This window comes from Corallococcus sp. CA049B, from assembly GCF_003611685.1.
In the GTDB taxonomy this organism is placed as follows: domain Bacteria; phylum Myxococcota; class Myxococcia; order Myxococcales; family Myxococcaceae; genus Corallococcus; species Corallococcus coralloides.
This window is the reverse complement of sequence record NZ_RAWC01000029.1, coordinates 1-57,671: the sequence shown is the minus strand read 5'-3', so window position 1 is coordinate 57,671 and position 57,671 is coordinate 1. Positions and strand designations below refer to the sequence as shown.

Annotated in this window: 47 protein-coding genes (1 of these 47 running past the window's edge); 33 read left to right on the top strand and 14 right to left on the bottom strand. The window is 70.6% G+C overall.

From position 1 onward, the window contains the following. The 8 genes from ureA to D7W82_RS09700 all read left to right on the top strand — a co-directional run. On the top strand, positions 1–207 hold the 3' portion of the coding sequence (gene ureA / locus D7W82_RS09735; RefSeq protein ID WP_120618072.1) for an urease subunit gamma. 579 nt of this gene lie to the left of the window's left edge; only the last 207 of its 786 coding nucleotides appear in the window; the start codon falls outside the window, past its left edge; its stop codon occupies positions 205–207. Continuing rightward, entirely contained in the window at positions 204–1,919 is a 1,716-nt protein-coding gene (gene ureC, locus D7W82_RS09730) for an urease subunit alpha (protein WP_120618071.1), read from the top strand. The genes ureA and ureC overlap by 4 nt, the downstream gene beginning before the upstream one ends. 12 nt (positions 1,920–1,931) lie before the next feature. After that, positions 1,932–2,594, top strand: coding sequence for an urease accessory protein UreF (locus D7W82_RS09725; RefSeq protein WP_120618070.1), 663 nt, complete (start codon positions 1,932–1,934; stop codon positions 2,592–2,594). Positions 2,595–2,620: 26 nt separating this feature from the next. Then, positions 2,621–3,340: an urease accessory protein UreG gene (gene ureG / locus D7W82_RS09720; protein ID WP_120618069.1), complete on the top strand. Its 720-nt coding sequence runs from the start codon at positions 2,621–2,623 to the stop codon at positions 3,338–3,340. A 74-nt stretch (positions 3,341–3,414) separates the two neighbouring features. Next, the gene (locus tag D7W82_RS09715) at positions 3,415–5,892 is read left to right on the top strand and encodes an ATP-binding protein (protein WP_370450968.1); all 2,478 of its coding nucleotides are present in this window, start codon (positions 3,415–3,417) and stop codon (positions 5,890–5,892) included. Further along, complete coding sequence (locus tag D7W82_RS42165) at positions 5,892–6,665, top strand: helix-turn-helix domain-containing protein (RefSeq protein ID WP_120618078.1); 774 nt, start codon at positions 5,892–5,894, stop codon at positions 6,663–6,665. Before D7W82_RS09715 ends, D7W82_RS42165 begins: the two co-directional genes overlap by 1 nt. A 33-nt stretch (positions 6,666–6,698) precedes the next feature. Continuing rightward, a complete protein-coding gene (locus D7W82_RS09705; protein WP_120618067.1) occupies positions 6,699–7,064 on the top strand; it encodes a VOC family protein in 366 nt (121 codons plus the stop codon). A gap of 182 nt (positions 7,065–7,246) precedes the next feature. After that, positions 7,247–8,824: a response regulator gene (locus D7W82_RS09700; protein ID WP_120618077.1), complete on the top strand. Its 1,578-nt coding sequence runs from the start codon at positions 7,247–7,249 to the stop codon at positions 8,822–8,824. Between the two features lie 4 nt (positions 8,825–8,828). Here D7W82_RS09700 and D7W82_RS09695 read toward each other — a convergent pair whose 3' ends face one another. Beyond that, the gene (locus D7W82_RS09695) at positions 8,829–9,041 is read right to left on the bottom strand and encodes a hypothetical protein (RefSeq protein ID WP_120618066.1); all 213 of its coding nucleotides are present in this window, start codon (positions 9,039–9,041) and stop codon (positions 8,829–8,831) included. Positions 9,042–10,116: 1,075 nt separating this feature from the next. Between D7W82_RS09695 and D7W82_RS09690 the strand changes: the two genes are divergently transcribed. Continuing rightward, positions 10,117–11,433, top strand: coding sequence for a FadR/GntR family transcriptional regulator (locus tag D7W82_RS09690; protein WP_370450966.1), 1,317 nt, complete (start codon positions 10,117–10,119; stop codon positions 11,431–11,433). Here D7W82_RS09690 and D7W82_RS09685 read toward each other — a convergent pair. Next, entirely contained in the window at positions 11,342–11,872 is a 531-nt protein-coding gene (locus D7W82_RS09685; RefSeq protein ID WP_147439277.1) for a hypothetical protein, read from the bottom strand. The two genes, D7W82_RS09690 and D7W82_RS09685, sit on opposite strands and share 92 nt — an antisense overlap. Positions 11,873–11,978: 106 nt before the next feature. Here D7W82_RS09685 and D7W82_RS09680 point away from each other — a divergent pair, with 106 nt between their 5' ends. The 3 genes from D7W82_RS09680 (at position 11,979) to D7W82_RS09670 (ending at position 17,305) form a co-directional block, all read left to right on the top strand. Next, positions 11,979–12,902, top strand: coding sequence for an ABC transporter ATP-binding protein (locus D7W82_RS09680; protein WP_120618064.1), 924 nt, complete (start codon positions 11,979–11,981; stop codon positions 12,900–12,902). Next, a complete protein-coding gene (locus D7W82_RS09675; protein ID WP_120618063.1) occupies positions 12,899–16,480 on the top strand; it encodes a M1 family aminopeptidase in 3,582 nt (1,193 codons plus the stop codon). The genes D7W82_RS09680 and D7W82_RS09675 overlap by 4 nt, the downstream gene beginning before the upstream one ends. A 159-nt stretch (positions 16,481–16,639) precedes the next feature. Continuing rightward, a complete protein-coding gene (locus tag D7W82_RS09670; protein ID WP_120618062.1) occupies positions 16,640–17,305 on the top strand; it encodes a hypothetical protein in 666 nt (221 codons plus the stop codon). Between the two features lie 3 nt (positions 17,306–17,308). On the opposite strand, the gene D7W82_RS09665 is transcribed toward D7W82_RS09670, so the two are convergent. After that, complete coding sequence (locus D7W82_RS09665; protein WP_120618061.1) at positions 17,309–18,868, bottom strand: DUF4397 domain-containing protein; 1,560 nt, start codon at positions 18,866–18,868, stop codon at positions 17,309–17,311. Positions 18,869–19,143: 275 nt separating this feature from the next. On the opposite strand from D7W82_RS09665, the gene D7W82_RS09660 reads away from it, so the two are divergent. The 5 genes from D7W82_RS09660 to D7W82_RS09640 all read left to right on the top strand — a co-directional run bounded on the left by D7W82_RS09660 (position 19,144) and on the right by D7W82_RS09640 (position 25,224). After that, a complete protein-coding gene (locus D7W82_RS09660) occupies positions 19,144–21,180 on the top strand; it encodes an alpha/beta fold hydrolase (protein WP_120618060.1) in 2,037 nt (678 codons plus the stop codon). A 90-nt stretch (positions 21,181–21,270) separates the two neighbouring features. After that, the gene (locus tag D7W82_RS09655; protein ID WP_120618059.1) at positions 21,271–21,816 is read left to right on the top strand and encodes a hypothetical protein; all 546 of its coding nucleotides are present in this window, start codon (positions 21,271–21,273) and stop codon (positions 21,814–21,816) included. Between the two features lie 23 nt (positions 21,817–21,839). Continuing rightward, on the top strand, positions 21,840–23,567 hold the full coding sequence (locus D7W82_RS09650; protein WP_147439276.1) for a hypothetical protein: 1,728 nt from the start codon (positions 21,840–21,842) through the stop codon (positions 23,565–23,567). Positions 23,568–23,578: 11 nt separating this feature from the next. After that, positions 23,579–24,211 carry a hypothetical protein gene (locus D7W82_RS09645; protein ID WP_120618057.1) on the top strand — a complete coding sequence of 211 codons (633 nt, stop codon included), beginning with the start codon at positions 23,579–23,581 and terminating at the stop codon, positions 24,209–24,211. Continuing rightward, complete coding sequence (locus D7W82_RS09640; RefSeq protein WP_120618056.1) at positions 24,208–25,224, top strand: hypothetical protein; 1,017 nt, start codon at positions 24,208–24,210, stop codon at positions 25,222–25,224. Before D7W82_RS09645 ends, D7W82_RS09640 begins: the two co-directional genes overlap by 4 nt. Here D7W82_RS09640 and D7W82_RS09635 read toward each other — a convergent pair. Beyond that, positions 25,221–27,791, bottom strand: coding sequence for a GAF domain-containing protein (locus tag D7W82_RS09635; RefSeq protein ID WP_120618055.1), 2,571 nt, complete (start codon positions 27,789–27,791; stop codon positions 25,221–25,223). The genes D7W82_RS09640 and D7W82_RS09635 overlap by 4 nt on opposite strands. 332 nt (positions 27,792–28,123) lie before the next feature. Here D7W82_RS09635 and D7W82_RS09630 point away from each other — a divergent pair, with 332 nt between their 5' ends. Both D7W82_RS09630 and D7W82_RS09625 read left to right on the top strand, forming a co-directional pair. Beyond that, positions 28,124–29,971: a potassium transporter Kup gene (locus tag D7W82_RS09630; protein ID WP_120618054.1), complete on the top strand. Its 1,848-nt coding sequence runs from the start codon at positions 28,124–28,126 to the stop codon at positions 29,969–29,971. Between the two features lie 399 nt (positions 29,972–30,370). Beyond that, positions 30,371–31,387: a hypothetical protein gene (locus D7W82_RS09625; RefSeq protein ID WP_120618053.1), complete on the top strand. Its 1,017-nt coding sequence runs from the start codon at positions 30,371–30,373 to the stop codon at positions 31,385–31,387. A 4-nt stretch (positions 31,388–31,391) separates the two neighbouring features. Here the strand turns inward: D7W82_RS09625 and D7W82_RS09620 are convergent, their stop codons facing one another. Together D7W82_RS09620 and D7W82_RS09615 are read right to left on the bottom strand one after the other, a co-directional pair. After that, positions 31,392–31,973 carry a DUF2378 family protein gene (locus tag D7W82_RS09620; protein ID WP_120618052.1) on the bottom strand — a complete coding sequence of 194 codons (582 nt, stop codon included), beginning with the start codon at positions 31,971–31,973 and terminating at the stop codon, positions 31,392–31,394. A gap of 170 nt (positions 31,974–32,143) precedes the next feature. After that, entirely contained in the window at positions 32,144–32,881 is a 738-nt protein-coding gene (locus D7W82_RS09615) for a metallophosphoesterase (protein WP_120618051.1), read from the bottom strand. Between the two features lie 395 nt (positions 32,882–33,276). Between D7W82_RS09615 and D7W82_RS09610 the strand changes: the two genes are divergently transcribed. Beyond that, complete coding sequence (locus D7W82_RS09610; protein WP_120618050.1) at positions 33,277–34,884, top strand: N-acetylmuramoyl-L-alanine amidase; 1,608 nt, start codon at positions 33,277–33,279, stop codon at positions 34,882–34,884. Between the two features lie 76 nt (positions 34,885–34,960). After that, positions 34,961–36,007, top strand: a complete 1,047-nt coding sequence (locus tag D7W82_RS09605; protein WP_171423105.1) for a PD40 domain-containing protein — start codon at positions 34,961–34,963, stop codon at positions 36,005–36,007. Here the strand turns inward: D7W82_RS09605 and D7W82_RS09600 are convergent. The 3 genes from D7W82_RS09600 to D7W82_RS09590 all read right to left on the bottom strand — a co-directional run bounded on the left by D7W82_RS09600 (position 36,004) and on the right by D7W82_RS09590 (position 40,098). Continuing rightward, positions 36,004–37,977, bottom strand: coding sequence for a cell wall metabolism sensor histidine kinase WalK (locus tag D7W82_RS09600; RefSeq protein ID WP_147439275.1), 1,974 nt, complete (start codon positions 37,975–37,977; stop codon positions 36,004–36,006). The genes D7W82_RS09605 and D7W82_RS09600 overlap by 4 nt on opposite strands. A gap of 150 nt (positions 37,978–38,127) precedes the next feature. Further along, complete coding sequence (locus D7W82_RS09595; protein WP_120618047.1) at positions 38,128–38,976, bottom strand: carboxypeptidase-like regulatory domain-containing protein; 849 nt, start codon at positions 38,974–38,976, stop codon at positions 38,128–38,130. 219 nt (positions 38,977–39,195) lie between these two features. Beyond that, positions 39,196–40,098, bottom strand: a complete 903-nt coding sequence (locus D7W82_RS09590) for a hypothetical protein (protein WP_120618046.1) — start codon at positions 40,096–40,098, stop codon at positions 39,196–39,198. A gap of 183 nt (positions 40,099–40,281) precedes the next feature. On the opposite strand from D7W82_RS09590, the gene D7W82_RS09585 reads away from it, so the two are divergent. Next, on the top strand, positions 40,282–41,268 hold the full coding sequence (locus D7W82_RS09585) for a hypothetical protein (protein WP_120618045.1): 987 nt from the start codon (positions 40,282–40,284) through the stop codon (positions 41,266–41,268). A 61-nt stretch (positions 41,269–41,329) separates the two neighbouring features. On the opposite strand, the gene D7W82_RS09580 is transcribed toward D7W82_RS09585, so the two are convergent. Continuing rightward, a complete protein-coding gene (locus tag D7W82_RS09580) occupies positions 41,330–42,001 on the bottom strand; it encodes a DsbA family protein (protein WP_120618044.1) in 672 nt (223 codons plus the stop codon). Positions 42,002–42,196: 195 nt separating this feature from the next. Further along, positions 42,197–43,216 (bottom strand): RimK family alpha-L-glutamate ligase, encoded by a 1,020-nt coding sequence (locus D7W82_RS09575; RefSeq protein WP_120618043.1) that lies wholly within the window; start codon positions 43,214–43,216, stop codon positions 42,197–42,199. A 77-nt stretch (positions 43,217–43,293) separates the two neighbouring features. Here D7W82_RS09575 and D7W82_RS09570 point away from each other — a divergent pair, with 77 nt between their 5' ends. The 8 genes from D7W82_RS09570 (at position 43,294) to ileS (ending at position 52,684) form a co-directional block, all read left to right on the top strand. Continuing rightward, on the top strand, positions 43,294–44,730 hold the full coding sequence (locus D7W82_RS09570; RefSeq protein ID WP_171423086.1) for a sigma 54-interacting transcriptional regulator: 1,437 nt from the start codon (positions 43,294–43,296) through the stop codon (positions 44,728–44,730). 167 nt (positions 44,731–44,897) lie between these two features. Further along, positions 44,898–45,689 carry a TadE/TadG family type IV pilus assembly protein gene (locus D7W82_RS09565; RefSeq protein ID WP_120618042.1) on the top strand — a complete coding sequence of 264 codons (792 nt, stop codon included), beginning with the start codon at positions 44,898–44,900 and terminating at the stop codon, positions 45,687–45,689. Between the two features lie 5 nt (positions 45,690–45,694). Then, entirely contained in the window at positions 45,695–47,371 is a 1,677-nt protein-coding gene (locus D7W82_RS09560) for a pilus assembly protein TadG-related protein (RefSeq protein ID WP_120618041.1), read from the top strand. After that, entirely contained in the window at positions 47,371–48,375 is a 1,005-nt protein-coding gene (locus D7W82_RS09555) for a pilus assembly protein (protein WP_120618040.1), read from the top strand. Before D7W82_RS09560 ends, D7W82_RS09555 begins: the two co-directional genes overlap by 1 nt. Before the next feature lies 1 nt (position 48,376). Next, positions 48,377–48,706, top strand: coding sequence for a hypothetical protein (locus D7W82_RS09550; RefSeq protein ID WP_120618039.1), 330 nt, complete (start codon positions 48,377–48,379; stop codon positions 48,704–48,706). Positions 48,707–48,719: 13 nt separating this feature from the next. Then, entirely contained in the window at positions 48,720–49,409 is a 690-nt protein-coding gene (locus D7W82_RS09545) for a hypothetical protein (protein WP_120618038.1), read from the top strand. A gap of 30 nt (positions 49,410–49,439) precedes the next feature. Beyond that, entirely contained in the window at positions 49,440–49,736 is a 297-nt protein-coding gene (locus tag D7W82_RS09540) for a hypothetical protein (RefSeq protein WP_147439274.1), read from the top strand. A gap of 53 nt (positions 49,737–49,789) precedes the next feature. Beyond that, the gene (ileS, locus tag D7W82_RS09535; protein ID WP_120618036.1) at positions 49,790–52,684 is read left to right on the top strand and encodes an isoleucine--tRNA ligase; all 2,895 of its coding nucleotides are present in this window, start codon (positions 49,790–49,792) and stop codon (positions 52,682–52,684) included. A gap of 9 nt (positions 52,685–52,693) precedes the next feature. Here the strand turns inward: ileS and D7W82_RS09530 are convergent, their stop codons facing one another. Continuing rightward, complete coding sequence (locus D7W82_RS09530) at positions 52,694–53,470, bottom strand: hypothetical protein (protein ID WP_158617624.1); 777 nt, start codon at positions 53,468–53,470, stop codon at positions 52,694–52,696. A 123-nt stretch (positions 53,471–53,593) separates the two neighbouring features. Continuing rightward, a complete protein-coding gene (locus D7W82_RS09525; protein ID WP_120618034.1) occupies positions 53,594–54,352 on the bottom strand; it encodes a Mut7-C RNAse domain-containing protein in 759 nt (252 codons plus the stop codon). 240 nt (positions 54,353–54,592) lie between these two features. Between D7W82_RS09525 and D7W82_RS09520 the strand changes: the two genes are divergently transcribed. Continuing rightward, positions 54,593–55,777: an endonuclease/exonuclease/phosphatase family protein gene (locus tag D7W82_RS09520; RefSeq protein ID WP_120618033.1), complete on the top strand. Its 1,185-nt coding sequence runs from the start codon at positions 54,593–54,595 to the stop codon at positions 55,775–55,777. 64 nt (positions 55,778–55,841) lie between these two features. Here D7W82_RS09520 and D7W82_RS09515 read toward each other — a convergent pair whose 3' ends face one another. Next, the gene (locus D7W82_RS09515) at positions 55,842–56,195 is read right to left on the bottom strand and encodes a hypothetical protein (RefSeq protein ID WP_120618032.1); all 354 of its coding nucleotides are present in this window, start codon (positions 56,193–56,195) and stop codon (positions 55,842–55,844) included. A 141-nt stretch (positions 56,196–56,336) separates the two neighbouring features. Between D7W82_RS09515 and lspA (D7W82_RS09510) the strand changes: the two genes are divergently transcribed. Then, positions 56,337–56,963 carry a signal peptidase II gene (gene lspA, locus D7W82_RS09510; RefSeq protein WP_120618031.1) on the top strand — a complete coding sequence of 209 codons (627 nt, stop codon included), beginning with the start codon at positions 56,337–56,339 and terminating at the stop codon, positions 56,961–56,963. A 32-nt stretch (positions 56,964–56,995) separates the two neighbouring features. Then, positions 56,996–57,610: a signal peptidase II gene (lspA, locus tag D7W82_RS09505; RefSeq protein WP_120618030.1), complete on the top strand. Its 615-nt coding sequence runs from the start codon at positions 56,996–56,998 to the stop codon at positions 57,608–57,610. The last annotated feature ends 61 nt before the right edge of the window (positions 57,611–57,671 follow it).

The following is a 57,671-nucleotide window of genomic DNA, read 5'->3' as shown; positions in this document are numbered from 1 at the left end:
ATCCCCGCGGGTACGGCGGTGCGCTTCGAGCCCGGCGAGGTGAAGACGGTGCCGCTGGTCCCCATCGCGGGCGAGCAGGTGGTGCGCGGCGGCAACGCGCTGGGCAGCGGCAAGGTGTCCGACGAAGGCCGTGAGCGCCTGCTGGAGGCCGTGCGCGCCCGGGGCTTCGGTCACGAGGAAGAACGCGAAGAGGAGGGCCGCTCATGAGCCGCAAGCTGGACAGGCGTCACTACGCGGACATGTTCGGTCCCACCACGGGGGACCGGGTGCGGCTGGGGGACACCGGCCTGTGGCTCCAGGTGGAGCGCGACGCCACCGTCTACGGCGACGAGTGCAAGTTCGGCGGCGGCAAGGTGCTGCGCGAAGGCATGGGCCAGCGCGCGGGCACGGGCGACGCGGACGCGCTCGACTGCGTCATCACCAACGCGCTCGTGGTGGACTGGACGGGCATCTTCAAGGCGGACGTGGGCATCAAGGCGGGGCGCATCTTCGCCATCGGCAAGGCGGGCAACCCGGACGTCATGGCGGGCGTCACGCCGGGCATGGTGGTGGGCGTCACCACGGAGGTCATCGCGGGCGAAGGGCTCATCCTCACCGCGGGCGGCCTGGACACGCACATCCACTTCATCAGCCCGCAGCAGGCGGACGAAGCCATCGCCAGCGGCATCACCACCTGGGTGGGCGGCGGCACCGGCCCGGCCACCGGCACCAACGCCACCACCTGCACGCCGGGCGCGTGGAACCTGGCGCGCATGCTGGAGGCCACGGATACGCTTCCCCTGAACATCGGCCTCACCGGCAAGGGCAACACGTCCCTGCCGGAGGGCTTGCTGGACCAGGTGCGCGCGGGCGCCATTGGACTCAAGCTGCACGAGGACTGGGGCACCACGCCCGCGGCCATCGACACGTGCCTCACGCTGGCGGACGCGGAGGACGTGCAGGTCACCATCCACACGGACACGCTGAACGAGTCCGGCTACGTGGATGACTCGCTGGCGGCGTTCAAGGGGCGCACCATCCACACGTACCACTCGGAGGGCGCGGGCGGCGGCCACGCGCCGGACATCATCCGCGTGTGCGGCGCGCCCAACGTGCTGCCCAGCTCCACCAACCCCACGCGGCCGTACACGGTGAACACGCTGGATGAGCACCTGGACATGCTCATGGTGTGTCACCACCTGGACCGCGAGATTCCGGAGGACGTGGCCTTCGCGGAGAGCCGCATCCGCGGAGAGACGATCGCCGCGGAGGACATCCTCCACGACCTGGGCGCCATCAGCATGATGGCCTCCGACAGCCAGGCCATGGGCCGCGTGGGCGAGGTCATCACCCGCACGTGGCAGACGGCGCACAAGATGCGCGAGCAGCGCGGGCGGCTCCCCGGCGAGCAGGGCGACAACGACAACCTGCGCATCCGCCGCTACGTGGCGAAGTACACCATCAACCCGGCCATCGCCCACGGGCTGTCCCATGAAGTCGGCTCCGTGGAGCCGGGCAAGCTCGCGGACCTGGTGCTGTGGCGGCCCGCCTTCTTCGGCGCGAAGCCGGAGCTGGTGCTCAAGGGCGGCTTCATCGCGTGGGGGCAGATGGGGGACGCGAACGCGTCCATCCCCACGCCGCAGCCGTACCTCATGCGCCCCATGTTCGGCGCGCGAGGCAGGGCGCGAGGCTCCACCAGCATCGCCTTCGTGTCCGGGCGCGCGCTGCGCGAGGGCACCGTGCAGGGGCTGGGGCTCACCAAGCGGCTGTCCGCGGTGGTGGGCTGCCGCGCGCTGGGCAAGAAGGACATGCGCCTCAACGACGCGCTGCCGGTCATCACGGTGGACCCTGAGACGTACGAGGTCCGCGCGGACGGGGAGCTCTTGCGCTGCGACCCCGCCACCTGGCTGCCCCTGGCGCAGCGCTACTCGCTGTTCTGAAGGAGGCGCGCCATGGCAACCGGCTGGAGGGTGTTGCAGCTGGCGGACTCGGGGTTTCCCACGGGGGGCTTCGCGCACTCGGGGGGCCTGGAGGCCGCGGTGCAGGCGGGCGAGGTGCGAGGCCCGGGGGACGTGCGGCGCTTCGTGGAGGCGCTGGTGTGGCAGGCGGGACTGGGCGGCCTGCCGCTGGTGGGCGCGGCGTGGCGCGAGCCCGCTTCACTGCCGGCGCTGGACGCGAGAGCGGACGCGTTCCTCACCAACCACGTCGCGAACCGGGCCAGCCGCACGCAGGGCAGGGCCTTCCTGGACACCTGCGCGCGCATCTTCCCGGAGGCCGTGGGGCCCGTGCGCGAGGCGGCCCGCGCGGCCCGGGTGAAGTTCCACCACGCGCCCGCGTTCGGCGCGGTGCTGCGCGCGCTGGACGTGGAGCAGGAGGACGCGCCGCGCCTCTTCCTGTCGCTCACGCTGCGGGGCGCGCTGTCCGCGGGCGTGCGCATGGGCGTCATCGGCACGCATGAGTCCCACCAGGTGCAGCACGCGGCCACGCCGCTGCTGGAGGCCGTCCTGGCGCAATGCAAGGCCTTGGGCGTGGAGGACCTGGCCCAGCCCGCGCCGCTGTGGGACCTGGTGGGCGCCACGCACGACCGGCTGTACTCCCGGCTGTTCCTGTCCTGAAACAAGAGACGAAGGGGAAGCGCGACATGCACGACGACGACGACCACCGCGGCCATGGGCAGGACGGGCACGAGCACACGCACGAGGACTGGGAGCACCCGGGCCACTTCGACGCGCGCGACAAGCCGCACCGGCGTGACTACTCGCAGCGGGCCTTCACGATTGGGATTGGCGGCCCGGTGGGCAGCGGCAAGACGGCGCTGGTGCTGGCCCTGTGCAAGAAGCTGCGCGACGAATACCGCCTGGGCGTGGTGACCAACGACATCTTCACCAAGGAGGACGCGGAGTTCCTGGTGCGCAACCAGGCCCTGTCCCCGGAGCGCATCAAGGCGGTGGAGACCGGCGGCTGCCCCCACGCCGCCATCCGCGAGGACATCAGCCACAACCTGCTCGCGCTGGAGCAGCTGATGGAGGAGCTGCACCCGGAGCTGCTCATCGTGGAGAGCGGCGGTGACAACCTGGCCGCGCAGTACAGCCGCGAGCTGGCGGACTACACCGTGTACGTCATCGACGTGGCGGGCGGGGACAAGGTGCCTCGCAAGGGCGGGCCCGGCATTACGCAGTCGGACCTGCTGGTCATCAACAAGACGGACCTGGCGCCGCACGTGGGCGCGGACCTGGGCGTGATGGACCGCGACGCCCGGAAGATGCGCGGCGAGGGCCCCTTCGTCTTCACCCAGGTCACGCACGACGTGGGAGTGGACGCGGTGGTGGGGCATCTGCTCGACGCCTGGCGGCGGAGATAGGGACTGGACGAACGGTCCGTCCCGGGCCGCACTCCGCCACTGACAGCCGGAGCGGGACGTGTAGTGTGCCGCCCGTGGGCATCCTTGAGCGGGCACGGGTGGAGTGGTTCGCGGCGGCCTTCGGACTCGTCGTGGGCATCACGATGGTCTTCGTGCCCTACGAGTTCGGGGCCGCCATCTTCCAGCTCATCTACCCGTACGTCCGCCCGCTCGGCAGCCTGTTCCTGGTGGGCTCGGCGACGATGCTCGCCGCGATGCTGTACCCCACCTGGCCTCCGTTCGTGGGGTGGCTGGGCCGGGCGCTCTTCCTGGCGGCGGTGGCGTTCTACTGGTGGGCCGCCACCGTGCTGCCCCGGGGCCTCACGGGCTTCATCCTGTACCCGCTGATCGCGGGACTGCTGCTGCTGGAGCGGACCCGCCGCTTCCAGGGGCGGGGCCTGCTGCCGGTGTTCATCGCCTGCGTGGCGCTGAGCTTCGGCGGGTTGATGGTCCTGGTCCCCAGCAGCTTCGTCCGCATGTCGCTGCTGGCGTTCGGTCCGTTCATCCGGCTGATGGGCGGCGCCTTCCTGGCGACGGGAGGGCTGCTGGCGGTGGGGCTGTGGCGCGGCCATGAAAAGGCCTGCCGCATCGCCGCGGGCAGCTTGAGTGTCCTGTTCCTGAGCATGACGCTCGCGCTGGGGTCTCGGCGCTCCTGGGCCGGGATGGGCGTGTACGCGGTGCTGTCCCTGGCCTGTCTGTTGTTGTGGCGGATGCGCCAGCTCCCGGCCCTGTCCGGAGTGCGCTGGCGGCTGTTCCGCGGCATGGCCCTGGCGTCGGTGCTGCCCATCCTGTGCGTGGGGGCGGTGACGTCGTACGTAGCCCAGCGGGCCATCTCGGCGGAGCTGCGCGACAAGGCGCGGCAGGCGGTGCTGGCGGAGACCGCGTGGCTGGAGCAGTCGGCGGCCATGGCGCGCGCTCTCTTGCGCTCGCAGAGCCGGGACCCGGGCTTCATCGAGGCGGTGCGCACCGGGGACCACAAGGAGATGTCCGAGCGGGTGGAGCTGCTGACCGGCACCGGCCTGTTCGACGCGACGTGGCTGCTGGACGCCAGCGGGGAGACCCTGGTGCCCTCCGACCGGCTGAATCGCTTCGCCGGCAACTACGCGAACCGCGAGTACTTCCAGCAGGCGGTGAGCGGCGGCGACGAGGTGTGGGTGTCGCGGCCCTTCCTCACCCGCGCGGGGCTGCCCTTCATCGTCCTCTCCACGCGGGTGGACCTGGGCGACGGCCAGCGCGCGGTGCTGGTGGGCGGGCTGTCCCTGCAGCGCCTGGGCCTCCAGTCGACGCTGGCCTCGCGCAGCTACCACGTGGAGCTGTTCGACCGGCGCGACGGCATCCTGCTGCGCGATACGGACCTCGGCGGCGTGCTCACCCGGGCGCCCGTGCTGGGACTGCTGCCCCCGGACGCGCTGGCGGCGCCGGAGGGCGTGCGGGAGGCGTTCGATGAGTCCGGGAGCCGCCTGCTGGTGGCGCACGCGCAGGTGCCGGACACGGAGTGGACGGTGGTGGTGACGGCGCGGCTGCGGGAGGCCTTCGCGCCGGTGACGCGCATGGGGGGCTGGGTGGTGGCCATCGCGGCGCTGGCGGGGGCCATCTCGCTGCTCCTGTCGCAGTGGGTGGGGCGGGACGTGGCGGTGCGGCTGGAGACGCTGCGGGACGGCTTCGCCGCGCTGGGCACGCCCGCTGGGGAGCAGCGGGTGCAGGCCCGGGGCGACGACGAGGTCGCGCAGCTGACGGACGGCTTCAACGACATGGCGGCGCGCATCGACCGGACCCAGCAGGAGTTGCGTGAGGCCATCGCCATCCGGGACCAGTTCCTGTCCATGGCGAGCCACGAATTGCGCACGCCGCTGACGCCGCTGAAGGCCACGCTGGAGCTGCTCATCCGCCAGTCGGAGTCCGGCGTGGGGCTGACGCCGGAGCGGCAGCGCGCCTCCTTCCAGCGGCTGACGCGGCAGGTGGACCGGCTGACCCGGCTGATTGGAGACATGCTGGACGTGTCGCGGTTGCAGTCCGGGAGATTCGCGCTGGCGGTGGCGCCCATGGACCTGACCGCGCTGGCTCGCGAGGTGCTGGAGCGCATCCAGTCCACGCGGCCGGAGCGCCAGGGATGGGTGTCCCTGGACGTCCCGGACGGGCCGCTGGTGGGCCGGTGGGACGAGCAACGGTTGGATCAACTGCTGACGAACCTGGTGGAGAACGCCCTGCGCTATTCGCCGCCGGGGACGCCGGTGTGCATGCGGGTGCGCGAGGAGGACGGGCGGGTGCGGGTGGACGTGGAGGACCGGGGCATCGGCATTCCGCGGGAGAGCCTGCCGCAGCTCTTCACGCCCTTCTTCCGCGCGCGCAACGCGACCGAGCACTACGCCGGAGGGCTGGGATTGGGGCTGGCCATCTGCCGCGAAATCGTGGAGCGCCACGGGGGCCGCATCCAGGCGAGCAGCGAGGGGTCGGGGAAGGGCACGTGCTTCACGGTGTGGCTGCCCCGCGCGGCCATCGCGGACGCGGCCTGATGCGCTACGTGGAGGCGAGCCCCTGCGCGGCGCTGGCGCCGTACGTCCAGTGCTACTGGGCGCTGGAGCTGTCGGGAGCGGCGCCGGTGGGGGTGCACCGGGTGCTGCCGGACGGGTGCCTGGACATCCTGGTGGACCTGACGGACGGGGTGAGGCTGCGCGTGGTGGGGGCGATGCGGGCGGCCGAGGTGGTGCCGTTGTCCACGCATGCATCCTTCGTCGCGGTGCGCTTCCGGCCCGGGGGCGCGCGGCCGTTCCTGCGGCTGCCCTTGCTGGAGCTGACGGACGCGAAGGTGGCGCTGGGGGACCTCTGGCCGCGCGAGGCGCGCGAGTGGCGGGAGCGGCTGGGCGCGGTGGAGGGGATGGCGGCGCGCTTCGCCCTGCTGGAGCGGCTGCTGCTGGGCCGGCTGCCCGGGCAGGAGACGGACGTAGGGGTGCGGCACGCGGTGGACCTCATCCTGGGGGCGAAGGGGCAGGTGCCGGTGCGTTCGCTGGAGGGCGTGATGGGGGTGGGGGCGCGGCAGGTGGAGCGGCGGTTCCATGCGGCGGTGGGACTGTCGCCGAAGGTGCTGTGCCGCATCGCGAGGTTGCGGCACGCGGTGGAGCTGTCGCGGGAGCTGGAGGGCGCGGAGTGGGCGCTGGCGGCGGGGTACTACGACCAGGCGCACCAGGTGCGGGAATTCCGGGCGCTGACGGGGCTGACGCCGGGGGCGTACGTGCGCGAGCAGGCGGAGGTCGGATTCGTCCAATCGCCGGAGGCGGCGGGTGCCTAAGGTGGGGGTGTTCCCACTTCGAGGAGGCACACCCTGTCCACCGCACCGCAGCAGGCAGAGCAGCACCACCGCATCGACTACATCGAGCTTCCCGCGAAGGACATCGCGGAGGCGAAGCGCTTCTACGGCGCCGTGTTCGGCTGGAGGTTCGAGGACTACGGCCCGGACTACACGAGCTTCATGGACGGGCGGCTGAACGGAGGCTTCGACAAGGAGCGGGAGCCGTCGAAGGGCGGCGCGTTGTTGGTGTTGTATTCGAAGGACCTGGACGCGACGCTGGCGAAGGTGCGCGAGGCCGGAGGGCGCATCGTGATGGACACGTTCTCCTTCCCCGGCGGCAAGCGCTTCCACTTCACCGACCCCACGGGCAACGAGCTGGCGGTGTGGACGGAGCCTTGAGGCGCTGAAGCGACGGGAGGGCGGGGAGTGTCGTGGTTCACGCGAGCTGTCGCGGCCCCAACACTCCCGGTCCTGCCAGGACGCCGGGTGCACGCGCGAGCGGGTCGCGGAGTGCTCCTGGATCGCTTGCCGTCCTGGCGCGCGGTAGAAACCGGATCGGCTCCTCCCTGGGAATGTCGCCCGTGCTCGCTACCGCCACCGCCACCGTCCTCCACGTCAACGACACGCCCGCGAGCCTCTATCTGGGGACCTTCTCGCTGCGCCAGGCGGGCTATCGCATGCTGGAGGCGGTCACCGGAGGGGAAGCACTGCGGGTCGCCTTCGATGCGCGCCCCGACGTCATCGTGCTCGACGTGAAGCTTCCCGACATGAGCGGCTACGACGTGTGCCGGCGCCTGAAGGAGGACCCCCGCACCCGCGAGATCGCCATCATCCACACCTCCGCCACCTTCATCACCGCGGAGAAGAAGGTCGCGGGCCTGCGCGCTGGCGCGGATGTCTACCTCACCCAGCCGTTCGACCCCGAAGAGCTCATCGCCACCGTCAACAGCGTCCTGCGCCTGCGGCGCGTGGAGCGCGAGGCCCTGGCGAACGCCGCCCGCCTGGAGGAGGCCGACCGCAAGAAGGACGAATTCCTCGCCATGCTCGCCCACGAGCTGCGCAACCCGCTGGCCGCCATCTCCGTCGCGGTGCAGATGCTCGGACAGAAGGACTCGAACGGCCTGTCCGAGGCCGACGCGCGCCGCCGAGACATCATCGAGCGGCAGGTGCGCCACCTGCGTCACCTGGTGGACGACCTGCTCGACGTCAGCCGCATCACGCGCGGCAAGTACGCCCTGCGCCGCGGCCAGCTGGACCTCAACACCGTGTTGCAGCACTCGCTCGCCGCCGCGCGGCCCGTGATGGAGGAGCGCGGGCTCATCCTGCGGGAAGCCTTCCCCACCGGGCCCTGCTGGGTGGACGGTGACCGGACGCGGCTGGAGCAGGTCTTCACCAACCTGCTCGACAACGCCGCCAAGTACTCACCCGAGGGCGGCATCGTCACCGTGGGCGCCCACGTGGCCGAGGACTCCCGCGTGCGCGTCTCCGTGCAGGACACCGGCATCGGCCTGCGGCCGGAGGACCAGGAGCACATCTTCGAGCTCTTCGCGCAGCTGGACGCGGGCCTCGCGCGCAGCCGGGGCGGACTGGGCATTGGCCTGACGCTGGTGCGCCACCTCGTGACCGAACACGGTGGTCAGGTGGACGTCTTCAGCGAGGGGCCGGGCCAGGGCAGCACCTTCACCATCACGCTGCCGCTGCTCACGGACGACGCGAGGTCCGAGGCCTCCGTGGAGCGCATCGAGTCCCGCCGGGGCGAGTGGCGCATCCTCCTGGTCGACGACAACCCCGACGCGCGCGAGGGCCTGCGCGAGATGCTCCAGCTGTGGGGCCACACCGTCGCGGTCGCCGAGGATGGCCCGGAGGCGCTCGCGATGGCGGCCCCTGGCACCTACGACGTCATCATCCTGGACATCGGCCTGCCGGGCCTGGACGGCTATCAGGTGGCGCAGGAGCTGCGCGGGCGCGTGGCGTCGGACGCGCACCTCATCGCGCTCACGGGCTATGGGACGCCGGAGGACCGGGCCCGCAGTGAGGAGGCGGGCTTCGACCTGCACCTGGTCAAGCCGGTGGAGTTGGTGGAGATCGGCCGGGTGCTCGCGCAGCTGGGGCCCGTGAAGCGTGGCACGCATCGCCGGGCCCAGGCGAAGAGCGCATAGGACTTCACGCCCGGGGCTGGAGGCCCGCCACGGGCTGCTCCGTGCCTCGCCGCGTCCACCGGTCGCGGATCCATGCCCGGGCCGGCTTCTCCACGCGCTCATGCGTGAGCACGCTCAATCCCACCGAGCCCACGACGAACGCCGCCACCGCCCAGGCGGACGTGGGCGGCTCACCCAGCCGCTTGAGCGCGGCCTTCCAGGCGAACAGCACCGGCATGTGCAGGAGGAAGAGCGCATGGCTCGCCTCACCCGGCAGCCGCGGCTCACGTATCCACTGTCGAGCAGCCCATGCAGTCCCGGCGGCGCCTCCGTGCCGGTGAAGACCAGGTGATACACGTGGTACGCGACGACGTGCGCGGTCGCGAGGAACCGCAGTCCGTGAGTGCATGCAGTTGCTGCAAGGAAGAAACCATGAGGGCCGTGAGTCTCGCAGCCCCGAGCGCGCTCCTCAAACGGGCCCGGTGCCATGGACCTGCCCGGCGGCCGCGGAGACCCGCGGCACGAGTCAGGTCACCCGAAGTGTTTCAACTCCACCGACAGGCGGAAGTCCTTCGCGAGGACGCGCGGCGTACGAGATCCGCGAAGGGCCGCGACGGCAGGCTTTGAGCCGCCGAAAAGCGGAGCCACCAAGCAGGGCCGCCCGCCGGGCTCAGTCCAGAAACCTGTCCGACAGTCGGACCGGCTCAAGCCAAACGAATCCGAACTCGCGCGCCCGGTGGAGCTCAGCAGCAGCCCGCGACGTTATGCGTGCGCGGACGAAGAAGTCGGTGTCACGGACAGGGCCCCCGCCGGGCACGCATGTTCAAAACCTGTCCGACAGTCGGACAAGTTCGAGCCACATGAAGCCGAGGTTGCTTCCTGGCGGAGTTCGCGGTGGGGCGAGACAGCGTGTACGCGCGGACGACAAGGTGGGGCCACGGAGCGGACCCCCGCCGAGCGCGCAGCTCAGAAACCTGTCCGACAGTCGGACAAGTTCGAGCCACATGAAGCCGAGGTTTCGCCCTGGCGGAGTTCGCGGTGGACCGCGACGTTGTGCGTGCGCGGCCAGAAAGGCGGGTCCGCGGGCGGAGCCCCCCCGCCGGGCGCACAGGCCAGAAACCTGTCCGACAGTCGGACAGGTTTTCGACGCATGGGGCCCGCGAACTTGTCCGACAGTCGGACAGGTTTTTCGCCGCCCGGGCCCAGAGGGAGCCCCCTCTGGTTGGCAATGAGAACGAGGTACGCGCACGTCCATGTCAGACCCCTGTGGTTGGATGGCGATGCTGGAACGAGGAATGGGGATGGGGATGGGGATGGAACGGCGAGGACTCGTGGCCTATGTGGAGGCGCAAATCGAGCGCGATATCGCGCTGGGGCGGCTGCACCCGAGCGGGCAGTTTGGTTCGGAAGCGAAGCTGGCGCGCCGCTATGAGGTGTGCCGGGGCACCATCCGCGAGGCGCTGCGACGGCTGGCGGCGAGGGGCCTGGTGGTGCAGCGCTCCGGACGCAAGACGCGCGCGGTGGCGCTGGATGAGTCGCTGACGCTGGAGAACCTGGGCCTGGCGCTTCATGACGCCCGCAACCCGAAGGCCCGGTGGCTCCTGGAGGGCTATTTCAGCCTCAAGCGGCAGGTGCTGGTGGAGCTTCTGGCTGATTGCTGCGCGAGGGCCTCGGACCTCGACCTGGACCGGCTGGGGAGCACGTGCTTCCAGCTCCAGGACGCGGCGCGCTGGGAGTCAGGGGCAACCTGCGCGCAGGTGGAGTTCGAGCTGCTGCGGCAGGCGGCGCGGGTGGCGGCGCGTCCCGGCCACGTGCTCCTCGTTCAGTCCCTGCAGCGGGCATTCATGGGAGGCGCAGCCCAACTGCTGCCGCACATGGGCGGAGAGGCGCTGCGCGAGTGGGCATTCCGCGTGACGGCGATCCTGCACGAGCGCGACGTGCAGGCACTTCAGCAAGAGCTGCCGGCACTGCTGAGGGCTCGCGATGAGCTCGTGCTGAATGCCTTCGCTCCCGTCCCCATGAGGCCTGTGTCTCCAGAGGCCCCATGCTCCCAGGAGGACCTTCTCCGCGCCCCCAAGTCAGCCACCGCGCGGGACGGTGCGCCGGAGGCACGGCCTTGCGCCCAGGAGTGCCGTCTCGGCGATCCCACGCAAGTCATCGGGCAGGAGGAGGCGCTGGAGGCACAGCCCCTGGGCGAGGAGCGCGAACTCGGCGGTGGGGATATCCAGGTGCTCGGGATTGCTCCGTGCTTTCCTGTGGAGGCCCCTCCCGCGGAACCCGACATCGGGACTGACTTGCTGGGAGTTGCTTTGGGCAACCTGTCCGACTGTCGGACAAGTTGGGATGCTTCGCTTCCGGATGGCGGCCTTCAATCCGAACCATCACCCACTCGCGCCCATGGACAAACGGGTGTGCCGGAGCTCGAGGAGGGTGGAGCGACTCACGGCCGCATGAGGCGGTGGGTGGCTTGTCTCTGGCGGTCCGTGACGCATTTCCTGGGACAGCCCGCATCGGGTTCCCTCGCTCCAGGCGACCTGCTCAGAGCTGTTCAATGCCAGGGGCGGCCGACGAGCCTTTCACCGTCGCCTCGTCAGGACGCAGCTTCGCGCGCACGCGCGGGTCCAGCTTGAGGATGACCGCCTCCACCGCCTGCGCCTGGGAGTAGTCGTGGGCCGGCGTGAGCAGGAAGAGGCCGACGGCAGCATCGCCCCCCGCCGCCAGCGCCACCTTCCTCACGTGCTCGATGAGGTCCTGCTTGGAGTCCACCCGCCCCCGGCTGAAGGCCAGCTTGCCCAACAACTGGTGCGAATAGCCGTCCTTCACCTGGAGCATGTGGGAGGTCATCTCGATGCCCTCCGGCAACGTCTCCTGCAGGAAGATGACCGACGCCGCGTCCTTCACCGCCGCCGCATGGGTGAGCACCGCGCTGTCTCGCTCGGGCTGGTACTCGCCGTAGCCCCGGTACTGGTTCTGCTCCAGGGCCTTGCCGTGGAGGTAGGTCGAACCCGAGCAGCCCAGGAGGGCGAAGGTGCTCACCACGAGGGAAAGACAGACAGGTCGAAGGTTCATGCCCTGGCTGTCTAACACAGCGCGAGTGCGCTCGTGGACGCGGGGTGTGCCCTTTCGTGCATGAAGCTGGAAATGGAGACCCCGGCTTCGGCGTAGAACGGGCCACATGCTCAGCCTGCGCAACCTGGTGAAGGTGTATCCGGGCCCGGTGACGGCCCTTCGTGGCGTGGACCTGGACGTCCCCAAGGGGATGTTCGGGCTGCTCGGGCCCAATGGCGCGGGCAAGTCCACGCTGATGAAGATCCTCTCCGGCCTGCTGGAGCCGACCTCCGGTGAGGTGATGCTCGACGGCCTGGACCTCGTGCGCCACCCGGAGGCGCTGCGCCCACACCTGGGCTACCTGCCGCAGGAGTTCGGTTTCTACCCGTACCTCTCCGGGCAGGACATGCTGCGCTACCTGCTGGAGCTCAAGGGCGTCACCGCACCGCAAGGGCTGAAGGCCCTGTGCGCCCAGCTGCTGGAGCGCGTGAACCTCACCTTCGCGGCGAAGCGCAAGGTGAAGGAATACTCCGGCGGCATGCGGCAGCGGCTGGGCATCGCGCAGGCCCTGGCCGGCGACCCGAAGCTCCTCATCGTGGATGAGCCCACCGCGGGCCTGGACCCCGAGGAGCGCCAGCGCTTCTACCGGCTGCTCGCGGAGGTGGCCCACGAGCGCACGGTGCTCCTGTCCACGCACATCGTGGAGGACGTGGCCATGCTCTGCCCTCGCTTCGCCGTCATCCGCCACGGCCGCGTGATGGCCATCACCAGCCCCACCGAGGCGAAGGCCGCTCTCCACGACACCCTCTTCGAGGGCACCGTCCCCCCGGCCGACATGGCCGCCTTCCAGCAGGCCCACCGCGTCACCCAGGCCGTGCTCTTCGAGGGCAGGAACCGCGTGCGCATCCACGCCGCCCAGGGCACCCCCGTGCCCCCCGGCTTCGAGCGCACTCCGCCCACGCTGGAGGACGCCTACCTCCTCCTGATGAAGGACGCGCCCGAGCCCAAGGTTCCCACGGCTCCAGCATCCGCCCCGGCGGTGGGAGCGTGAACGCGGCCCGGCTCTGGCGGGTGGCGCGCACCGAGTGGCGTCACCAGACCCGGCGCCCCTTGTTCTGGGTGCTGCTCGTGTTGCTGGTGCTGGTGGTGTGGGGCGTGTCCTCCGGCAACGTCACCATCGACGCGGGCAGCACGGAGGTGGGCGGCAAGAAGGCGTGGATCACCAGCGCCTTCGCCGTCGCGCAGACGGTGCTGCTGCTCACCTTCATGCTGTTCACCTTCTTCGTGTCCGTGGGCGCGGGCATGTCCGTCATCTCCGACGACGAGGCCCGCGTGCAGCCCCTCCTGCACACCACGCCGCTGACGCCCTCGGAGTACGTGTGGGGCAAGTTCGCGGGCGTGCTGGGCGCGTATGTGCTGGCGCTCGGGTGGATGATGGGGCTGCTCGTCTTCTTCCACCACGTCGTGCCGGCGGGCGCGGACGCGGAGTTCCGAGGGCCCTTCGCGTGGGGGAACTACGTGGGCGGCGCGGTGTGGTTCGGCCTGCCGCTCATCGTCTTCATGGCGGGCGCGGCCTTCGCCACGGGCGAGCGCACGCGCCGCGCGGTGCCCGTCTACTTCCTGCCGGTGGGGCTGTTCTTCCTCTGCGCGTTCTTCCTCTGGGACTGGTCCCCCGGCTGGCTGGATCCGCGCGTGAACCGGCTCCTGATGGCGCTGGACCCCGGCGGCTTCCGGTGGCTCACGGAAGAGTGGATCAAGGTGGACCGGGGCGTGGACTTCTACAACACGCAGCCCGTGGGCCTGGACGCCCTCTTCGTCACCAGCCGCTTCGTGCTCATGGCCCTGGGCCTGGGCGCGGTGGCCTGGAGCGAACGCCACTTCCGCCGCGCGCTCCGGGGCGAGGTGCGCACGAAGAGCCCTCGCAAGAGCGGGCTCATCGACGCGCCGCCCACGCAGGTGGCGCTGTCGCACGCGGAGGCACCGCTGTCCGCGCTGCGCATGGCCGTCCGTCCGCCGGGCTTCTGGACGGGGCTGTGGACCGTGACGCGCGCGGAAGGGCGGGGCCTGCTATCGCAGCCGGGGCTCTACCTGTTCCTGCCCCTCCTGATGTTGCAGATGGTGTCCCAGGGCGCCACGGCGGTGGGCCCCTTCGACACGAGCCTGCTGCTGGTGCCCGGCCGCTTCGCGGTGCGCACGATGGGGCAGGCGTCGGTGCTCGTGTGTCTGTTGTTGATGTTCTACGTGGTGGAGTCGCTGGAGCGCGAGCAGGCCTCCCACTTCGCGCCCATCCACGACGCGACACCCGTGCGCACGCTGTCGGTGCTGCTGGGCAAGGCGCTGGCGAACAGCCTGGTGGCGGTGGCGCTGCTCGTGGCCATGGCGCTCGCGGGCTCGCTGGTGCAGGTGTCCCAGGGCACGGTGCCGCTGTCGCTGACGCCGTATGTCCTGGTGTGGGGCCTGTTGCTGTTCCCCACCTTCCTCCTGTGGACGGGCTTCATCCTGGCCGCGCGCGCGGTGACGGGAGGCCGCTTCGGCACCTACGCGCTGGCGCTGTCCGCGCTGGGCCTCACCGGCTACGTCGCCGTGCGAGGCGACCTCACCTGGGTGACGAACTGGCCCCTGTGGGACGCGGTGCGGTGGACCGACCTGGGCGCCTTCCAGGTGGACCGGGCCGCGCTGGTGCTCAACCGCGTGGCCGCGCTGGGCGGGGCGGTCTTCTTCACCGCGCTGGCGGTGCGCCTGGACGGCCGGCGCGTCCGCGACCCGGTGACGACGCTGGAGGGACTGAAGCCCTCGGGCCTCGCGCGCGGGCTGTGGCGGCTGGCGCCGTATCTGGCGGTGCCGGTGGTGGCGCTGACGTGGCTGGGCATCCTCGTGGGGCAGGGCCACCAGGGCGCGGCGGCGAAGAAGCGCGCCAAGGAGTACTGGCAGAAGAACCTGGCGACGTGGAAGGACGCGCCGCAGCCCATGCTGACGGACGTGGACCTGGACGTGGACCTGGAGCCGGAGGCGAGCGCCTTCCGCATGCAGGGCACGTACACGCTGATGAACCGGCACGCCGTGGCGCTGCCGCGCTTCGCCTTGAGCGGCGGCGACGGCTGGACGGACGTGCGCTGGACGCTGGACGGCCAGGACGTGACGCCGGAGGACCGCGCCGGGTTGTATGTCTTCACGCCGCCCACGCCGCTGTCCCCCGGCGCGAAGGTGACGGTGGGCTTCCAGTACGCGGGCCACGTGCCCGCTGGCGTGTCACGCGCGGGCGGCTCGTTCAAGGAGTTCATCCTCCCGTCCGGCGCGGTGCTCACCAGCGAGACGCCCACGTTCGCGCCGGTGGTGGGCTACGAGGAGGAGCGCGGCATCGACCCGAAGGAGAACAAATACGAGCCGCGCGTGTACCCGGACGACTTCCACGAAGGGCCCACGGAGTCCTCCTGGGGCAGCAACATGCCGTTCCCGTTCCGGATCCGCGTGAGCGGCCCGGAGGCCTACACGCTCAACTCCGTGGGCGTGCGCGAGAGCGACACGGTGAAGGACGGCCGGCGCACCACCGTATGGCGCAGCGACCACCCGGTGAGCTTCTTCAACGTCATCGCGGGGAGGTGGACCCGCGTGGACGGCGCGGGCACGGTCGTGTTCCACGACCCCGCGCACGGCTACAACGTGCCGGAGATGATGCGGGGGCTGGAGGCCGCGCGCCGGTACTACTCGGAGTGGTTCCACCCGTTCCCATGGGCGGAGCTGAAGCTGTCCGAGTTCGCCGGCCTGGACACCTACGCGCAGGGCTTCCCCACGGACATCACGTTCTCGGAGTCCATCGGGTTCCTCACGCGCACGACGCCGGAGTCGAACGCGGTGCTGCTCGTCACCGCGCACGAGGCCGCGCACCAGTGGTGGGGCAACCTGCTCATTCCCGGCAAGGGGCCCGGCGGCAACGTGCTGTCCGAGGGCATGTCGCACTACTCGGCGCTGAAGCTCATCGAGCAGCTCGATGGGCAGGAGGCCCGCCGTCAGACCGCGAAGCGCCTGGAGGAGCGCTACGGCAAGGAGCGGCGCGTGGACGCGGAGCAGCCGCTGGTGAAGCTGGACGACTCGCGCGACGGCGACACCGTGGTCCTCTACGAGAAGGGCGGCTGGACGTTCTGGATGCTGGAGGACCTGATGGGCCGCGACGCGATGCACGCGGGGCTCCAGGCCTTCCTGAAGCAATCCATGAACAACGCCGACCACCCGGTGCTGCAGGACTTCATCGCGGTGATGCGTCCCTTCGCGCCGTCTCCCGAGGCGTTCGACCGCTTCACCCGTCAGGCCTTCTTCGAGGTCGTGGTGCCCGAGTACCGCGTCACCGGCGCGCGCGTGACGAAGGACGGCGGCCAGTGGGTGACCACGGCGACGGTGACGAACGTGGGCACGGGCCGCATGCCAGTGGAGGTGACGGTGACGAAGGCCGGGGAGTCCGCCGTGCCCGCGGAGGCCGCGGACGCCGTGACGCGCGTGGAGCCCGGCGCCGGTGAGGCCGTGCAGGTGACGCTGCGCTCGGAGTTCGAACCGGAGCGGCTGCTCGTGGACCCGGACGTGCGCGTGCTCCAGCTGCGCCGCGAGCAGGCCCAGGCGAAGCTCTCGCCGCCGTGACACGGTGACATGCGTGTCCCCGCGCTGGGGACAGGTTGTCACGAGGTCAGACGTCACCGCCGTGCCGCTCCCTCTGTGAGCAGGCTGGCACATCGATTGCGATGGGTGTCCTCCGCATGACGGGCCTCGGGGGCCCGCTCCATGACGGGGGTTCATCACATGGTCGCGATGAAGTGGAAGCTGGGCGTGTCGTGGGTGCTCGTGTCGGCGGCGGCGTTCGCGCAGGAGGAGGCCGTCACCACGGGGGCGTTCCCGGTGGAGCGGCGCAACGTGGTGACGGTGTCCGTCCCCCTCCAGAGCCTGAGTCAGCTGTCACTGGAGGGCGAGCGGGTGATGGGGGAGCGCTTCTCCGTGGGCCTGGGCGTGTCCGCGATCTTCAACCAGGTGCGCTCGAGGTTTGATGAGACCCAGGCTGACGGCGTGGAGGGGTTCGACAGCGGCTCCTACCGGCTGGGCATCGAGCCTTCGGTGCGCTTCTACCTGACGGGGCGGGCGCCCCAGGGCCTGTGGGTGTCACCGCGCCTGGAGGCGAGCCTGGGGCGCAACACGAGTGAAACGGTGCCGAGCCAGGACGAGGGAGGGTCGTTGATCGACAACTCCACGGACATCTGGTCCGTGGGTGGGGCGGCGGTCGTGGGCTACAGCGTGGTGCTGGAGCCCGGCTTCACGGTGCAGGGCGGCGTGGGGTTCGGGGCCCGCCGCGAGGCGCTCGCCTACGACGTGGTGCGCCCCGGCGAGAACGGCCTTTCGGCGCTGACGCGGGTCCACCAATCGACGTGGCTGTTCACCCAGCGCATCCTGCTCAACGTGGGCTGGGCCTTCTGAAGGTCAGGGCCCGTGCGTCCGCGTGCTCACGGTCCACGGCGTGCGGGTGGTGTCCACCCACAGCAACTGGAGGTCCCAGCTTCCGGGCGCGGAGCCGGGCGTGTCGGTGGCCACGGCGAAGACGCGCGTGTCCGGCTGGGGCGTCACGGAGAAGCTCGTGCGCGGCGCGCGGTTGGCGTCGTTGGACGGCACCACGCCCAGCGTGACGGTGCCACTGGAGGGCAGCGGCAGGCCGTCCTGCGCGGTGGCGGAGGCGAAGGGCACGTCCAGGAAGGGCGCGTCCGGCAGCACGCGGCGCTCCGAGCCCAGCGGGCCCACGTCCACGGCGGGCGTGTCCGCCGCGGCGTGCACCCAGCGCAGGCGCAGGTTGGACGGGTCGCTCGCGAAGCGGTCCGTGAGGGGCAGCAGCGTGAAGGCGGACGCCGCCGGCCGGGGCGGAGCGAGGTAGCCCGCGGCGACCATCAGGTAGCGCTCGCCCGGGACGAGCGTGGGCGTCGTCGCCGTCACCACCGGCGCGCTCGTGGGACGCTCCGTCCCGGCCGCGGCGGCGAAGAAGTCCAGCGTGTACGCGCCCGGCGGCACCTGGAGCGGCGAGGACAGTGCGCCGTAGGAGAGGCCCCCGGCCAGCTCGCGGTCGCTGGCGAAGAGGTCCAGCGCGGGCGCGTCCGGCGACGCGTGCAGCACGTACACCGTGGGGTTCTGCCGGAGGATGGCCAGCGTGCCGTCGCGGCCCGCGGTGAGCAGCGAGAAGCCGTCGCCCGCGCGCGCCGGGGCGGACATGAGGCCGGTGGCGACGACGAGCGTGTCGGTGCCGGAGCCGGGCGCGGGCACGGTGAAGGACGTCAGCGCCTGGCCGCCCGTGCGCAGGCCCACCTGGAACGCGGCGCCGGAGGGAAGCACCCGCGCGGCTTCTCCGGACTCCTTGAAGCGCGCGAGCGACTCCACCTCCACCGAGCCGTCATTGCCCAGGTCCACGTCCACCGTCGGCGCGTCCGTGCCGGCGTTGACGATGCGCACGCGCGTCTGGCCTCCGTCAGCGGGCACGGTGTTGTCGCGCAGGAGCATCGTGCGCATCGCCGCGTCGGGGTCCGAGGACCCGAAGGCGCCCGCGGCCACCACCGTCCAGCGCGTCCCCGCCTCCATGCCCACCGGCTGGGACACGACGGGGCGCGAATCCGCCGCCGCGCCCGTGGGCCGCAGCTCCACGGTGACGGCGCCCGCGTCGCGCGTGAGGTAGGGCGTGGTGGCGCCATAGGCCACGGCCCGGGCCACGGGCGTGGGGTTGCCCGCGAGGTACACGTCCATCGCGGGAGCGCCCGGCGCGGCCTGCACGATGCGCAGCTGGGCCTGGGTCGGCGGGACGAGCACCGGCCCATCCTGGGTGGGAGGCGTGCCGGAGTCCTCCGCCGAGCCGCCGCCGCACGCGGGCGCGAACACCCCCAGCGACGTGAGCGCGACGACGAGCAGTGTCTTCCCCCGCATCCAGGCCATGTCGAAGTCCCCCTCCTCGGCGGGCCGCGGACGCGGCTCGGCGCCGATGTCGACAGGGGTAAGGGTGGGCATCACCCCCACGCGGGCGAACCCCCACGCAAGGGCCACTGTCCGCCCGCGACGTTGTGCACCGGCGCACGTCGCAAGTCCCGGGCATCACGGGCGCGGAGGCTCTCATGAGGGCCGAGAGGGCGATCACCTGCCGCACCGTCACGGTCGCCCGGCCGCCGCGGTGCATCACCCGGCCCGGGCCATCCCCTGTTCAGAACGCATCATCGCGCGAGGAGGAGGGAATGGCGCGCGTGGATGCCGGGGAACACGACGGCGCTGGTAGGGTCGGCGGCACCATGAACCTCGCGTCCCTTCCGCTCATCGTGTCCCTGCTCACGGCGCAGACGCCCGCGCCTGCGCCATCGAAGACGCCCCCCGCGCCGGCCGCCGCCGCGAAGGCACCGTCCGCCGTCCCCGGCATCGCCCCGCTGCCCGGCCTGCCCAACCTGTGGGTGAGCGGCGTGCCGCAGGTGCCGCCCGCGCTCTCCCAGCGCGTGCAGCAGTACCTGGAGTCCCGCTCCGCGCAGCTGTTGGACGTGAGCGCGGATGGCCAGCAGGTGCTCATCTCCACGCGCTTCGCGGACGTCAACCAGCTGCACCTGGTGGAGATGCCGCTGGGCTCGCGCACGCAGCTCACCTTCACGAAGGAGCCCATCAACCGGGCGCGCTTCCTGCCGGGCAACCCTCAGGTCATCTTCTACCTGCAGGACACGGGCGGCGGAGAGTTCTACCAGGTGCTCAAGCTGGACCGGCGCACGGGCCGCTCGGAGCTGCTGACGGACGGCAAGAGCCGGCATGAGGAGCTGGTGGTGTCGAAGGACGGGCGCTGGCTCGCGTACGCGGGCACGGGGCGCAACGGCAAGGACACCGACGTGTACGTGGCGCCCACGGCGGACCCCAAGCAGGCGAAGCGGGTGACGGAGGTGGAGGGCAGCTGGGCGCCGCTGGAGTTCTCCCAGGACGGCTCCAAGCTGCTGGTGCGCCAGTTCCGCGCGGCGGACGACGCGGACCTGAGCGTGGTGGACGTGAAGACGAACACGCGCACGCAGCTCACGCCCAAGGAGGGCAAAGGCAGCGTGGACGCCGCCGTCTTCACGCACGACGGGCAGGGCGTGTACGTGGCCACGGACCGCTACAGCGACTTCGCGGAGGTGTACCGGCTGCCGCTCACGGGCGCGCCCCCGGCCGCGCCGCCGTCGCTGACGAAGTCGGTGCGCTGGAACGTGCAGCACCTGGAGCTGTCTCCGGATGGGCGCAAGCTGGCGGTGGCCATCAACGAGGAGGGCTTCGGCCGGCTGTACCTGCTGGACACGCGCACGCAGGCGCTGTCGCCGGTGGAGACGCCGCGCGGGGTGCTTTCGCAGGTCCGCTTCCCGGCCAGGCGGTCGGACCGCGTGGCGTTCTCGCTGACGTCGGCGCGCGTGCCGCTGGACATCTTCACGGTGGACCTGGGGACGAAGAAGACCACGCGCTGGACGCGCTCGGAGGTGGGCGGGTTGGATCCGGAGACGTTCGTGGAGCCGGAGCTGGTGCGCTACCCGTCCACGGACGGCGTGAAGGTGCCGGCGTTCCTGTACCTGCCGAAGAACGCGAAGGGGAAGGTGCCGGTGGTGGTGATGTTCCACGGCGGCCCGGAGGGCCAGAGCCAGCCCATCTTCAGCACGCAGACGCAGCTGATGGTGAAGGAGCTGGGCATGGCGGTGCTCCTGCCCAACGTGCGCGGCTCGGAAGGGTACGGCAAGGCGTACCGCGCCATGGATGACGGCGTGAAGCGCGAGGCGAGCCTGGCGGACATCGGGGCCACGCTGGACTTCGTCGCCTCCCGGCCGGAGCTGGACGCGTCGCGGGTGGGCATCTACGGCGGCTCGTACGGCGGCTACATGACGCTGGCGACGGCGGCGTTCTTCCCGGAGCGCATCAAGGCGGCGGTGGACGTGGTGGGCATCTCGTCGCTGCCGTCGTTCCTGCAGAACACGCAGGCGTACCGGCGGGACCTGCGGCGCGCGGAGTACGGCGACGAGCGCGACCCTGCGGTGCGCAAGGTGCAGGAGCGCATCTCCCCGCTGGGGTCGGTGGACAAGATCCGCGCGGCGCTCTTCGTGCAGCAGGGGGCCAACGACCCGCGCGTGCCGCAGTCGGAGGCGGAGCAGATCGTCCAGGCGGTGCGCAAGAAGGGCTCGGACGTCTGGTACCTGCTGGCCACGGACGAGGGGCACGGGTTCCAGAAGAAGACCAACCGGGACATGGTCCAGACGACGGCGCTGATGTTCTTCGAGAAGCACCTGCTGGGCCCGGCGGCAGGGCAGGGGAGCGGGGCAGCGGGCGGAAGGTAGCCCCCACTTCGGAGAGACCCGGGCGCGGCCGATATGTCGCCGCCCCGGGGACGTTACACATTGTCCATGTCAGCGAGGGGAGTCCTATCCATGAAGCGCAACAGCCAGTCATTGCGTCGGGGTGTGGGAGTGTTGGCGGTACTCGCGGGTGTGGGCGGAGCGTGGGCGTCCTCGGAGCAGGACCAGATCGGCTTCAGCGTCGCGCGGACGCAGTTCAACCTGCGGATGACGCCGGACAACGTCACGGGGCCCGAGTTCCAGGTGTCCCGTCTTCCAGGCGAGCTGCGAGGCCGCGTGGCGGACGCCCCGGTGACGCTGAAGCTGGAGGACGAGAAGGTGAAGGGCAACATCGGGACCGCGGTGGTGAACCTGGACGTGAAGAAGGAAGGCGACGCGGTGAAGGCGAAGGGCGGCTTCTACGGGCGCCCCGTCAACCTGACGCTGTCGCCGCGGGAGTTGACGGTGTACGTGCGCGACTGCACGTACCGGCTGAAGGCGAAGGAGGAGGGCCGCACCTACGAGGGGAAGCGCAGCTGCGACCGCTCGTTCATGCCGCCCACGGTCATCACGCTGCCGGACGCCTTCCTCGCGGCCTCGCCCGCGGAGCAGGCGTCGCTGCTGCTCCTGGCGCTGTAGTTTCCCCGTAGGCTCGGGACGCGATGACGCGTTCCGTTTCCCGTGGAGAGGCGTCCTGGCACCGGGTGCCGCCGGTGCTGGGACTCCTGTGGGTGTTCGCGCTGGCCGCGTGCGCGAGCGATGGGGCCTTCGAGCAGGAGTCGTTCGAAGCGGCGACGGGTGACGACACCCCGGCCGAACGCGCGGGCCTCGGCTTCACGCGAGAGGGAGCGCTGGAGCGCGCTTCGCCCGTGGGCAGTGAGCGCGCCCGGCAGGCGGAAGCGGCCCGGGTGGTGCGTGAGCTCTGGGAGGTCGCGGGGGCGCGCGGAGCTCCGGGCGAGGCGTGGACCTTCGACTACCAGGTGCACGGCGGTGCGCTGACGCTGTTGTCCTTCCGGCGCACGGCGACGGGCCAGGGCGCCGGTGCGACCGTGGAGTGGAGCGGGTTCTCCCGCGAGCTGACGCGGAGCCTGTCCACGCTGGTGGGCGTGAAGCCACGGCGTCTGCGCTTCACGCTGGAGCGTGGGTTGGAGCGCTGGCGCTTCGACCTGGAGACGGTCCGCGGCCCGGTCGCGGTCCATGCGCGAACGGTGCCTGAATCCCTGCCGGGCGCATCCGGGCCCTTGGTGTCGGATGCGCTGACGGTGGCCCGGCAACTGCTGCCCGCGTCTCGCGTGCCCTGGGAGGGCCGGGTGCATGAGCGGGCACGGCTCCAGTTCGAAGGACTGCGATTGCATCCTGAAGTAGCGCTGGGCGTCTTCGAGGTCCAGGAGGGTTCGGGCCGGAGGACCGCTCCCGGGAGCGCGGACCTGCGCATGCCGGTGGTGCAGGCGCTGTTGCCCTTCGCGAACGCGGTGGGGAGCCGCACGGTCGAGGTGGAGCTGGAGGGACGGCATGTGCGCGGTGAAGCCGAGCCGCGCTGGCGGGTGGTGGCGGCGGCGACGCTCGAACCCTCCGCGCCTGCGGAGGAGATGCGGGACATCGCCAGGGAGTACCGGGCGATGCAGGAGGACATCCTCCGGCACTGGCGTGAGGAGGTGCGGGACCGTGCGCGCCTCGCGGGTGTGTGGTCCTTCGAGCAGCTCGCGTACTGGTACGTGGGAGGCTTCATCGCGAAGGGCGCGCTCGGCGCGATGGAGGCCGTCGCGCCCACGGTGGTCGCGGTGCTGGGGAGGGGCGGGGCGAAGGCCGCGCAGTGGTTCCGCACGGTGTTGATCCGCACGCCGCCCGCAGAGCGCGAGGCCCTCCAGCGCATCTGGATGAAGGTGGAGGCAGAGGGACTGGTGGCGCTCGAGGCCGGAGAGCAGGCCGAGCTGCGGCACATCCTGGCTCGGGCGGAGAAGGCCCTGCATGAGCCACTCGACCGGCAGGCGAAGAAGCGGCTCCGGCAATGGGCGCGGCGTGAGTACTTCGAAACCGTGAACCCCCGGCTCGCCCGGGAGCTGGGACCGTTGAGGATGGAGGAATATGAAATCCACCACCGCATCCCCCTGGAGTATGCGCGCCTGTTCCCGCGCATGGACATCAACCAGGGCACGAACCTGGTCGCCCTCGAGCGCACGGTGCACCGGAGCATCAACAGGGTCTGGGAGTCCGTGGGGCAACAAGCGCAGCGACTGGACAACAGACAGGTGGAAGCGCTCTCCCGGGTGATCGATCAGCAATATGGTTCGTGGTTCCATCGCATCCACGTTCCAGCGGAATCCGCTTCCGCGCTCGCGACCGCGGAGCAGAATGCGCTCCGTGCGGTGAAGGGGCTGCTGGAGCGGTGAAGGGAGCGTGGATGGAGTCCTCACTCAAGGGGCTTGAGCGTCTGATGGCACGGTGCCGCGAACAGCGGCTGCCGTTGCGGCTGGGGATTGCCTCCACGGAAGACTCGACGGGCCGGGAGCTGTTCCCGGGGCAGCCCCTGGATCCCCTGCTCGCAGCCGTCTTCAGGCGGGTAGGGGACGCGCGGCTGGCGGAGCTTGTCCTCTACGCCCCGGAAGGAGCGCACGGAGTGGTGGCCATCAACAGGACGCTCCGGGAGCAGGGGGCGGCTCCTTTCCCTTCGTGTCTCGTGTTTGGGCAGGTCCCCAGTCTGGCGTATCGGTTCGCGCTCGTGCCCGGACTGGCGGACTCACAGGGGCTGCAACCCGTTGTCTTCATTGATGACCACATCGAGAAGGAAGTCCTGCCGGTTGCATCGAACCTCGACCGCTTCTTCGATGCCTATGCTCGAAGCATCGAAAGCGTCGCGATGGGGACAACGCCCTCGCCGGAGACATGGGATGACATGGACTTCCCACGCTTCGAACCCGAACGCGTCGCGCAGGACACGGCCCTCGTGGAGATGATGCGCGCGGGCCGCTTCGACGGACTCGTGACCCGGGACGCGGAGAGTCAGCGCTGGATGCAGCAGGTGCTCGACCTGTGACTCCGCGCAAACTCTGCCTCCTCATCGCCTTCACCGCGCTCGTGACCGCCGTGGGCACGGGCGTGTGGCTCGCGTGGCCCGGACCGGACCTCACCGCGCAGGCGGACCTGTCGGACGAGCCCGTCCGCCTGCGCCTCGAATCCGGCGACGACCTGGACGGCGAAGGGAGCGAACCTCCCGACGTCGTCGTGCTGAGCAACGGCATCCGGCTCACCCACGTCCCATCCAACTGCCACGCGGACACCCAGGGCTCGCTCGCCTGCGAGGACCGCTGCGACTCGGACGACGCGTGCCCCGCCGACACCGTGTGCGCGCATCACCCGGACTTCGGCTTCCGCGACTGCCAGCCCCTGCACCGCTTCTGTGACGACGCGTCGGACTGCACCCCGTCCGACACCTGCCACCCCGTGGACACCTCGGCGTCAGGCCAGGCCCTGCGCCGCTGCGTGCCGAAGGGGGAGCTGCGCGCGGGGGACCGGTGCACCGGGTACGCACGTGAGCTGGCAGGCCGCTGCGCGCCGGGGCTCCTCTGCGTCCACGAGTTCTGCGGCCCCCCGTGCGACGTGCACGACCCGGACGCCTGCGCCGCCGGCGCCGAGTGCGCCCCCAATCCCTACCGCGTCCGCGGCGCCTGCGTCCCCAGCTGCCGGAACCGCGCCTGTCCGCAAGGCGAACGCTGCGAGACGGACTACCCAGGCGAGGTGCCCATCTGCCGCCCCTTCGTGGGCCCCGCCTGCCTGGACGACGCGCCCTGCGCCGCGAACCAGGACTGCCTGCGCGGCTTCGCCGAGCCCACCCTCGAAACCGAGGCCTTCGAGTGCCGCACCCGCTGTGATGACCAGGCCCCTTGCGCGAAGGGCCTCACCTGCGACGAGACCAGCGGCTACTGCTTCCAGCCCTGCACCCGCGACACCGACTGCCCCACCCCCGAGCGCTGCCACGTCCTCCACCGCCGCGAATCCCAGCGCGGCTGCGGCTTCATCGCGGAGGGGCTCCCCGCCTTCCACCGCTAGCCCCGCGGCAGCTCCACGATGAACGTGGAGCCCTCGCCCAGGACGCTCTCCACCTCGATGTGGCCGCCCATCGCCTCCACGATCTGACGGGCAATCCATAGCCCCAGCCCGAAGCCGCCGTAGTTGCGCTCGGACACCGCGCGCTCGAAGCGGTGGAACAGGCGCGGCAGGTGCTCCTTCGCGATGCCGATGCCGCCGTCCTTCACCCGCAGCCGGGCCCGGTCAGCCTCCACCTCCAGCGACACGTGCACCGGGTTGCCCCGCCCGTACTTCAGCGCGTTGGAGAACAGGTTGGTGAAGACCTGATCCAACCGCAGCCGGTCCCACTGGCCCACCACCTCCGGCGCGAGCGACAGCTCCAGCGGCGTGCCCGAGCGCGCGTACTCCTGCTCGAAGCGCTCGGCCACCTCGCGCACCAGCGCCCCCAGCTCCAGGGGCTCCAGCACCAGCTCCAGCTTCCCCGCGCTCAACCGAGACACGTCCAGCAGGTCGTTCACCAGCAGCGTCTGCCGCTTCACCTGCCGGTCCACGCGCTCCAGCCCGCGCTTGAGCCGCTCCGGGTCGAAGGCCGCTCCCGACCGGTTCAGCCCCGCCAGCAGGCTCTGCACCTGGAGCTGCAGCGCGCTGATGGGCGTCTTCAGCTCATGGCTCGCGATGGACAGGAACTCCTCGCGCAGGCGGATGGCCTGGCGCGCGTCCCGGTAGAGGCTCGCGTTGTCCAGCGCCAGCGCCGCCCTCCGGGCCAGCTCCTGCGCCAGCGCCAGGTCCTGCGCGTCATACGCCCCCTTGGACGTGACGAACGTCAGCGCCCCCAGCGTGTGGCCTCGCACCCGCAGCGGCACGCACAGGTACGCGCACGTCCCGCCCGCCCGCGCGCACGCCGGGTCCCCCTGCGACAGCCCCGAGCGCGACTCCGGCCTCCCGGACTGGATGACCCGCTCCACCACCGGGAGCCCCGGGGGCGGCACCTCTCCGTCCTCGACGCCCGCCGTGGCCACGCAGCGCACGCCGCCGGACTCGTCCTCCAGGAACACGCCGCAGGCCTCCGCGTACTGCGGCACCGCCAGGTGCGCCACGCGCTCCAGCGTCTCCTCCTCCTCCAGGCTCCCCGCCAGCACCCCGCCGGCCTCCGCGAGGAAGCGCTGCGCCGCCTCGCCGCGCTGGCGCTCGGTGATGTCCACCATCACGCTCAGGCACTGCGGTGGGCCGCTCGCCGGGTGCACGCGCCCCGTCCACATGGCCACCTGCACCGCGCCACCGTCGCGCCGCCGCGCCGCCAGCGGCGCGCCATCCAGCACCGTGCCCCGCGTGGCGCGCTCCAGGCCCTGGCGGAACGCCTCCCAGTGCTCCGGCGGCACGGCAGGCAGCACCTTCCCCAGCACCTCCTCCGCCGTCCACCCCAGCATCCGCTCCGCGGCCGGATTCCACAGCCGCACCGTGCCGTCCGGATCCAACAGCATGATGGCCGTGGGGCTCGCCTGGATGATGGCCTCCAGCGTCCCGTGCGCTTCGCGAAGCGCCGCCCGCGCCCGCTGCTCGCGCTCCAGCAGCCGCGCCCGCGCCAGCGCCTGCGCCGCGTGGTGCGCCACCAGTTGGAGGAAGGCCCGCTCGTCGTCGTCGAACCCGTGCGGCAGGCCGAAGGTGAACACCAGCGCCCCCAGCACCCGCCCGTCCGCCACCAGCGGCAGACACGCGGACGAGTTCGCCGGCCGCTCCGACCCCGACAGCGCGTCCTCCGCCGTCAGCCACACCGGCCGCGACTCGCGCAGCACCCGCGCCACCGGCGAGTCCCCCTCCAGGGCCATCCGCTTCAGCCGCTCCGCCGCGTCCGGCGTGCAGCCCGCGCAGCGCAGCAGCGAGGCGCTCGTCGCGTCCGGCGCCACGCCCCACAGCGCCCCCGCCTTCGCGTCCGCCACCGCCAGGCCCTGCTCCAGCACCACCTCCGCCACGCGCGCCGCGGTGAGCGCCTCCGACAGCTCCGCGGTGACGTGCTGCAGCCGCGCGAGCCTCCCCGCCGCCACCTCCGCCGCCTGCCGCGCCTGCCGCTCGGAGGCGTACGCCCGCGCCACGTCCAGCGCCAGCGCCGCCCGGTCCGCCAGCTCCTGGAGCAGCAGCTGCTCTCCCGACTCGAACGACGCCGGCTCCGGCGCCTCCCGCCACACCGTCAGCGTCCCCAGCGGACGCCCCCGGGCCCGCAGCGGCAGCACCAGCACCGCCTCCACTCCCTGCGCCACGCCCGTGTCCAGCACCTCCGCCGCCACGCCCTCGTCCGCGCGCACCCGCTGGGAGAACAGCGCCTGCAGCCGCACGCGCGCCTCCGGCACCGCCGCCGCCGACGCCACCGTGCGCAGCCACAGCCCGTCCTCCGACAACAGCCGCAGCGCGCACGCGGAGCCGAGCAGGGGCACCACCAACCCGCACAGCCGCTCCATCACCGCCGGGGGCTCCAGCGACGCGTCCGCCAGCACCCGCGAGGCCTCCGCCAGCAGCGCCAGCCGCTCTTCAATCTCCGGAAGCCGCGCCCCGTACTGCCGCGCCTCCCCCAGCCTGGTTGCGACCATCGTCATGCCACGTCCCCCCGTTGCGCCCGCCATGGGAGCACGCCCCCGCTCGCGGCGCTCTGCGTCCCAGGTCCCGCCATCCCTGACTTCTGCGGATGCTCGACACCCACCCACCGGAAGCGTTGGTGGCGAGCACCCGCCTCGCCCCAGGGCCCGGCACCCCCGAGGGCAGGGCGCCAGGCGCGCACATGGACGCACCCGGAGCCGTTGGAAACCAAAGGAGCGTCACGGCTTCGGTTGCTCCGGGCCGGGGTTCGGCTAAAGCGGGGGCCGTGAACGCACCCTCGGAATCACCGGCCGCCCCTTCGGAGGGGCCGGATTCTCCCAAACGCATCGCGATGCTCGCCCTGAGCGCGCTGGGCATCGTCTACGGAGACATTGGAACCAGTCCGCTCTACGCGCTGCGCGAGTGCTTCACCGGAGCGCACGGCGTCACGCCCACGCCGGCCAACGTCCTGGGCGTGCTGTCGCTCATCGTGTGGTCGCTCATCATCGTCGTGTCGGTGAAGTACATCATCTTCGTGATGCGCGCGGACAACCGGGGCGAGGGCGGCATCCTCGCGCTGATGGCGCTGGCCATGCACCGGCCCCGGGGCCAGTCCCACCGCGCGCGGCCCGTGCTCATCACGCTGGGCCTCTTCGGCGCGGCGCTCATCTATGGAGACGGCGTCATCACCCCGGCCATCTCCGTGATGAGCGCGGTGGAGGGCCTGAGCGTGGCCACCCCCGTCTTCCAGCCGTACGTGATTCCCATCTCGCTCGTCATCCTGCTGCTGCTGTTCATGGTGCAGCGCAAGGGCACGGCGGGCATCGGCTCGGTGTTCGGCCCCCTGATGACCGTGTGGTTCCTGGTGCTGGCGGTGCTGGGCGTGAAGGAGCTGTTGCACAACCCCGCGGTGCTCTGGTCGCTGTCGCCCGTGCACGCCGTGCAGTTCTTCATGGACAACGGGTGGCACGGCTTCCTGGTGCTGGGCGCCGTCATCCTGGTGGTGACCGGCGGCGAGGCGCTCTACGCGGACATGGGCCACTTCGGCGCGAAGCCCATCCGGCGGGCCTGGTTCGGGCTGGTGCTGCCGTCCCTGGTGCTCAACTACCTGGGCCAGGGCGCGCTCCTGCTGCGCCACGCGGAGGCCGCCCGAAACCCCTTCTTCCTCCTGGCCCCGGAATGGGCCCTGTATCCGCTGGTCGCCCTGTCCACCGCCGCGGCGGTCATCGCGTCCCAGGCCCTCATCTCCGGCTCCTTCTCCACCACCCGGCAGGCCATGCAGCTGGGCTACTGCCCGCGCATGGAGGTGGTGCACACGTCCGCGGAGGAGATGGGGCAGATCTACCTGCCCGGCATCAACGGCGCGCTGCTGGTGGGCGTCATCGCGCTGGTGCTGGGCTTCGGCTCCTCCAGCCGGCTGGCGGCCGCGTACGGCATCGCGGTGACGACGACCATGGGCATCACCACCCTGCTGGCCTACGTGGTGGCCCGCGAGCGCTGGGGCGTCCGCCGCGCCGTGGCCCTGCCCGTCGTCAGCCTCTTCATGCTGGTGGACCTGGCCTTCTTCGGCGCCAACGTGGCGAAGATCCCCGACGGCGGCTGGTTCCCGCTGCTGCTCGCCGTCTGCATCTTCACGCTGATGACCACCTGGAAGCGCGGCCGGGACATCCTCGCCGGCAAGCTGCGCGCGGCCAGCCTGGGCCTCAAGGACCTGTTGGGCAGCTTCGGGGACCACCCGCCCCTGCGCGTGCCCGGCACCGCCATCTTCATGACGGGCAACCCGGAGGGCACCCCGCCCGCGCTCCTGCACAACCTGAAGCACAACAAGATCCTCCATGAGCAGGTGGTGCTCCTCACCATCATCCCGGAGGAGATTCCCCACGTGGTGGCCCAGGAGCGCGTGGAGGTGGAGCCCCTGGAGCAGGGCTTCGTGCGCGTCGTGGCCCGCTACGGCTTCATGGAGAACCCCAGCATCCCGGACATCCTCAAGCGCTGCCGGGAGAAGGGCCTCCAGTTCCAGCTGATGGGCACCAGCTTCTTCCTGGGCCGGGAAACCCTCATCCCCACCAAGAAGCCCGGGATGGCCGTCTGGCGTGAAGCCCTCTTCACCTGGATGAGCCGCAACGCCCGCAGCGCCACCGCCTACTTCCGGATTCCGCCCAACCGCGTGGTGGAGCTGGGAAGTCAGGTGGAGCTGTAATCCGGACCGTGCCGCACGGGGACTTCACCCCGGGAGTAGAAAAGCTACTCGGGCGGTGCTGCACGTGTTTTACGGGGCTTGAGGTTTATTCCGTCACGTAACCCCCTGAAAACACACGGACAGGGTTCCCGAGGGAGGGGTCGTTCTGACCCATGGGTGTCAGCCAGAGGTTGCTAGACGGCCCTTTACGCAGGGGCTTGCCTGCTTCAAATTGCAGCGCCCCCACCTGATTTTTCCTGTTCAGATAGAAAAATACGGCAGGGCAGCAACACTTTCGTCGATGAATCGAGAATCTTTTCGCGGGGCAGAGAAAACTACTGTCCCAGCGCAATAGAACTTGGTTACCCTGCGGCCAGGTGTCCCCCGGCACCCGGCGTCTGAAACGAGGTCAGCCCTTCCATGCTCCAGGCCATCGCCCCCGCCCCCGTGTCGTCCCCGGCTGTCTCCGCGGTGAAGTCCGTCATGTCGTGGATGGCCGAGCCCCGGATGCCCCTGTCGGAGGCGGCGCCGTACACGGTGCTGAGCGCGCAGGAGCTGTACCCGCGCATCTGCGTGCGGGACCCGTACTTCGCGCTGAAGGACGTGACGGTGCTGCCGGGCGAGGTGGTGGCGCGCGTGCCGGTGCAGATGGCGCCGGACGCGGAGGCGATGCCGCTGGGCCTGGGCGAGGCGGGCCGGCACCTGGCCATCCTGGGCTCGTGCGCTTCGGCGCTGGTGGCGCCCAAGGACGGGCAGCACTTCTACCTGGCCAGCGCGGCGCGCGGTCAGTGGCTGGTGCCCACCGCGCAGGAGCGCGCCACGGACATGCTCTGGGCGCTGGCGCAGGCGGAGTACACCGGCAAGCGCACCTGCACGGCGCGCACGCTCCTGTCCTCGTCGGACGGCACGCCGCTGTTCAAGCTGGAGGTGGACTACAACGTGCTGTCCGCCGCCGCCTTCACCCGCCTGTTCGGCGAGGCGCGCCAGGAGATGCGCCGCGAGCCGCGCCCCGCGGACACCGTGCAGCGCACCCCGGAGGAGTGGGCGAAGCTGCGGCAGAACCCGTACAGCAAGCCGCTGGACCTCCAGGACTTCCGCATGGAGGGCGACATCATGCGCTCGTCGCTCGTCGTCACCCCGGAGCTGTGCAAGGGCCACTTCGCCATGCACCCGGTGATGCCGGTGGCCGTCGTCGCGGGCGGCATGACGCGCATGGCGACCACGCTGGGCCGCGCGCTGGAGCGCGCCCCTGGCGCCCGCTTCGTGGCCAAGGACGTGAAGCTGTCCGCGGACAGCCTGGCCTACGCGGGCCAGACGGTGGTGTTCGGCGCGCACCGCACCCGCGTGCGCGGCGCGGACCACACCTTCGCCTGCTGGGCGTCCGTGGGCGAGCGCGTGGTGGCGCAGCTGGACGTGACCTACACCCGCGTGGATTGAAACTTCAGGCCCACTCGATGTCGTAGTCCACGCGGTCGATGCCCTGCGGCTTCGCGGTGGCCTTGCCCGTCAGTCCCAGCACCTTGAGCGAGCCGGTGAGGATGCCCACGTGGTACGCGGGCGGCATCATGTCCCGGCGCATGCGCAGGGTGCCGGACTTGGGGCCCGTCGTGAGGTACTCGCGGTTGCCGTAGGACACCGCCGCGCTGTACGCCATCTGCGCGCCCGCGAAGAGCTTCTGGGGGTCACCCCGGGAGATGATGCCGAACACCAGCATCCCCGGCCCGGTGGAGTAGCGGGTGATGCTCACCTCGCCGCACGCGTGGAACACCGCGTCCTGGGCGCCGAGCGCGCCCTCCAGCACGTCCGCCGCGCTGTACAGCAGCGTGAGGAACTCCCGCGCCGGGTACGAGCGCAGCTCCGCGTAGTCGTGGTTCAGCTCCCCCACGCGCAGCTTCTCCATCCCGATGGCGCCCGCGTGCTGCTGCACCAGGCCGAAGACGGACTTGAAGATGAGTCCACGGATGGAGTCCCCCGGCTGGAGGATGGCGATCCGGGAGGCGAGTTCGGCCTTGTCCGACGGCATGACTTCCACTCCTTGGTTCACGGGCGAACCCGGGGCCAGCTTAACGGCCCTGTTTCACCTGTCGACAAAGCGCTTCACCGGGCGTCGCACCCGGCCCGACCTCCCATGTCCGGTGCCCGGGCCAACGCGGCAGGTCCAGAGGGTCTTTTCGCTCCCGGCCGGGGAGGGCGTCAGCGCTCGTCCAGCAGCACCGGCGCGAAGCCGGCCGCGTCGCAGGACGCGAGCACGTAGCGCACGCCCGCCCGTTCGCCGGTGAAGCCCGCGGGGATGCCGCTCGAGTGCAGGTGGCCGTACACGCAGACCTTGGGGGCGAACGCTTCGATGGGGGCGCTGAAGGCGGTGGCCCGCTCGTTCGCGTACACGGGCGGGAAGTGCACCGCGACGATGCGGGTGAGCGGCGTGGGGGAGGCCGCCTCCTTCTTGAGCGCGTCCTCCAGCGACGTGTTGAGCCGCCGCGTCTCACGCTCCACGTAGCCGGAGTCCCCCTGCTCGTCGCCCATCTCCCCGCCGGGCATGGGCGGCGCTTCCGGCGCGGTCCACAGCCGCGTGCCGGCGATGACCCAGGGCCCCAGCACCACCGCGTTGTTGTGGAGGAAGCCCTCCAGCGTGCGGAACGGCTCCAGCAATTTGCGCAGCTTGGACGCGGAGTCGCCCCACCAGTAGTCGTGGTTGCCGCGCACCAGCACCTTGCGCCCCGGCCGCGCGTCCAGCCACGCCAGGTCCTCCATCACCTCGTGGGCGCGGGTGGCCCAGGAGATGTCGCCCGCGACGATGACCGCGTCCTCCGGCCGCACCCGTTCGTCCCACGCGCGCTGCAGGGGCAGCGGGTGGTCCGTCCAGCCAAAGCGGTGCATGTCCTTCTGCCGGGTGGAGGGCAGGTGCGTGTCGCCAATACCGAAGAGCCGCATGATGCTGGCGTCATAGCGGATGCCCTGGCCCCATGTCGGCCCTTCCAGCGCGGCGCGCGCCCGGACGGCCTTCCGCCACCGTCCGCCAAGGGTTCAAATAGTGATTGATACAAGAAATGGTGTAACAAAACGTTACGTCATGGATGTCCTGAAACACGGCAGTGCGGCGCCCATGCTCCATGGCGGACTCCGCGTGAAACAACGGGTCCAGGGATGTAGGTAATTCCGTGATTTCAGGTGTTTAAAATCACGAGGAATGCCGCGCGCCGGGTGCGGGTGGAGCATGCATGCACCGGTCGCGGAAGAAAACTGGACGAAGGTGAAGGGATGAAGGCGGCTGGCACGCACGGTGCTGAGGAGGCGTGGAGTTCCTCCCCCGACTTTGGAGTCCCCTCATGTCAACCTTCCGCAATCCCTTCGCGGCGGCGGCCGTCGCCCTGGTGCTTTCCGCGTGCGGTCCCCAGGCGCAGCCCACCGAAGCCCCTCCGGCCGAGACGCCGTCGCAGCCCTCCCCGGACACGGCGGGCAGCACGCTGCCGCGTGAGCTGGACCCGCTGTTCGCGCAGGCCGCCCAGGAGTTCAACGTCCCGGCGGAGCTGCTCAAGGCGGTCTCCTACGCGGAGACGCGCTGGCAGATGGTGCGGGGCGAGGCGGAGTTCCCGGGCCAGCAGCCGGCGTTCGGCCTGATGGCGCTGCGCGGTGAGGACCTGGAGCAGGGCGCGGCGCTGGCGGGCGTGACGGCGGAGGCGGCGCGCACGGACGCGCTGTCCAACCTGCGCGCGGGCGCGGCGCGGCTGTCCCAGCTGGCCACGGACGCGAACGTGGAGCGCGGGGACCTGGCCGCGTGGGCGCCGGCGGTGGCCGCTCTGAGCGGCATCACCCAACCGGAGGCGCAGGCGGAGCACGTGCACCGCTCCGTGTACGCGGTGATGAACGAGGGCGCGGTGGCGCTCAACCAGGACGGCTCGGTGGTCGTGTCGCTGGAGCCCGTGAAGGTGGAGGCGAAGTTCGAGCGTCCCCAGGTGCGCGCCATGGCGGCGGGCCCGGACTACGCGTCGTCCATCTGGCGGCAGGCGCCGTCGGGCAACTACAGCACGACCCGCACGCACAAGCCGTCGATGATCATCATCCACACCTGTGAGGGCTCCTACAGCTCGTGCTGGAGCTGGCTCACCAACAGCGCCGCGGGCGTGAGCGCGCACTACGTGGTGAACGAGAGCGGCTCCGAAATCTCCCAGCTGGTGCGCGAGGCGCACCGGGCCTACCACATCGGCGCGACGTACGACTGCTCGCTCAACAGCAGCAAGGAGTGCTGGCTCAACGGCGTGCAGTCCAACCACTTCACCATCGGCATCGAGCACGGCGGCTACGCCAGCCAGTCGTCCTTCCCGGCCGGGCAGATTGACGCGTCCGCGAAGCTGTCCTGCGACATCGCGCGCGACAACGCCATCATCAAGGACAGCTACCACATCGTGGCGCACGGCAAGCTGCAGCCCGCGACGCGCACGGACCCGGGCCCCAACTGGCCGTGGTCCACGTACCTGAGCAAGGTGAACAGCTACTGCGGCACGACCACGCCGTCCGGTGACATCATCATCGACAGCAACAGCGCGAACAACGACGCCTCCAAGGCGCGCTTCTCGCTGACGGGCGCGTGGACGGACGGCTACAGCGCCGGCTACTACGGCAGCGGCTACTACTACGCGGCCACGGAGGCCATCTCCGCGCCGGCCACGTTCGAGTTCTACCTGCCCACCGCGCAGACGCGCACCATCGACGCCTGGTGGGTGGCGGGCACGAACCGCTCCACCACGGCGCCGTTCATCGCCTACAACGCGGCGGGCTCCGAGGTGGGCCGCGTGTCCGTCAACCAGCAGACCAACGGCGGCAAGTGGGTGCAGCTGGGCACGTACAGCTTCAGCGCCGGCTGGAACAAGGTGCAGCTGAGCCGCTGGACGACCCCGGGCTACGTGGTCATGGCCGACGCCGTCCGGGTGCGCTGACGTGAGGCACGAGGGCCTTGAACAGCGGAAGCGTTCCGGGCCCTCGCGGGCACGGCGGTGGTGTGCCGTGCTCGCCATGCTGGGCGCCATGGGCTGTCAGGGCCGCTGCGGCGGCGCTGCCGCGGTCCCGGCGCCCGGCGCGTTGTCGGAGGCGGAGCGGCGGGCCCTGCCGGGCACCATCGTCTTCCTCTCCGAAAGGGCGGGACAGAAGGACGTCTGGCGGGTGACGCCCGCTGGAGAAGAGACGCAGGTCACCTCCGCGCCGGAGGACGAGTACCCCGGCCCGCCGTCGCCGGACGGCCGCACGCTGCTGGTGATTGCGTCGGGCGAGGCGAACGGGCGCCTCTTCCAGCAGCTGCGCCTGCAGCCGCTCGAGGGAGGCCGCCAGGTGGCGCTGCATCCGCCCCGGCCCCGGGCGCGCAACGCGAGCTGGGCGCCGGACGGCACGTGGCTCGCCGCGGAGTCCGACGCGCAGGGCTTCAGCGACGTGGTGCGCGTGCTGCCCCAGGCGAACGCGGTGGACACGCGGCTGACGCAAGTGAGGGCGGGCTGCTTCGAGCCGGCGGTATCCCCGGACGGCGCGGAGGTGGCGTGCGTGTGCAGCGGGGACGGGGACCCGGAGGTCTACGTCTTCCGCGCGGACGGCACGGGTGAGCCCCGCCGCATCACCACGTTCTACATGGAGGACCGGGCGCCGCAGTGGAGCCCGGACGGACAGTGGCTGCTGTTCGTGAGCAACCGCGAGCGCAAGGAGCGCATGTACCTGGTGCGCGCGGACGGCTCGGACCTGCGCGCCCTGTCCGGAGCGGGCTTCGCGGGCGACGAGCGCGAGGCGGTCTTCAGCCCGGACGGCAAGCGCGTGGCGTACGTGGCCCGGCTCCAGGATGGCAAGAGCCGCATCTGGGTGGCGGACGTGGCGGGAGGCGCGCCGGTGGTGCTGACGGACGGACAGCACCGCGACGACATGCCTGCGTGGAGTCCGGACGGCAAGGCGCTGGTGTTCGTCTCCGAGCGCGACGGCGACACCGACCTGTACCTCATGCGCCCGGACGGCACCGGCCAGACGCGGCTCACCACGGCGAAGGGCGCGGACTGGCTGCCGCGCTGGTTCGTGCCGCGCTAGCCCGCCCGCTGGCGCAGCGGTTCAGGCGCCGTGGGGGCGGAGGGGGCTTCCAGGGGCACGCTGAAGAAGAATGTGACGCCCCGGTCTGGCTCGCTCTCCACCCAGATGTGGCCGCCGTGGGCCTCCACGATGAGCCGGCTGATGTAGAGCCCCAGCCCCAGCCCCTTGCCGTCCGCCGAGCGGCCGTCCTCCGTGCGGTAGTACTTGTCGAACAGGCGCGCCGCGTCCCGGGGGGACAGGCCCGCGCCCTGGTTGGTCACCGACACCACGGCCTGGTCGTGCACGGCGGAGAGCCGCACGTCCACCGGCGTCCCCGTGGGGCTGTACTTGAGCGCGTTGGTCAGCAGGTTGGTCACCACGCGCTCCAGCCGCGCGGCGTCCATGGGCACCGGAGGCAGCGGATCCGCCAGGTGCAACCGGAAGCGCTCGCGCGCGTCGGGCGGCACGTCGCGCTCCAACACCTCCTCCAGGAAGCGGCCCAGGTCGCGCGCCTCGCGGCGCAGGTTCACCCGGCCGGACTCCAGCCGCGAGCCCTCCAGCAGCTCCTCGATCATCGTGCTCATCCACTCCACGTTGTGGATGATGGCCTGGGCCATGATGCCCTCGCGCTCCAGCTTCCGCTCATGCAGCGCGCGCTGGAGCAGGTGGGCGCGCAGGTTGATGGTGTTCAGCGGGTTGCGCAGGTCGTGGGAGATGAGCCCCACGTACTCCTCGCGCAGCTTCTCCAGGTCCCGGCGCTCGGTGACGTCACGCAGGATGGCGATGCGCGTGGCGTCGTCCTCGCCCTCCAGCGGGCTCAGCCGCACCTCCAGCGGCACGCTGGTGCCGTCCTGCCTCTGCCCGGACACCAGCCGCCCGCCCCTGGCGCGCTCCGGGCCCTCTCCGGCGGAGGCCGGGCCGTGGAGCCCCTCCGGCACGAGCAGCTCCACCTCGCGCGCCAGCAGGGCCTCCCGGCGGTAGCCGAAGACGCGCTCCGCCTCCGCGTTGGCGAAGCGCACGCGGCCGCTGGCGTCCACCACCACCATGGGGTCCGGCGCGGTGTCCAGGAAGGTGCGGAAGCGCTCCTCGGAGGCCTCCAGCGCGGACGTGGCCCGCATGCGTTCGGTGTCCAGGACGTCCAGCGCCCGCGCCGCCAGCAGCACCAGCGTGACGCCGCCAGCGGCCACCACCGTGGCGAAGAGGGGCAGCTTCGCGTCGTGGCTGAGCCCACCAATCAGGTGGATCAACACCAGCGTCAGCCCCAGCACCGGCGGCCCCAGCAGCGTCACCGGCACCAGCCGCCGCGCCACGAAGCCGCCCAGCGTGTCCCGGGTGAGCCGCGCCATCAGCCCCAGCTCCGGCCGGGCGCACAGCGTGCCCATGGCCAGCAGCATCAGCACGCAGGTGGTGTGCAGCCCCATGCTGCGCTCCTGCAAGAACGGAGCGGCGACGGGCGTCACCAGCGGGCCCAGCAGGAAGCCGTTGAGCCCCGTCAGCGCCGCCATCAGCGCGAGCACCACCAGCGCGTCCGACCACGACAGCCGCTGCGGGTGGCCCCGGTCCACCAGCGCCAGCGCCGGGCCCAGGAGCATCAGGCACAGCGCCGTCAGGGGCGACGGCGGGACGCCGGGCGACGCGCCACCGTCCGCGCCAAAGACGCGCAGGAACAGCGCGTCCAAGCCCCCGTTGCCCCCGGTGATGACGCCATCCACGAGGCTCGCCGCGCCCAGCAGGGCCGTGGCCAATGCGAGCGCGGTGCCCAGCCGGTGCTGGAAGCGACGGGGAGCGGCCGGCAGCCGCAGGCCCAGCGCGGCCCCACCCAGCATCAACCCCAACGCGGCGCTGGGACGCATGGCGGGGATCGCGGCGCCCATGGACTTGAGGACCATGACATCCAACGCCCAGCCCACCAGCACCAGGAGGCCCACCAGGCCGGCGGCCACCGCGGAGCTGCGCGCAAGGGCACGGACCAACGCCGTGCTTCGTGGCATGGATTGGCCGCTCATCATCCGCGTCCCCCCGGAACGCCAGCCCTGCATCCTGCCACAACATCTCGTGTCAGGGGGCCCCCCGGCAATGGGACGCCGGGGTTGGGGGGATGTCCGTCCTAGGCGGGGATGTCAGACCTGTCCAGGGTTGGGTCACGGTGCGTAGCGGCCTGGATACACGGTGAGGACGACGCCCAGCCCCGGTCCCACATCGACGTTGCGCGGCACGTACGTGTCGGTGCCGTCCACGGACAGCTGGAAGGAGGCCACCCCGGCGCCAGAGTGCACGAAGAGGAAGAGCCCGTGGGCCGCGGTACCCGTGGTGTCCACGGACGTCAGGTCACCGGACGGGTAGTAGACGCGGTCCGCCAGCTCGGCGCGGCTCAACGCCACGCGCGCGCCGCTCACGGGCTGGCCGTTCAGGTCCACCACGCGCCCCAGCACGAAGCCCGCCGAGGCCAGGGTGGCCGCCGGGTCCCCGGTGTGGCCCTGGAGGCGCGGCGCACCCACGGCGGCGCCCAGCTGATCCACGAACGCGATGGGGAGGGCCCACGCGTTCGCGTCGATGATGTCCGTGCGCGGACGGGTGCCGGTGAAGGCGGTGTCGTAGACGAGCGTGGTGCTGCGCACGAGGCCGTCGTGCGCCAGGCCCACCGCGAGCCCCTGGTGCACGTCGCGCACGGGCACGTCGGTGATGCGGAAGGCGCCGTCCTCGGACACCTCGCCGGTGGCGAAGGTGGCGGCCGCGTCGTTGACGGCCACGCGCAGCGGCTCCTCCACGGTGAGCGCCATCCCCGTGAGAGAGGCCGGCGCCGCGGCCGCGCCCTCGGCCTCCGGGAACACGCGTGCCTCGCCGGTCACGAGGATGCGAAGGTTTTCCAGATCCACCGCCTCGGCGTCCTCGGTCCGCACGCCGGGGTCCGGTGTGAAGCCGCCGTCGCCACAGGCCATCGCCAACAGCCCGAGCACGGCACCACCCGCCGCCCGAATGAAGTGTTTCATCGAGCGGCAACATCTTCACGGCGGCAGGGGCACGCAATCCGTCCCCCGGTGTCGTTCGTCCCCTTCACGACGCACCGCCGCGCTCGCGGGCCGGACGCACCGGACACCGGGCCCTCCGGGTGTTGAAAACACGTCGGCACCGGGAGCCTGCCTTCCGCTGGAAACGGAAGGCGGTCGCCCGGTGCCGCGGGTCACGCCAGGGAGGAGGAAGCGGAGCGGCTACCAGCCCGACCCGCTCCTGCCGGAGGAGCCGGAGCTCTTGCCGGTGTTCCAACCGCCGCCGCTGCTGCCGCTGCTGCTGCCGCCGCTCCGGCCACTGCTGCCGCTGTTGCTCCGGCCACTGCTGCTGCCGCCGCTGCTGTTGCCACCGGGAGGGCTGCTCCAGCCGCCGCTGCTCCGGCCGCTGTTGCTGTTGCCGCTGTTGCCGCGGTTGTTGTCCTTGTCCTTGTCGTCGTCGCGGCTCTTGCTGGCCGGGGTGTCCCAGCCGCCGCTATTGCGGCTGTTGTCCCGGTCATTGTCCCGCGAGTTGGTGGAGGGCGCGACGTTGTTGCCGCGGCCCCAGCCGGAGCCGCTGGGAGGCCGGGCGCCGGTGCCCGTGCCGCCGGGGGGCGGGTTGCGGCCCTGGTTGACGGGGGCCGGAGCGGGCGCGGGCCGCGAGGGGGCGACGTTGTTGCGGCCGCCAGGGACCGCGGAGGCCGAGTGGCTGTTGCTCCAGCGGTAGCCCCGGCTGCCGCGGTCGTAGGAGTAGCCCGCGCCCCACGAGCCCTGCGGGTAGAAGTCGTGCTGGTGGCGACCGTGGAAGTTGCAGTACGCGCCGCTGGGGGTGGGGTGGTAGTCCCAGTACCAGACCACCGTCGGGCCCCGGTAGTAGTAGACGTTGTCCGTGTAGACGTAGGACGCCTGGGGCGGCTGGTAGTCGTGGACGTGGGCGTAGTCCTCGGGGCACCAGCCGCCGCCGTAGTCGTCGGGGACGGGGTGCGCGCCGGCGAACCGGTACTCCACCACGGGCGCGGGGGCGACGTAGGCCACGCGGCGGACGGGGCGATGCGAGTGGGCCTCGACGACACAGCCCGTCCCCATCAGCAGGGCCACGGGGACGACCAGGGCGAGCAAGCGGTTCATGAAGAAGTCTCCTGTCGCGGAAGTGGACCCTCAAAGCGTCCCGCTTCGCAACCTCTGCCCCCATGACGGCCCGCCTCCCCGGAAATTCACCTGGAACGCCCGCCCGCCGGGAAGGCGAGGGGCCCGCCTGATATGACACCCGGGTCGCGGCCCCTGGGGCGCCGCGCCTTCGGAGGCATGCGGATGTCGGATGTGGATTTCGGACGCGCGATGGGGGCGTCCTGCGCGCTGCACCCGGGGCAGGAGGCCACGGGCACCTGCGCCCGCTGTGGCAACTTCACGTGCGACACGTGCAGCCAGGGCGGCGCGTCGCCGCGCTGCCCCACGTGCCGGGAGCGCTCCGGCGCCACGTTCCCGCTGAACCGGGAGACGTGGACCTTCAACAAGCTTTGGGACGTGTGCTGGGCGGTGTTCCAGCGCGAGTGGGGCATGCTGTCGCTCGCGGTGTTGGTCTACCTCGGCGTGAGCTTCGGCGCGCAGCTGTTGATCAACGTGGCCACGGGCATCGGCGCGGCGGTGGACAACGCCGTCATCGCCGTGGTGCTGGGCGTGGTGGGGCTCGTGGCGCAGCAACTGGTGCAGGGCCTGGTGCAGCTGGGCCTCCTGCGCGTGTGCTTCGACGTGCTGCACGGAGGCCGCGCGGACGTGGCGCGCCTCTTCAGCCAGATGCACAAGGCGGTGCCCTACGCGCTGACGATGCTCCTCGTCTTCGTCATCGTGCTGGTGCCGCTGGCCCTGCTGTCCTTCCTGGGCATCCTCGCGCTCGTGGGCACGGGCCTGCTGAGCGGCGTGGGCCTGAACTCCTCATCCGACGAGGTCTGGAACGCGCTGGTGCCCATCCTCGGCGTGATGGGGGTGGGGTTCCTGGCGCTGGTGGGGCCCATCACGTACCTGGTGCTGCCGCTGTACCTCGTCCAGCCGACGCTCGCGTACGACGACACGCCGCCCTCGCCCTGGGAGGTGCTGCGCCGCAGCTGGGAGGCCGCGCGCGGGCAGCGCCTGGGCATCCTGGGCGTGGGGTTCGCGGGAGGAGCCGTCATGGTGGCGGGAGTCTTCGCGTGCTGCGTGGGCTTCATCCCCGGCATGGCGCTGGCCCAGCTGCTCATCGCGGGGATGTTCCTGGCCCTGCGCTCCCCGGGCGACGACGCCTCGGACTCCTTCCCGGGCTGAAGGCCGCGGGAAGCACAGGAGGCGCGCCTTCGCGAAACGGAGCGAAGGCGCGCGGGGGGCTTCAGTGCACCAGCCGCTCGGAGGAGCCCGAGCGGGGCGCGACGACCTTGCCCAGGCACGCGAGGATGTGCTCGCGGTACTCGGACGATTCGCGCAGGCCGCACAGCATCCACCGGCCGCCAATCACCAGCGTGGGCACGCCGCGCACGCCGCGGCTGCCGGCCAGCCGGTGCTCGTCGTAGATGAGCCGGCGCGTCTCCTCCGAACGGAAGGCCGCGGAGAACTGGTTCATGGACAGGCCCACGCGCGACGCCAGCTCGAACACCACATCCGAGCGCGACACGTTGACGCCCTGCTCCAGCGCGGCGCGCTGCATGGCGCGCGCGAGGAAGGCCCGCGCCTGCGGCCCCTGCAACCGCGCCGCCTCCAGCGCCGCCAGCGCCGGCACGCTGGAGCGCGGTGGATCACCGCCCAGCCACAGGTCCGTGGAGAGCAGCGAGGCCGTGGGGTCGGGTTCGCGCTGCGCGCGCTTCACCTCTTCCACCAGCCCGCGCACTTCGCGCTCCGTGGGCAGGACGTCGTGCAGACGCAAGGGGTAGGGACGCACGCTCCAGCGGACGGCGTCGCCAAACTCCTGGCGAAGCACCTCCAACCGTTGGTCGGCGAGGTAGCACCAGGAGCACAGCACATCCTGGTAGACGGTGATCTGCAGCGGCTTGTGCAGCGTTTTCATCGGGGGTCGCCAGATTAGAGGCGCATCCCCGCCGCTGCCAACACCCACGGACAAACCACGCCCGAAGGCATTCCCGTATTCCTGAGGAGCATCCAAGGCACCGTGCGCACCGTGAAGTCCCGCACGCACGCCACGGAGCAGGCGGGCAGGCACGCCGGCGCTGCTCGCGCGCCTGCTTTCAACACCCCATCTTGTTCAGGAAGCGCGGCCCGCCCGCGTGCTCAACGCGCTGGCCCGGGTCCCCGCGTACACCAACGCGTGCTCCACGATGTGCCCCGCGATGTCCCTTCCGGTGGCGCCCTCCAGGCCCTCGAAGCCGGGGCTGGAGTTGATCTCCATCAGGCGCGGGCCCTCGCGGCCCTCCAGCATGTCCACGCCCGCGACCTCCAGCCCGATGATGCGCGCCGCCTTCACCGCGGCCTCCATGTAGTCCGGGGGCAGGGTGATGGCGCGGCCCTCGCCGCCGCGGTGGATGTTGGAGCGGAACTCGCCCTTCTTCGCCTTGCGGCGCATGGCGCCCACCACGGTGTCGCCCACCACCAGCGCGCGCACGTCGCGGCCCTCGCTCTCCGCGACGAACTCCTGGAGGACGATCTCCTGGCCCAGGTCCCAGAAGGTGTCGAGGATGGTCTGCACCTCCGGCAGCGTGTGGGCGATCATCACGCCCACGCCCTGGGTGCCCTTGATCAGCTTGATGATGACGGGCAGTCCGCCCACCTCCTGCACCAGCTTGCGCACGTTGCCGCGGTCATGCGCCATCACCGTGCGGGGCATGTCCAGCCCCGCGCGGGCGAGGAACTGGAGCGCGCGCAGCTTGTCGCGGCTGCGCGCGATGGCCGTGGGCGGGTTGAGCACCGGTACGTCCATCATCTCGAAGTGGTTCACCACCGCCAGGCCGTACGCGGTGATGGACGCGCCGATGCGCGGAATCACCACGTCCACGCCCTTCACCTCCGCGCCGCGGTAGGTCATGCGCGGCTGGCCGCGGGCCAGCAGCAGGCAGCAGCGCAGCGTGTCGAACACGAGCGCCCGGTGCCCCCGGGCCTTGATGGCCTCCACCAGCCGGCGCGTCGAGTACAGCGAGCGCTTGCGGGACAGGATGGCCACGGTCTTCTTCGCGCGGGGCCGCTTGGGTCGCGGTGCGTCACCGCGCTCGGGTGCCTGTGCGCCAGGCGGGACGGGCGCCTTCTTCGGCTTGGCTTTTCGGGGGGGCATGCGGGGCGCGGGACACTAGCACGCACGGGCGTGGAGGCACGGCACGTGGGCACCCTTTGCTATCCTCGCGTTCACTGATGACCGCACCCAACCCGCATCCCGACGACATCCACACCAACCCCGGAGACGTCGGCCTCGAGCTGTCCTCCCAGTCCCCCCTGCTCGGGGAGACACTGGTGGTGGAGCCGCGCGCCAGCGTGAAGCTGCACAAGTGCCGGCTGCTGGTGACGTCGGGGCCGGACACCGGGCGCTCCATGGTCAGCGACAAGGAGCGGCTGCGCTGCGGGGCCCACCCGGGCAACGACCTGGTGCTGGTGGAGGACCGCACCGCCAGCCGCCACCACTTCGAGGTGCAATACACCGAGCGCGGCCACCTCCTGGTGGATCTGAACTCCACCAACGGCACCTTCCTGGACGGCCGCCGCATCGAGAGGGCCTACCTGTCCCCGGGCTCGCAGATCCGCGCCGGCTCCTCCGTCATCACCTTCGCCCCCCTGGACGAAGAGGTGGCGGTGGAGCCCGACCGCGAGGGCGAGCTGTGCGGCATGGTGGGCCAGAGCGTGAAGATGCGGCAGGTGTTCGGGCTCATCAAGCGCATCGCGCCCATGGACGTGTCCGTCATCATCCAGGGGGAGACGGGCACGGGGAAGGAGCTGGTCTCCTGCGCCATCCATGAGCTGTCCGGCCGCAAGAAGGGCCCCATGGTGGTGCTGGACTGCGGCGCCATCCCGCCCAACCTCATCGAGAGCGAGCTCTTCGGCCACGAGAAGGGCGCCTTCACCGGCGCCACGTCCAGCCGCCCCGGCGCCTTCGAGCGCGCGCAAGGGGGCACCATCTTCCTGGACGAATTGGGCGAGCTGCGCCTGGACCTGCAGCCCAAGCTCCTGCGCGTGCTGGAGAACCGCGAGGTGCGCCGGGTGGGCGGCAACGACGTCATTGAAGTGGACTGCCGGGTCATCGCCGCCACCCACCGCGACCTGGTGAAGGAGATCGCCGCGGGCAACTTCCGCGAGGACCTCTACTTCCGCTTGTCCGTCATCCACATCCAGCTGCCGCCCTTGCGTCAGCGCCGGGACGACATCCCGCTCATCCTCAAGCGGGCGCTGGCGGAGCCGGAGGTGGTGGAGACGCACGGCCGCAAGCGCTTCTCCGCGGAGGCGCTGGGGCTGCTCATGGCCTACGCCTGGCCCGGCAACGTGCGCGAGCTGATGAACGTGCTCTCCCACGTGCTGACCTTCTCCGACGAGGGCGAGGAGATCCTCCCGTCCCACCTGCCCCCGCGCGTCCGGGGCCAGGCCCGCGAGGGGCCGCTGCCCTTCAACGAGCACCTGGCCTTCAAGGACGCCAAGGAGCAGCTGCTGGAGAACTTCGAGCGCGAGTACGTCACCAGCGTCCTCACCCGCTGCGAGGGCAACCTGTCCCGCGCCGCCCGGGAGAGCGGGCTGCACCGCAAGTCCATCGAGCGGCTGGTGAAGAAGTATCAGCTCGACGCCAAGGGGCTGAAACCGCGCTGAAACAGCGTCGTTACACGGTTTCACTCAGGGTGTTGAATCCCGGGAAGTTTTCACGGGGCCCGTCCTCTGAGACAATCCCGGCCCCCCTTTCAGACCCCGACGCAGTGTGTCGGCGGTCACTTGACGGATACTGCGAGATTCCCCCATCCCGCAGGATGAGCCTCCGTATGAGCGCACGATCCCCCCGTGAAGCAGGCGAATCCGGCCAGGCCCTGGTGGAGGCCGCGCTGTCGCTGCCACTGGTGACGTTCCTCATCCTGGGCGCGTTGCAGCTGTTCCTGATGATGCAGGCGCGGGTGATGACGCACTACGCGGCCTTCCGGGCGACGCGCGCGGGCAGCGTGGCGCACGGGGACTGCGAGCGGATGACCCACGCGGCCATCCTGGCGCTGATTCCGACCTTCCACTCGTTCATGGGGCAGGGGACGGGTTCGCTCAACGGCCCCCTGGGCCGCGGCGCGGGTTCGGACGCGCCCCGGCTGTTGGCGGAGGCGTTCGCGGCGCGGATGAACAACCGCTACGCGGGCCCGGGCCCGGACGGCGTCCACAACCGCAGCATCGTGTGGATCCAGCGGGACCTGGCGGGCGGCGGCGTGGACAGCCCGGAGGACAGCGACTTCGACCGGCCGGGGCACCTGCGGCGGCTGGAGGTGCAGCTGGTGTTCTGGTACCCGCTGCGCATCCCGTTCGCCAACTGGGTGATGTCGCGCATGTTCCTGGCGCACTTCAGCCTGCGGTCCTACACGGACGCGAACCCGCTCATCGTCGCCGAGCGCAACGCCAACTGGAACGGCAGTGACGTGACGACGTCGCACGTGCTGGACGGCGAGCTGGGCGCGGAGCTGGCGGAGCGCGTGCTCAACCGGCAGTACGTCTTCCCCATCATCACCACGTTCACCATGCGAATGATGACGCCCGTGAAGTCGCGTTTCTTCGCCACCATGGCCTGTCCCCGGTGAAAACCATGAAGCGCTCCTTCTCCCAGCGCGGTCAGACCCTGGTGCTGTTCGTCCTCAGCATGCTGCTGCTGTTGCTGATGGTGGCCATGACGCTGTCGTTCACCATGAAGGTGCGCGAGCGCATCGAGGTGCAGACGGTGGCGGACGCGGCCGCGTACTCCAACGCGGTGGCCACGGCGCGCACGTTCAACACCATCGCCGTCAGCAACCGCGCGGAGATCGCCCACATGGTGGCGAACGCCGGCGCGGCCAGCCTGCTCAGCTGGGCCAGCCTCTACCGCGGCGAGTTGAACGCGGCGAAGATCGGCTACGGCGCGTGGTTGCCCGTCTACCAGGCGTTCGCCACCGCGGGCTGCCCCTGCGCCTGGTCCAACGGCTTCTGCGCCCGCATGTGTCAGTGCGGCGTCCGCGGAGTGACGGACCTGGGCCGGCTCATCACCACGCTCCAGCGCGAGGACCTGCGCGTGGAGGCCGTCTTCCAGTCGTTGGATCCGATGGTGGGCCTGCAGATGCGCCTGCACCAGGTGGCGGCGGGCGCGCTGTATGCCTCCTCGCTGAATGACTTCATGAGCCTCGAGGACAAGGTGGGCGACCAGGGCTTCGCCAACGACATCCTGGGGGACCTGGTGCCGGGGAAGAACCCGCGCGACGCGGGGTGGCTGGCGCCGTCCGCGGGCAACGTCTCCCGGAACGAGCTGGCGGACAACACGGCGTGCTTCCCCGGCGGGTCGGGCGCGGTGTGTGATCCGTTGCCCCTGACGGTGGCCCACAGCGTGGACGCGGCCATGGGCAGCCGCGGCTTCACCTTCGTCACGTCGCGGACCATCGAGCAGTACATCGCGCACGAAGCGAACCTGGCCTTCGTCATCCTGCCGCCGGACATCGTCACGCTCCCATTCGCCGCGGGCACGGCCCACTTCGGCAAGCCGATCCTCCAGTACGGGCTCTTTCCCCCCTATGCTCCCGCCGTCTCGGCCGAGGACGAGGGCGTCGTGGCCTTCATCTACAACCACATCGCGCATGGTGGTGGACCGCCGTGTCCGGTGATGGTGGGCGGCACGGTCCCGACCACGGCCCTGTTCGCGGCCTCCGGTGGCTTCATGCCCACGCCCATGCACATGTGGCTGGGCGGCACGGACCCGGCGCCCTTCGCGCGGCACATGCTGGCGCCGTGTCTGGGCGGCCTGTCCAGCTGCCCGGGCATCTGGCCGCCGTTCATGGACTACAACCTGAATGAGCTGTGGCCCGGCGGCGCGGACAACAACTACGGACAGCCGAAGAACTTCGCGGTCATCCAGCGCGACCGCAGCAACATGCCCGTCGCGCAGCAGGACCCGTGGAACCTGGCGTTCCGCTTCCGCTTCAAGGCGGCCAACCCGAACCCGAACGCGGGCCGGTTCGACAACACCAGCGCCACCATGGCGGACGGCGTCACGCCGCTGGGTATCCAGACGGCGCTCTCCACGGGTATCGCGTACTACCACCGTGGACGCAGCGCGAGCTTCTCCCACTGGAGCGAGCCGCCCAACCTGCTCAACCCGTACTGGCGCGCCACGCTGGTGCCGGTGGACACGGACGAGTCGGGGCTGGATGACGCCATCAACGCCTTGGGTTCCAGTTCTCCCGCTTCCGCCGACACCATCCGGGAACTGCGGCGCGTGGGCTTCAGGGGGTTCCAGTGATGCACAGCCACCTTCGTCGTCACCACCGGCGGGCGCGGGGCCAGTCCATCGTGGAGGCGGCCCTCGGCGTCACGCTGTTCATCACCATCCTGGTGTTCGGCATCCACTTCGCGGAGGTGGGCTTCCTGTCGCTGAAGGTGCAGGAGGCCGCCGTGTCCGCGCTGTGGAACGGCACGCACGGACGGATGCACAGCCTCCTCTTCTCCGACTTCGATCCCGCGGAGGATTCCATGCGGCAGGGCGGGGAGGACGCCCAGGCCCGCTACGCGGATTTCAACGGCCTGTCGTCCGTGAACCGCGGTGACACCATCACCCAGGTCTTCACGCGGGGCTCGGACCTGCGCGTGAGCTGCGGACGGAACGGAGGGCTCGGCTGGAATGGTCCGGTGTTGACCCGGCTGTTGTTCCGCGACCAGGGCGGCTCGGCGTGCACCTCGCAGGCGACCCTGAGCGCCTGGAACATCCCCAGCCGGTTCCTGGACCAGACGCCGGAGACCGGCCTGTACAACCAGCAGCACCTGGAAGCCGCCAACGCCGCCATCCAGGTGTGTGGCATTGGCCGGGCGGTGGGAGGCAGCTGCCGGGGCCGCTTCTCCATCCTGGTGGATGACTGGGGCCTGGCGAGCGAGGAGGAGACCACGACCTGCCTCCTGTTCCAGGACATGGCGGTTCCCTGCACCAACGCTGCCTTCTACGTCGTCACGAAGGGCGTCTACGAGCCCACCACGCTGCCCATCCCGACCTACGCCAGCTTCCTGGCGATGGACGCCCTCTTCTTCAATCCGCTGCCGCCCTTGGTGCTCATGCAGCGTGAGAACACCTTCTGGATGAGCGCGGCGGGTGAGGAGACCAACTTCATGCAGTACTTCATGAAGCCCGCGGCCCTGGGCAACCTGTGGAACACGACGCCCGGCGCGATGATTGGCATCACCACGCCCCATTACGGTCTGGGCTATCTGGACCGCACCGGCAATGGCGGCTGTTTCCTTGGAAAGGACTGCTGAGATGAAGAAGCGAAGCCTGCTGTCGGGTGGAGTGCTGGCGTTGGTGCTGGGCGTGTGCCTGACGGCGTCCCCCGCGCGCGCGGACAGCAACTCATGCAACACGGACTGCGCGACGAAGAACGGGGACACGCTCAACGCCTGCATCACCGCCTGTCCGGCGCCGAGCAGCCCGGGGTCCGCGAAGGACAGCAGCCGCGCCTGCTCCGCGCGCTGCGCGCAGAAGTTCCAGGCCCAGTTCAACCAGTGCAAGTCCCGCTGCCCCAAGCCGGAGGGCGACACGGGTCCGAAGTCGGGCAAGTCCGTCAAGGCCGCGCGTTCGCACCGCCAGTAGGAAGGGACCGCAGATGAAGCGTGGAATCGGGCGCTGGGCTCTGCTGCTGGCGCTGGTGGGGGCTGTCCCCGCGTGGGCGCAGCGGGCCAACTTCACCTGGGACATCCCGAAGACCGTCAGCGTGGTGGATGTGCCGGGGCAGGTGGACGCCAACGGCGTGCCGGTGAAGCTGCTCGCGGTGCGCAGCAAGGAGAAGCCACAGGTCATCCTCCAGAGCGTGGTGGACCGCTTCCAGTCCTGGGGCTTCTCGGTGCAGGAGGCGTACAAGCAGCCGCAGCTCCTGCGCGAGCCGATGGTGACGGGCCTCGACACGCGCAACTTCATCTCCTACACGGCCATCCTCCAGGTGAACCCGGACGGCACCACCACGGTGTTCCTGGGGCAGGCGAACCTGGGCGCGGCGAAGGCCCCGCAGCCGGCCGGGCTGCCCGTCTTCCCCGGTGGCTCCGGGGTGCTGACGGCGCAGACGGAGGGCTCGCACACGGTGAGCTACTCGGTGGCGGGCAAGACGACGGCGGACGTGGAGGCCTTCTACCGCGAGGTGCTCACCAAGGCGGGGTTCAAGGAAATCCAGCCCCGCGTGTTCAAGTCCCCCACGGAAGAGGTCGCGCTCAACCTGGCGGTCACCAAGGAAGGCCAGGTGGCGGTGCGGCTGGTGCGCCGGGCCGCGGCGCCAGACGATGACATGCGCCCGGGCGAGTGACGCCAGCGGGCAAGGGAAGACGGGAGCGACATGACGACGCGTATCGCGGTGCGGGGATGGCTGGGACTGATGGCGCTGGGAGCCGTGCTGGTGGCGCCCCAGGCGCTCGCGCAGACGTGCGACGAGAAGTGCTCCATCAGCGCCGGCTCCACGATGCAGGCCTGTGTGAAGAAGTGCTCCGCCAAGGACAGGAACTGCACGGACAAGTGCACGAAGGCGTTCCAGACCGCGAAGGCGAAGTGCGCCAAGAAGTGTCCCAAGGGCAAGGGCAAGAACACGCCCCAGCCGCACACGCACGAAGACGGCGACGACCACCACGAGCATTGAGTCCGCGCCTGGATTGAAGGACCGGCGGGAGGGTGTTACGGGCGCTGCCAGCCATGAGCGACGCCCCCTCCCGCAAGGACCTCGACGCCACCGTCCACCTGCCGCGCACGGAGTTCCCCATGAAGGGGAACCTGGGCCAGCTCGAACCGCGCCTGCTCGCCTGGTGGCGGGAGCAGGACGTGTGGACGCAGTTGCTGACGAAGAACGCGGGCCGTGAGCCCTTCGTGCTGGCGGACGGGCCTCCGTACGCCAACGGCCACCTGCACGCCGGGCATGCGCTCAACAAGGTGCTGAAGGACATCGTGGTGAAGTTCCGGAACCTCTCCGGACGCCCGTGTGACTTCATCCCCGGCTGGGACACCCATGGTCTGCCCATCGAGCAGGCGGTGGAGAAGCGCCTCAAGGAACAGAAGCTGGACAAGCGCACGCTGTCGCGCGACGCGCTGCTGGAGCGCTGCCGCGAGTACGCGCTGGAGTTCGTGGACATCCAGCGCGCGGAGTTCCAGCGGCTGGGGGTCTTCGGGACGTGGGACGCGCCCTACCGGACGCTCGACTTCAGCTACGAGGCGCAGGAGGTCCGCGAGCTGGCCTCGTTCGCGCGCCGGGGCATGCTGTACCGGCGCAAGAAGCCCGTGGCGTGGTGCCTCCAGGACCAGACCGCGCTCGCGGAGGCGGAGGTGGAGTACGCGGAGCACACCTCGCCGTCCGCGTACGTGGCCTTCGACGCGGGACCGGCGCTGGTGGACAAGCTGCCGCAGCTGAAGGGGCAGCGCGTGTCCTTCGTCATCTGGACCACCACACCGTGGACGCTGCCGGCCAACCTGGCCATCGCGGTGAACGCCGGGTTCGAATACGTCTTCTACCGGCTGGAGGACCGCGTCCTCTGCGTGGCGAAGGACCTGCTGGCGAAGGTGCTGGCGGAGGTGAAGTCGGACGAGCTGGCCGTGAAGCATGTGCAGCTGCCCACGGGCGAGGTGTCGTCTCCAGCGCTGGTGGATCCATCCCGCATCCTCGCGTACGCGACGGGCGAGGACCTGGAGCACGTGACGTATCAGCACCCGTTCCTGGCGCGGCAGGGGCGCGTGGTGCTGGGCGAGCACGTCACGTTGGACGCGGGCACGGGGCTGGTGCACACGGCGCCGGGGCACGGCCAGGAGGACTACGAGGTCGGCTTGAAGTACGGCCTGGACATCTACAACCCGGTGCGCGCGGACGGCCGCTACGACGACACGGTGGGCGAGGGGCTCGCGGGCCGTCGCGTGTTCGAGGCGAACCCGGTGGTGCTGGATTTGCTGGTGCAGCGGGGCGCGCTGCTCAATGACAAGTCAGACACCGTCACGCACAGCTATCCGCACTGCTGGCGCTGCCACCAGCCGGTCATCCAGGCGGCGACCTACCAGTGGTTCATCCCGATGGACGCGCCGTTCCACGGCACGCAGACGTTCCGGCAGGTGGTGCTGGAGCAGGTGGAGCAGGTGCAGTGGGTGCCGTCGTGGGGACAGTCGCGGATCCGGGGAATGTTGGAGGGCCGGCCGGACTGGTGCATCAGCCGGCAGCGCAGCTGGGGCGTGCCGATTCCCATCGCGTACTGCGACGGGTGCGACGACGCGGTGGTGTCTCCAGAGGTGATGGAGCGGGTGGCGGCGGCGGTGGAGAAGGAGGGCGTGGGCGTGTGGTACCGCACGCCGGTGAAGGACTTCCTCGGGCAGGACTTCACGTGTCCGCGCTGCGGCAAGGGCGAGTTCCACCGCGAGACGGACATCCTGGACGTGTGGTTCGACTCGGCGTGCATGGCGTCCGCGGTGCTGGCGAAGCGGCAGCGCCTGCCGGCGGACCTGTTCCTGGAGGGGAGTGATCAGCACCGGGGCTGGTTCCATTCCTCGCTGCTGGTGTCGGTGGGCACGCGCGACGTGGCGCCCTACAAGGCCTGCCTGACGCACGGCTTCGTGGTGGATGGCCAGGGCGAGAAGATGTCCAAGAGCCGGGGCAACACGGTGGCGCCGGACAAGGTCATCCAGCAGTACGGCGCGGAGGTGCTGCGCCTGTGGGTGGCGGCGAGCGACTACCGCAACGACGTGCGCCTGTCGGACGCCATCCTCAAGGGTCTGTCGGAGGGCTACCGGAAGATCCGCAACACGCTGCGGTACGCGCTGGGCAACCTGCACGACTTCGACCCGGCGAAGGACTCGGTGGCACCGGATGCGCTGCTGCCCCTGGACCAGTGGGCTCGCGGAAGGCTGGCGCAGGTGGCCGCGCGGGTGCGGCAGGCCTACGAGGATTATGAGTTCCACCTCGTCTACGCGACGGTGGTGGACTTCTGCGCCAATGATTTGTCGGCCGTGTACTTCGACATCCTGAAGGACCGGCTCTACACGGCGAAGCAGGACGGGCCCGCGCGGCGGGGTGCGCAGACGGTGCTGCACGAGGTGCTCACGGTGCTGCTGCCGCTGCTGGCGCCGGTGATGAGCTTCACGGCGGAGGAGGCCTGGCAGCACCTGCCGGGCGAGCGCGCGAAGAGCGTGTTCCTGGCGGGCTTCGCGGAGGTGAAGGCCACGATGCCTCCGGAGCTGGAGGCGCGCTACGCGAAGCTCTTCGCGGTGCGCAGCGCGGTGCAGGGCGTGCTGGAGGTGGCGCGGAGGGACAAGCGCATCGGCGCGTCGCTGGAGGCCCGTGTGGTGCTGAGCGCCACGGGCTCGGTGCGGGAGGTACTGGAGGCGCACCTCGCGGAGCTGCCCGGGCTGTTCATCGTGAGCCAGGTGGACCTCACGGAGGCTCCGTCCGAGGCCGCGAAGGCGCTGGAGGTTTCACAGACCTTCGGTGACGGGGCGTCTCTGTCCGCGGAGGTGCTTCCTGCCCTGGGCACCAAGTGCCCCCGCTGCTGGGTGTACTCCGAAGCGGTGGGGCAGGGGGATGATGTCTGTCTCAAATGCCGTGAGGCATTGAGCTGAAAGCAGGGCTCAAGGCTTGGGTTTCGGCTCGAGCTTGGGGCCCATGGGAAGCCAGGTGTCGTAGTTCCCGGTGCTTTCGGGCTCCAGCCTGAGCGTGGGCCCGTTGGTTGCCTCACGGCCGAGACGCCAATCGATCTCCCATTCGATAGGGGTCTCTCCCCAACGGAGCGTGGAGGGGATCTCCTGCACGACCTTGTCGCCGAGGGTGATGAAGCGCAGCCGGCCCGGGAGCTTCGGTTTGCCTCCCTCGGGTATGGGGAGCGTGAAGAGCGCGGCCGGGAGAGAGGGAAACGCGGGGGCCGCTACCTCGGTCCTCTGGGGTTCGCCTCCGGCGACCTTGCGGAACGCGGCGCAGCGGAGGTACTCCGCCTGGGCGACGAACCCCCGGAACAGGAACGTGTCGTCCGTGGGGAATGACAGGACGTCCAGGGGGACGTCGGGCACGGAATCGGAGCACCCTCCGTCCAACTCCTCCGTGATCTGGGCTCCGTCCGTCGTCTTGGAGCGTCTGGTGAGATTGACCCATCCGTGATGGACGGTGCCATGTCCCTCCTCCCGGGCGGCATCCATGTGAATCCGGAAGATGCCACTGAACTCAAGTTTGTCCGCCCATTCGAAACGCTTGTCTCCCTGGAGCCAGGTGCCATGGGAGCGCATCTTGAGTTTGTAGTGTCCCAGCCATTGGGGAACGGCCAGGACGCGCGCCTTGGGCGTGGAGAGGGATTGGCTGGTGGCGGCGGGGGCCGAGGCGACAGACGGCTTGCTGGAAGCGCAAGCCATCACCATCGCGGCGCCCACGAGCAGGAGACGGGAATGAGGAAGGGTCATGTTTGCCGGACGGCAATCAACCCGTTTCCCAGGGGGGCGTCCAATTCGTGGCGAAAATACTCTGGCAGGAATTGGGACTGACTAGGGATTGGCCGCCTCCAGCTTGCGCAGCGTCTCCACCAGGTTCTGCATGCGTTCATGGTGCGTGCCGGGCCAGAAGACGCGCTTGCAGCCGGGGCACTGCTGGAAGTGGCTGTGGCGTTGGGTCACGCCTTCCGGGACGCGGCCCTGCACTTCTTCCGGCGTCGCGGTGGACAGCGGCGCATTGCAGGCGATGCAGCGGGAGAAGGGCCGCATGCGCGACGTCAGGCCGTACCTCCGCACCACCTCCACCAGCTGGTGCGCCGGATCCGTCTCTCGCGGAAAGTATCCGAGCACGACCTCCGAGCGCTTCAGCACGCCCAGGTCCCTCGTGAGCAGCACCCGCTCTTCGTCGTGGGACAGGCGCGCCAGCTGGTCGTCCGCGAAGTCGTTGCGCCAGAGCGTGTCGAAGCCGAGCATCCGCAGGAAGCCGGACAGCCTCCCCAACCCCACGTCCAGGATGAAGCGCGGCATGTCCGGGAGGGGTGGGCCTGCTCGCGCCACCCGCGGCGCTGACGGATCCGACGCCGGATACACGTCGATGCGCGTGCCCTCCTCCGCGCGGTGCGCGAAGCCCACCGGCGCTCCGTCCACCAACACGACGTCCACTTCGGGGTGCGGCGGACCCAGCGACTCGATGAGGTCCTTCACCGAAGGGCTGCCCTGCAGCACGTGCGTGAACGCCTGCTCCCGGCGCTCCGGTGCGACGAAGTCGTTCAGTGCACCGTGGATCCGCACCGTCAGCTGCCGTGATGACATCCTGGACTCCTTACGTCCTGCTGCGTCGTAGCTGGTGCCCTGATGTGTTTCATTGAATCCCCGCCTTCCGCAGCTACGGGCGGGTGAAACTCTCAAATTCTTGAAAGGAGGCGACGTAATCCTCACGGGCGGTCAGGGGACAGCCTTCTTGAAAACTTCTATAATCACGCACCAGTCGGCGTGCCGAAGCCGACGGGTCACCCCCCTCGACACCCTCGGAAGCAAGGATCCAGGCCCTGCATGGCAATGAAGCTCTCCCCGTTCCTCCGCCCCCTCGTGGCAATAGGCTTCATGGCCCTCGCCTGCGGCGAGGGTGAAGAGCCCATCACGCCTCCGGACTCGGGGACCTCCGCCGATGCCGGGACCCGCACCGACGCGGGCACCACCGAGGATGCCGGATCCGACGCGGGACAGCCCACGGAAGACGCGGGCACCACCGAGGATGCCGGAACCGATGTGGACCCGGGCTCCGATGATGCCGGCACGACGGTGGACGCTGGCACCACGACCGACGCGGGCACCACGACCGACGCTGGCACCACGACCGACGCTGGCACCACGACCGACGCGGGTTCGCCGACCGACGGTGGCTCTGGCGACGCGGGCACGGGGGGCGAGACGGATACCGACGGTGGCTACACGCAGATCCGCCTGATGGCCGCCAATCTCACCAGCGGCAACGGCCAGGACTACGACCCGGGCCACGGCATCCGGCTGATGGCGGGCGTGAAGCCTGACATCGTGATGATCCAGGAGTTCAACTACAAGTCGGACTCGGCGGCGGACATCCGCTCCATGGTCGATACGGCCTTCGGCCCGGGCTTCTACTACTACCGCGAGACCGGCGCGCAGATCCCCAACGGCATCATCAGCCGCTACCCCATCATCGAGTCGGGCGAGTGGACGGACGCCAAGGTCTCCAACCGCGACTTCGCCTGGGCCCGCATCGACATCCCGGGACCCAAGGACCTCTGGGCCGTCAGCGTCCACCTGCTCACCAGCAGCTCCAGCAACCGCAACGCGGAAGCCACCCAGCTCGTGGGCTACATCAAGGACAAGATCCCCAACGGCGACTACCTGACCATCGGCGGCGACTTCAACACCGACTCCCGCTCCGAGTCGTGCATCACCACCTTCAGGCAGGTGGTCGACACCGCGGGCCCGCACCCGGTGGACAAGAACGGCAAGGACGGCACCAACGCCAGCCGCAGCAAGCCGTATGACCACGTGCTCGTGGACCTGGACCTGCGCCAGTACCAGGTGCCCACCGTCATCGGGAGCAGCACCTTCAACAACGGCCTGGTGCTCGACAGCCGCGTGTACACGCCCATCTCGGAGATCTACCCGGCGCTGAACTCCGACAGCGGCGCGTCCAGCATGCAGCACATGGGCGTCATCAAGACGTTCCGCACGCCCAACTTCTAACGGGCACCTCGCAGGCAACGCGGGCCGGTCATCGGGAGCTCCCCGGTGCCCGGCCCGTGCCGTTTCAGAAGCTCCACTTGTGCTTGTTCTTCTTGATGAAGCGTCCCACCGGCGGGATGCGCGCGATGAGCGGCGTCAGCACGAACACCGCCGCCAGCCGCAGCGGCTTCACCGCCTGCGACGCGAGGTAGGCCGCGCCCCACGCACCTGCCTGGGCGCCGGTGCCCTGGGGCTGGAAGCCGGCCCGGATGGCCGCCCAGAAGCCCACGATGACCAGGCCGAAGATGAGGTAGTTCACCGCGATGGCCAGCGGGCCGTAGTCCATCAGCATCGCCTTGAAGCGCGCCATCAGCGTCGGCTTCGCCGCCGGGGGCGTGGTGGTTCCGGGTGGGGCAATGTCGGGAGCGGAAGGTTTCACGTCGGGCTCAACAGGCGCCATGGGCGCACCATGCCCGAAACGCGTGGACTCCGGGAGGGAGAGGGCAGGCGGGCCGGCGGTCTGCGGCCCGGGTCCGGGTTGTCAGGGCTCCCGGGGGCGCGATAGAGGTTCGGCTACCCCATGAAAGCCTCCTTCCGCCTCCTCCTCGTGGTGGTCCTCGCCGTGCTGGCGGCGGATCAGGTGACCAAGTACCTGGCCGTGTCCCGGCTGACGGAAGCGCTGGATGGCCGCAGCGGCCTGTCGCGCGTGTCCGGCTTCCTGAGCGAGCAGAACCTGGACAACGACCCCCCGGTGGAGGGCGTGTTCCGCAAGAACACCCGGCCGTACCGCTTCATCGAGGACTACTGGCACTTCCGCTACGTGGAGAACCCGGGCGCGGCGTGGGGCATGTTCTCCAACCTGCCGGAGACGGCGCGCAAGGCGTTCTTCCACGTGGTGAGCCTGGTGGCGCTGGGGTTCATCCTGACGCTGTACCGGAAGACGGAGCCGTCGCAGAAGCTGGTGCGCGTGGCGCTGGCGCTCATCACCGGCGGCGCGCTGGGCAACTTCGTGGACCGGCTCATCCGGGGCTACGTCATCGACTTCATCGACTGGCACTGGCGCAACCAGCCGGGCATGCGCTGGCCCACGTTCAACGTGGCGGACGCGGCCATCTGCGTGGGCGTGGCGCTGATGCTGCTGGACTCGCTGCGCCCGGAGGCCTCGGCCGCGCAGCCGCTGCCCCAGGGCACGAGCCCCCAGCCGTGACGCGCGGGGGTGGGCTGGTATAAGCCCTCTCCGTGCCGCGCAAATACGTCATCCTCCTCGCCCTCACGCTGGGCGTCATCGTGCTGGACCAGTGGACGAAGTACCTGGTCGTGCGCGACCTCACCACCCGCTTCGACGGGGCCACCACCCTGTCGCAGCGCCTGGGCGCGTTCTATTCGCCCGCGGAGGAGCCGGGCCGCCGCGGCCTGCACTTCCAGCCGAAGACGCACGTGGAGGTGGCGGAGAACTTCTTCCGCCTGCGCTACGCGGAGAACCCGGGCGCCGCGTGGGGCATGTTCCGCGACCTGCCGCCCCACGTGCGCGGCCCGCTCTTCCACCTGGTGAGCCTGGGCGCGGTGCTGCTCATCGTCTTCTACTTCCGGAAGCTGACCGGCACGGACCCCGCGGAGGTGTGGGCGCTGTGGGGCCTGCCGCTGGTGCTGGGCGGCGCGCTGGGCAACTACATCGACCGCGTGGCGCGGGCCTTCGTCATCGATTTCCTGGAGGCCCATTGGTACGACAAGGCCGCCTGGCCGTCGTTCAACGTCGCGGACATGGCCATCTGCATCGGCGTGGGCATGCTCGTGGTGGATGCCTTCGTGCGCAAGGAGAAGCCGGAGGCCTCCACCCCCGCGAAGGCCGCGTAGTGGCGTGACGGCGGGCCGGGAATGTCCCTCCCGCCCGTCCCGGTTGTCCCCGCCGTTCGTC

Coding starts and splice junctions, on each gene's coding strand:
- ureC (WP_120618071.1), top strand. CDS start 204: ATGAGCCGCAAGCTGGACAGGCGTCACTACGCGGACATGTTCGGTCCC.
- D7W82_RS09725 (WP_120618070.1), top strand. CDS start 1,932: ATGGCAACCGGCTGGAGGGTGTTGCAGCTGGCGGACTCGGGGTTTCCC.
- ureG (WP_120618069.1), top strand. CDS start 2,621: ATGCACGACGACGACGACCACCGCGGCCATGGGCAGGACGGGCACGAG.
- D7W82_RS42165 (WP_120618078.1), top strand. CDS start 5,892: ATGCGCTACGTGGAGGCGAGCCCCTGCGCGGCGCTGGCGCCGTACGTC.
- D7W82_RS09695 (WP_120618066.1), bottom strand. CDS start 9,041: ATGCCGGTGCTGTTCGCCTGGAAGGCCGCGCTCAAGCGGCTGGGTGAG.
- D7W82_RS09690 (WP_370450966.1), top strand. CDS start 10,117: ATGGAACGGCGAGGACTCGTGGCCTATGTGGAGGCGCAAATCGAGCGC.
- D7W82_RS09685 (WP_147439277.1), bottom strand. CDS start 11,872: ATGAACCTTCGACCTGTCTGTCTTTCCCTCGTGGTGAGCACCTTCGCC.
- D7W82_RS09680 (WP_120618064.1), top strand. CDS start 11,979: ATGCTCAGCCTGCGCAACCTGGTGAAGGTGTATCCGGGCCCGGTGACG.
- D7W82_RS09670 (WP_120618062.1), top strand. CDS start 16,640: ATGGTCGCGATGAAGTGGAAGCTGGGCGTGTCGTGGGTGCTCGTGTCG.
- D7W82_RS09665 (WP_120618061.1), bottom strand. CDS start 18,868: ATGCCCACCCTTACCCCTGTCGACATCGGCGCCGAGCCGCGTCCGCGG.
- D7W82_RS09660 (WP_120618060.1), top strand. CDS start 19,144: ATGAACCTCGCGTCCCTTCCGCTCATCGTGTCCCTGCTCACGGCGCAG.
- D7W82_RS09655 (WP_120618059.1), top strand. CDS start 21,271: ATGAAGCGCAACAGCCAGTCATTGCGTCGGGGTGTGGGAGTGTTGGCG.
- D7W82_RS09650 (WP_147439276.1), top strand. CDS start 21,840: ATGACGCGTTCCGTTTCCCGTGGAGAGGCGTCCTGGCACCGGGTGCCG.
- D7W82_RS09645 (WP_120618057.1), top strand. CDS start 23,579: ATGGAGTCCTCACTCAAGGGGCTTGAGCGTCTGATGGCACGGTGCCGC.
- D7W82_RS09635 (WP_120618055.1), bottom strand. CDS start 27,791: ATGACGATGGTCGCAACCAGGCTGGGGGAGGCGCGGCAGTACGGGGCG.
- D7W82_RS09630 (WP_120618054.1), top strand. CDS start 28,124: ATGCTCGCCCTGAGCGCGCTGGGCATCGTCTACGGAGACATTGGAACC.
- D7W82_RS09625 (WP_120618053.1), top strand. CDS start 30,371: ATGCTCCAGGCCATCGCCCCCGCCCCCGTGTCGTCCCCGGCTGTCTCC.
- D7W82_RS09620 (WP_120618052.1), bottom strand. CDS start 31,973: ATGCCGTCGGACAAGGCCGAACTCGCCTCCCGGATCGCCATCCTCCAG.
- D7W82_RS09615 (WP_120618051.1), bottom strand. CDS start 32,881: ATGCGGCTCTTCGGTATTGGCGACACGCACCTGCCCTCCACCCGGCAG.
- D7W82_RS09610 (WP_120618050.1), top strand. CDS start 33,277: ATGTCAACCTTCCGCAATCCCTTCGCGGCGGCGGCCGTCGCCCTGGTG.
- D7W82_RS09605 (WP_171423105.1), top strand. CDS start 34,961: ATGCTGGGCGCCATGGGCTGTCAGGGCCGCTGCGGCGGCGCTGCCGCG.
- D7W82_RS09600 (WP_147439275.1), bottom strand. CDS start 37,977: ATGCCACGAAGCACGGCGTTGGTCCGTGCCCTTGCGCGCAGCTCCGCG.
- D7W82_RS09595 (WP_120618047.1), bottom strand. CDS start 38,976: ATGAAACACTTCATTCGGGCGGCGGGTGGTGCCGTGCTCGGGCTGTTG.
- D7W82_RS09590 (WP_120618046.1), bottom strand. CDS start 40,098: ATGAACCGCTTGCTCGCCCTGGTCGTCCCCGTGGCCCTGCTGATGGGG.
- D7W82_RS09585 (WP_120618045.1), top strand. CDS start 40,282: ATGTCGGATGTGGATTTCGGACGCGCGATGGGGGCGTCCTGCGCGCTG.
- D7W82_RS09580 (WP_120618044.1), bottom strand. CDS start 42,001: ATGAAAACGCTGCACAAGCCGCTGCAGATCACCGTCTACCAGGATGTG.
- D7W82_RS09575 (WP_120618043.1), bottom strand. CDS start 43,216: ATGCCCCCCCGAAAAGCCAAGCCGAAGAAGGCGCCCGTCCCGCCTGGC.
- D7W82_RS09570 (WP_171423086.1), top strand. CDS start 43,294: ATGACCGCACCCAACCCGCATCCCGACGACATCCACACCAACCCCGGA.
- D7W82_RS09565 (WP_120618042.1), top strand. CDS start 44,898: ATGAGCGCACGATCCCCCCGTGAAGCAGGCGAATCCGGCCAGGCCCTG.
- D7W82_RS09560 (WP_120618041.1), top strand. CDS start 45,695: ATGAAGCGCTCCTTCTCCCAGCGCGGTCAGACCCTGGTGCTGTTCGTC.
- D7W82_RS09555 (WP_120618040.1), top strand. CDS start 47,371: ATGCACAGCCACCTTCGTCGTCACCACCGGCGGGCGCGGGGCCAGTCC.
- D7W82_RS09550 (WP_120618039.1), top strand. CDS start 48,377: ATGAAGAAGCGAAGCCTGCTGTCGGGTGGAGTGCTGGCGTTGGTGCTG.
- D7W82_RS09545 (WP_120618038.1), top strand. CDS start 48,720: ATGAAGCGTGGAATCGGGCGCTGGGCTCTGCTGCTGGCGCTGGTGGGG.
- D7W82_RS09540 (WP_147439274.1), top strand. CDS start 49,440: ATGACGACGCGTATCGCGGTGCGGGGATGGCTGGGACTGATGGCGCTG.
- ileS (WP_120618036.1), top strand. CDS start 49,790: ATGAGCGACGCCCCCTCCCGCAAGGACCTCGACGCCACCGTCCACCTG.
- D7W82_RS09530 (WP_158617624.1), bottom strand. CDS start 53,470: ATGGTGATGGCTTGCGCTTCCAGCAAGCCGTCTGTCGCCTCGGCCCCC.
- D7W82_RS09525 (WP_120618034.1), bottom strand. CDS start 54,352: ATGTCATCACGGCAGCTGACGGTGCGGATCCACGGTGCACTGAACGAC.
- D7W82_RS09520 (WP_120618033.1), top strand. CDS start 54,593: ATGGCAATGAAGCTCTCCCCGTTCCTCCGCCCCCTCGTGGCAATAGGC.
- lspA (WP_120618031.1), top strand. CDS start 56,337: ATGAAAGCCTCCTTCCGCCTCCTCCTCGTGGTGGTCCTCGCCGTGCTG.